This is a genomic window from Streptomyces sp. NPDC003697, assembly GCF_053587115.1.
Map to the genome: position 1 here is coordinate 57672 of NZ_JBSFNN010000012.1, position 56700 is coordinate 114371.

46 protein-coding genes, 1 tRNA gene and 4 pseudogenes (2 of these 51 running past the window's edge) are annotated in these 56700 nt (G+C 72.6%); 27 read left to right on the forward strand and 24 right to left on the reverse strand.

Annotation, left to right across the window (positions count from 1 at the left end; translation table 11 throughout):
- Positions 1–433: the 3' end of an FtsX-like permease family protein gene (locus ACWDNY_RS07405; RefSeq protein ID WP_451644805.1), read on the forward strand. Its footprint begins 2315 nt before the window's first position; only the last 433 of its 2748 coding nucleotides appear in the window; its start codon lies beyond the left edge, outside the window; the stop codon is at positions 431–433.
- Between the two features lie 324 nt (positions 434–757).
- Positions 758–1753: an ABC transporter ATP-binding protein gene (locus tag ACWDNY_RS07410; protein WP_451644759.1), complete on the forward strand. Its 996-nt coding sequence runs from the start codon at positions 758–760 to the stop codon at positions 1751–1753.
- A gap of 199 nt (positions 1754–1952) precedes the next feature.
- On the opposite strand, the gene ACWDNY_RS07415 is transcribed toward ACWDNY_RS07410, so the two are convergent.
- From ACWDNY_RS07415 to ettA, 3 genes are read right to left on the reverse strand one after another with little or no spacing between them, the layout of a single operon-like run.
- The gene (locus ACWDNY_RS07415) at positions 1953–2636 is read right to left on the reverse strand and encodes a hypothetical protein (protein ID WP_451644760.1); all 684 of its coding nucleotides are present in this window, start codon (positions 2634–2636) and stop codon (positions 1953–1955) included.
- Entirely contained in the window at positions 2633–3076 is a 444-nt protein-coding gene (locus ACWDNY_RS07420; protein WP_451644761.1) for an acyl-CoA thioesterase, read from the reverse strand. Before ACWDNY_RS07420 ends, ACWDNY_RS07415 begins: the two co-directional genes overlap by 4 nt.
- Before the next feature lie 2 nt (positions 3077–3078).
- Complete coding sequence (gene ettA / locus ACWDNY_RS07425; RefSeq protein WP_451644762.1) at positions 3079–4743, reverse strand: energy-dependent translational throttle protein EttA; 1665 nt, start codon at positions 4741–4743, stop codon at positions 3079–3081.
- 276 nt (positions 4744–5019) lie between these two features.
- On the opposite strand from ettA, the gene ACWDNY_RS07430 reads away from it, so the two are divergent.
- Complete coding sequence (locus ACWDNY_RS07430) at positions 5020–5493, forward strand: hypothetical protein (RefSeq protein ID WP_451644763.1); 474 nt, start codon at positions 5020–5022, stop codon at positions 5491–5493.
- 290 nt (positions 5494–5783) lie between these two features.
- Here the strand turns inward: ACWDNY_RS07430 and ACWDNY_RS07435 are convergent, their stop codons facing one another.
- The 4 genes from ACWDNY_RS07435 to ACWDNY_RS07450 form a co-directional block, all read right to left on the reverse strand.
- On the reverse strand, positions 5784–7157 hold the full coding sequence (locus ACWDNY_RS07435) for a Cys-Gln thioester bond-forming surface protein (protein WP_451644806.1): 1374 nt from the start codon (positions 7155–7157) through the stop codon (positions 5784–5786).
- A gap of 349 nt (positions 7158–7506) precedes the next feature.
- Positions 7507–7986, reverse strand: coding sequence for a single-stranded DNA-binding protein (locus tag ACWDNY_RS07440; RefSeq protein ID WP_451644764.1), 480 nt, complete (start codon positions 7984–7986; stop codon positions 7507–7509).
- 267 nt (positions 7987–8253) lie between these two features.
- Positions 8254–10269, reverse strand: a complete 2016-nt coding sequence (locus tag ACWDNY_RS07445) for a GTPase (protein WP_451644765.1) — start codon at positions 10267–10269, stop codon at positions 8254–8256.
- A 585-nt stretch (positions 10270–10854) separates the two neighbouring features.
- Positions 10855–12462 carry a dynamin family protein gene (locus ACWDNY_RS07450; protein WP_451644766.1) on the reverse strand — a complete coding sequence of 536 codons (1608 nt, stop codon included), beginning with the start codon at positions 12460–12462 and terminating at the stop codon, positions 10855–10857.
- Positions 12463–12783: 321 nt separating this feature from the next.
- On the opposite strand from ACWDNY_RS07450, the gene ACWDNY_RS07455 reads away from it, so the two are divergent.
- A tRNA-Arg gene (locus ACWDNY_RS07455) sits at positions 12784–12859 on the forward strand.
- A gap of 172 nt (positions 12860–13031) precedes the next feature.
- On the opposite strand, the gene ACWDNY_RS07460 is transcribed toward ACWDNY_RS07455, so the two are convergent.
- Positions 13032–13529 (reverse strand): hypothetical protein, encoded by a 498-nt coding sequence (locus tag ACWDNY_RS07460; protein ID WP_451644767.1) that lies wholly within the window; start codon positions 13527–13529, stop codon positions 13032–13034.
- A gap of 182 nt (positions 13530–13711) precedes the next feature.
- Here ACWDNY_RS07460 and ACWDNY_RS07465 point away from each other — a divergent pair, with 182 nt between their 5' ends.
- Entirely contained in the window at positions 13712–14035 is a 324-nt protein-coding gene (locus ACWDNY_RS07465; RefSeq protein ID WP_451644768.1) for a hypothetical protein, read from the forward strand.
- A gap of 43 nt (positions 14036–14078) precedes the next feature.
- Here ACWDNY_RS07465 and ACWDNY_RS07470 read toward each other — a convergent pair.
- Positions 14079–14265 (reverse strand): annotated as a pseudogene (locus ACWDNY_RS07470) (IS481 family transposase); the annotation flags it as partial.
- Positions 14266–14390: 125 nt separating this feature from the next.
- Here ACWDNY_RS07470 and ACWDNY_RS07475 point away from each other — a divergent pair.
- The 3 genes and pseudogenes from ACWDNY_RS07475 (at position 14391) to ACWDNY_RS07485 (ending at position 17077) form a co-directional block, all read left to right on the forward strand.
- A complete protein-coding gene (locus ACWDNY_RS07475; protein ID WP_451644769.1) occupies positions 14391–15554 on the forward strand; it encodes a metallophosphoesterase family protein in 1164 nt (387 codons plus the stop codon).
- A gap of 270 nt (positions 15555–15824) precedes the next feature.
- Positions 15825–16157 (forward strand): annotated as a pseudogene (locus ACWDNY_RS07480) (IS110 family transposase); the annotation flags it as partial.
- 362 nt (positions 16158–16519) lie between these two features.
- Entirely contained in the window at positions 16520–17077 is a 558-nt protein-coding gene (locus ACWDNY_RS07485) for a DUF4253 domain-containing protein (protein ID WP_451644770.1), read from the forward strand.
- Here ACWDNY_RS07485 and ACWDNY_RS07490 read toward each other — a convergent pair.
- Positions 17036–17314 (reverse strand): annotated as a pseudogene (locus ACWDNY_RS07490) (transposase); the annotation flags it as partial. The gene ACWDNY_RS07485 and the pseudogene ACWDNY_RS07490 overlap by 42 nt on opposite strands.
- A 194-nt stretch (positions 17315–17508) precedes the next feature.
- Between ACWDNY_RS07490 and ACWDNY_RS07495 the strand changes: the two are divergent.
- A complete protein-coding gene (locus ACWDNY_RS07495) occupies positions 17509–17937 on the forward strand; it encodes a VOC family protein (RefSeq protein ID WP_451644771.1) in 429 nt (142 codons plus the stop codon).
- Positions 17938–18475: 538 nt separating this feature from the next.
- Positions 18476–19450 carry an alpha/beta fold hydrolase gene (locus ACWDNY_RS07500; RefSeq protein WP_451644772.1) on the forward strand — a complete coding sequence of 325 codons (975 nt, stop codon included), beginning with the start codon at positions 18476–18478 and terminating at the stop codon, positions 19448–19450.
- A 270-nt stretch (positions 19451–19720) separates the two neighbouring features.
- On the opposite strand, the gene ACWDNY_RS07505 is transcribed toward ACWDNY_RS07500, so the two are convergent.
- The 3 genes from ACWDNY_RS07505 to ACWDNY_RS07515 all read right to left on the reverse strand — a co-directional run bounded on the left by ACWDNY_RS07505 (position 19721) and on the right by ACWDNY_RS07515 (position 21207).
- Positions 19721–19999, reverse strand: a complete 279-nt coding sequence (locus tag ACWDNY_RS07505; RefSeq protein WP_451644773.1) for a hypothetical protein — start codon at positions 19997–19999, stop codon at positions 19721–19723.
- Positions 20000–20145: 146 nt separating this feature from the next.
- Positions 20146–20421 carry a hypothetical protein gene (locus tag ACWDNY_RS07510; RefSeq protein WP_451644774.1) on the reverse strand — a complete coding sequence of 92 codons (276 nt, stop codon included), beginning with the start codon at positions 20419–20421 and terminating at the stop codon, positions 20146–20148.
- Positions 20422–20925: 504 nt separating this feature from the next.
- Positions 20926–21207: a hypothetical protein gene (locus ACWDNY_RS07515; protein ID WP_451644775.1), complete on the reverse strand. Its 282-nt coding sequence runs from the start codon at positions 21205–21207 to the stop codon at positions 20926–20928.
- Between the two features lie 379 nt (positions 21208–21586).
- On the opposite strand from ACWDNY_RS07515, the gene ACWDNY_RS07520 reads away from it, so the two are divergent.
- Complete coding sequence (locus ACWDNY_RS07520) at positions 21587–21862, forward strand: chaplin (protein ID WP_451644776.1); 276 nt, start codon at positions 21587–21589, stop codon at positions 21860–21862.
- A gap of 75 nt (positions 21863–21937) precedes the next feature.
- Here the strand turns inward: ACWDNY_RS07520 and ACWDNY_RS07525 are convergent, their stop codons facing one another.
- The 3 genes from ACWDNY_RS07525 to ACWDNY_RS07535 form a co-directional block, all read right to left on the reverse strand.
- Positions 21938–22804 carry a tyrosinase family protein gene (locus tag ACWDNY_RS07525; protein ID WP_451644777.1) on the reverse strand — a complete coding sequence of 289 codons (867 nt, stop codon included), beginning with the start codon at positions 22802–22804 and terminating at the stop codon, positions 21938–21940.
- Positions 22788–23291 (reverse strand): tyrosinase family oxidase copper chaperone, encoded by a 504-nt coding sequence (locus ACWDNY_RS07530; protein ID WP_451644778.1) that lies wholly within the window; start codon positions 23289–23291, stop codon positions 22788–22790. Before ACWDNY_RS07530 ends, ACWDNY_RS07525 begins: the two co-directional genes overlap by 17 nt.
- Positions 23292–23559: 268 nt before the next feature.
- The gene (locus ACWDNY_RS07535; protein ID WP_451644779.1) at positions 23560–24273 is read right to left on the reverse strand and encodes a hypothetical protein; all 714 of its coding nucleotides are present in this window, start codon (positions 24271–24273) and stop codon (positions 23560–23562) included.
- A 611-nt stretch (positions 24274–24884) separates the two neighbouring features.
- Here ACWDNY_RS07535 and ACWDNY_RS07540 point away from each other — a divergent pair.
- Genes ACWDNY_RS07540 through ACWDNY_RS07575 form a run of 8 tightly spaced genes read left to right on the forward strand, consistent with a single transcriptional unit; the run spans position 24885 to position 34367 of the window.
- Positions 24885–25973: a DUF3344 domain-containing protein gene (locus tag ACWDNY_RS07540; RefSeq protein WP_451644780.1), complete on the forward strand. Its 1089-nt coding sequence runs from the start codon at positions 24885–24887 to the stop codon at positions 25971–25973.
- A gap of 29 nt (positions 25974–26002) precedes the next feature.
- Positions 26003–27313, forward strand: coding sequence for a glycosyltransferase (locus ACWDNY_RS07545; RefSeq protein ID WP_451644781.1), 1311 nt, complete (start codon positions 26003–26005; stop codon positions 27311–27313).
- On the forward strand, positions 27310–28737 hold the full coding sequence (locus ACWDNY_RS07550) for an exopolysaccharide biosynthesis polyprenyl glycosylphosphotransferase (RefSeq protein ID WP_451644782.1): 1428 nt from the start codon (positions 27310–27312) through the stop codon (positions 28735–28737). Before ACWDNY_RS07545 ends, ACWDNY_RS07550 begins: the two co-directional genes overlap by 4 nt.
- Before the next feature lie 5 nt (positions 28738–28742).
- The gene (locus tag ACWDNY_RS07555; protein WP_451644783.1) at positions 28743–30107 is read left to right on the forward strand and encodes an O-antigen ligase family protein; all 1365 of its coding nucleotides are present in this window, start codon (positions 28743–28745) and stop codon (positions 30105–30107) included.
- Positions 30104–31795, forward strand: a complete 1692-nt coding sequence (locus ACWDNY_RS07560; protein WP_451644784.1) for a lipid II flippase MurJ — start codon at positions 30104–30106, stop codon at positions 31793–31795. The genes ACWDNY_RS07555 and ACWDNY_RS07560 overlap by 4 nt, the downstream gene beginning before the upstream one ends.
- A complete protein-coding gene (locus tag ACWDNY_RS07565; RefSeq protein WP_451644785.1) occupies positions 31779–32549 on the forward strand; it encodes a polysaccharide deacetylase family protein in 771 nt (256 codons plus the stop codon). Before ACWDNY_RS07560 ends, ACWDNY_RS07565 begins: the two co-directional genes overlap by 17 nt.
- 1 nt (position 32550) lies before the next feature.
- On the forward strand, positions 32551–33708 hold the full coding sequence (locus ACWDNY_RS07570; protein WP_451644786.1) for a glycosyltransferase: 1158 nt from the start codon (positions 32551–32553) through the stop codon (positions 33706–33708).
- Positions 33705–34367: a lipopolysaccharide biosynthesis protein gene (locus ACWDNY_RS07575; RefSeq protein WP_451644787.1), complete on the forward strand. Its 663-nt coding sequence runs from the start codon at positions 33705–33707 to the stop codon at positions 34365–34367. The genes ACWDNY_RS07570 and ACWDNY_RS07575 overlap by 4 nt, the downstream gene beginning before the upstream one ends.
- 143 nt (positions 34368–34510) lie before the next feature.
- Here the strand turns inward: ACWDNY_RS07575 and ACWDNY_RS07580 are convergent, their stop codons facing one another.
- Positions 34511–35812, reverse strand: coding sequence for a glycoside hydrolase family 26 protein (locus tag ACWDNY_RS07580; protein ID WP_451644788.1), 1302 nt, complete (start codon positions 35810–35812; stop codon positions 34511–34513).
- 168 nt (positions 35813–35980) lie between these two features.
- On the opposite strand from ACWDNY_RS07580, the gene ACWDNY_RS07585 reads away from it, so the two are divergent.
- Together ACWDNY_RS07585 and ACWDNY_RS07590 are read left to right on the forward strand one after the other, a co-directional pair.
- Positions 35981–37234, forward strand: coding sequence for a carboxylate--amine ligase (locus ACWDNY_RS07585; protein WP_451644789.1), 1254 nt, complete (start codon positions 35981–35983; stop codon positions 37232–37234).
- Complete coding sequence (locus tag ACWDNY_RS07590) at positions 37234–38499, forward strand: NAD(P)-binding domain-containing protein (protein WP_451644807.1); 1266 nt, start codon at positions 37234–37236, stop codon at positions 38497–38499. Before ACWDNY_RS07585 ends, ACWDNY_RS07590 begins: the two co-directional genes overlap by 1 nt.
- A gap of 139 nt (positions 38500–38638) precedes the next feature.
- Here the strand turns inward: ACWDNY_RS07590 and ACWDNY_RS07595 are convergent, their stop codons facing one another.
- The 4 genes and pseudogenes from ACWDNY_RS07595 to ACWDNY_RS07610 all read right to left on the reverse strand — a co-directional run.
- Positions 38639–39205, reverse strand: coding sequence for a chaplin family protein (locus ACWDNY_RS07595; RefSeq protein WP_451644790.1), 567 nt, complete (start codon positions 39203–39205; stop codon positions 38639–38641).
- A gap of 572 nt (positions 39206–39777) precedes the next feature.
- Positions 39778–41175 carry an APC family permease gene (locus ACWDNY_RS07600; RefSeq protein ID WP_451644791.1) on the reverse strand — a complete coding sequence of 466 codons (1398 nt, stop codon included), beginning with the start codon at positions 41173–41175 and terminating at the stop codon, positions 39778–39780.
- Positions 41176–41551: 376 nt separating this feature from the next.
- Entirely contained in the window at positions 41552–43054 is a 1503-nt protein-coding gene (gene mmsA / locus ACWDNY_RS07605) for a CoA-acylating methylmalonate-semialdehyde dehydrogenase (protein WP_451644792.1), read from the reverse strand.
- 14 nt (positions 43055–43068) lie between these two features.
- Positions 43069–43253, reverse strand: a pseudogene (locus tag ACWDNY_RS07610) (hypothetical protein); the annotation flags it as partial.
- A gap of 745 nt (positions 43254–43998) precedes the next feature.
- On the opposite strand from ACWDNY_RS07610, the gene ACWDNY_RS07615 reads away from it, so the two are divergent.
- The gene (locus ACWDNY_RS07615) at positions 43999–44199 is read left to right on the forward strand and encodes a helix-turn-helix transcriptional regulator (protein WP_451644793.1); all 201 of its coding nucleotides are present in this window, start codon (positions 43999–44001) and stop codon (positions 44197–44199) included.
- A gap of 64 nt (positions 44200–44263) precedes the next feature.
- Here the strand turns inward: ACWDNY_RS07615 and ACWDNY_RS07620 are convergent, their stop codons facing one another.
- On the reverse strand, positions 44264–45307 hold the full coding sequence (locus ACWDNY_RS07620) for a zinc-dependent alcohol dehydrogenase family protein (RefSeq protein WP_451644794.1): 1044 nt from the start codon (positions 45305–45307) through the stop codon (positions 44264–44266).
- A 282-nt stretch (positions 45308–45589) separates the two neighbouring features.
- Between ACWDNY_RS07620 and ACWDNY_RS07625 the strand changes: the two genes are divergently transcribed.
- Positions 45590–45820 (forward strand): heavy-metal-associated domain-containing protein, encoded by a 231-nt coding sequence (locus ACWDNY_RS07625; RefSeq protein ID WP_451644795.1) that lies wholly within the window; start codon positions 45590–45592, stop codon positions 45818–45820.
- 119 nt (positions 45821–45939) lie between these two features.
- Positions 45940–48216 (forward strand): heavy metal translocating P-type ATPase, encoded by a 2277-nt coding sequence (locus ACWDNY_RS07630; protein ID WP_451644796.1) that lies wholly within the window; start codon positions 45940–45942, stop codon positions 48214–48216.
- Between the two features lie 665 nt (positions 48217–48881).
- Here ACWDNY_RS07630 and ACWDNY_RS07635 read toward each other — a convergent pair.
- On the reverse strand, positions 48882–50171 hold the full coding sequence (locus ACWDNY_RS07635) for a citrate synthase (RefSeq protein WP_451644797.1): 1290 nt from the start codon (positions 50169–50171) through the stop codon (positions 48882–48884).
- A 240-nt stretch (positions 50172–50411) separates the two neighbouring features.
- On the reverse strand, positions 50412–52676 hold the full coding sequence (gene recD2, locus ACWDNY_RS07640) for an SF1B family DNA helicase RecD2 (protein ID WP_451644798.1): 2265 nt from the start codon (positions 52674–52676) through the stop codon (positions 50412–50414).
- A 241-nt stretch (positions 52677–52917) separates the two neighbouring features.
- Here recD2 and ACWDNY_RS07645 point away from each other — a divergent pair, with 241 nt between their 5' ends.
- The 3 genes in view from ACWDNY_RS07645 to ACWDNY_RS07655 are tightly spaced (each overlapping or abutting the next) and all read left to right on the forward strand, a layout consistent with a single transcriptional unit that may run on beyond the window.
- Positions 52918–53967, forward strand: a complete 1050-nt coding sequence (locus tag ACWDNY_RS07645; RefSeq protein ID WP_451644808.1) for a LacI family DNA-binding transcriptional regulator — start codon at positions 52918–52920, stop codon at positions 53965–53967.
- Positions 53964–55568, forward strand: a complete 1605-nt coding sequence (locus ACWDNY_RS07650; protein ID WP_451644799.1) for a sugar ABC transporter ATP-binding protein — start codon at positions 53964–53966, stop codon at positions 55566–55568. Before ACWDNY_RS07645 ends, ACWDNY_RS07650 begins: the two co-directional genes overlap by 4 nt.
- Positions 55558–56700, forward strand: partial view of an ABC transporter permease/substrate-binding protein gene (locus ACWDNY_RS07655; protein ID WP_451644800.1) — the 5' portion only. Its footprint extends 813 nt past the window's final position; the window shows 1143 of its 1956 coding nt (coding positions 1–1143); its start codon is at positions 55558–55560; the stop codon falls past the right edge of the window. Before ACWDNY_RS07650 ends, ACWDNY_RS07655 begins: the two co-directional genes overlap by 11 nt.

A 56700-nucleotide genomic window follows, 5' to 3' on the forward strand; every position in this document is an offset into this window, starting at 1 on the left:
CTACACGGCGGCGGTGGCGGCCGGTGCCGGCTACGCGGTGCTGGCCCTGCTGCTCGCCCTCCTGCGCGCCGCCCCGGAACGCGCCGCCCTGCTGGCCCGCCTGCGCACAATGGGGCTGACCCGCGCCCAGGGCCGCCGCCTGCTCGTCCTGGAGTCCCTGCCGCAGGCCGTCCTCGCCGCCGCCGGCGGCGTTCTGACCGGCTGGGCGACCGTCCGGCTGCTGTCCCCGGGCATCGACCTGACGGCGATCGCGCTGGCCTCGGCACAGGCGCAGGCGCCGGCCGGCACCGCCGAGCTGCGCACGGACCCGCTGTCCCTGGCGGTGCCGGCGCTCGCCGTGCTGCTCCTGACGGTGGGCGTCGCGGCCGGGCAGGCGTGGTGGACGGGACGACGCGGCTCGGTGCGGGAGCTGCGGGCCGGAGACGCCGGATGAGCGCGCGGGGGCCGCGCCCGGTGCGGACCGGCGGACACCGGGAGGAGGCCGACGTGTCCAGCCGAACGGGCCCGGCCCCGCGCACCACGGGCCGGGGCGCCCGGCCCCGCGCCATGGACCGGGGCGCCCGGCCCTCGGCCGCGGGCCGGCCGACGCCGGTTGCTGCGGAGGACCGGTCGGGGGGCGCCGGACGCCACGGAGGAGACCGACCGGCACCGGATGCCCCAGCACGGGCCGGCAGACACCGGACGCCCGTCATGGGCGGGCCGGAAGACAGCCGATGAACGGACGCGATCGCCGCAGCCGCCGCCCAGGAGAGTCACGATGACACCGTCGACAACCAGCCCCACCCTCGCCGACCTGGCCCGCAAGGCCACCGCGCATCGAGACCGGCCGGCCTACGGCCACGACGCGCTGATCAGCTGCGACCGCCTGGTCCGTGTCTTCTCCGCCGACGGGGTGGAGGTGCAGGCGCTGCAGGGCCTGGACCTCCTCGTTCGCGAGGGGGAACTCATGGCTCTGGTCGGCGCCTCGGGCAGCGGCAAGTCCACCCTCATGAACATCCTCGCCGGCCTGGACGCCCCCACCGCGGGCGCCGCCCGGGTCGCGGACAACGACCTGCTCGCCATGACCGCGAACGACCGTCTGCGCTACCGCCGCGAGGTCGTCGGCTTTGTCTGGCAGCAGACCTCCCGCAACCTGCTCCCCTATCTGACGGCCGCCCAGAACGTCGCCCTGCCGATGCAGCTGTCCGGCACCCGTGTCCGCCGCCGCGACCGCGCCGCACGCGCCCTGGAACTCCTGGACATGCTGCAGGTCGCCGACTGCCGGGACCACCGCCCGCACCAGATGTCCGGCGGCCAGCAGCAGCGCGTCGCGATCGCGGTGGCCCTCGCCAACGACCCCGCCGTGATCCTCGCCGACGAGCCCACCGGCGAACTCGACTCGCACACCGCGGAGCAGGTCTTCACCGCCTTCCGCACCGCCAACGAGCGTCTGGGCACCACCGTCGTCATCGTCACGCACGACCAGGCGGTGGCCGGTGAGGTGCGCCGTACGGTCGCCATCCGCGACGGCCGCACCTCCACGGAGGTGCTGCGCCGCAGCGAGGTCGACGCGGAGACCGGCCACGAGAGGATGGTCAGCCGCGAGTACGCCATGCTCGACCGCGCCGGCCGCCTGCAACTCCCCGCCGAGTACACCGAGGCCCTCGGCATGCGCGACCGCGTCGCCCTGGACCTCCAGCCGGACCACATCGCCGTCCGCCCGGACGACAGCCGGCACCCGGAGGACGGACAGGGAGGCAACGGAACCACCTGAGCAGGCGAACGCCCGTCCGCATGGCACACCGCGGGCCGGTGCCCTGCCCCCGAGCCCGCACGCGCCGCTCAACGCACGCCGACGCCGGCAGCCTCCCGAGCGCGCCGACGCCGCTCACCGCGGACCGGCGCCGCCCCCGAGCCGGCACGCGGCGCCGAACGGAGGCCTGCGCCCCGCCTCCCGAGCCCGCACGCGCCGCTCAGCGCACCCTGACGCCCAGCGCCCCGAGCCCCGCCCGCCGCACCGCGATCGAACCGTAGGGTGTCCGCAGCCGCAGCCAGGCACCCGAGGAGAACAGCCCCGGTTCGCCCTCTCCGGAGACCGGGGAGGGCCGGAGGAAACCCAGCGACTGCGCCGCGTGCACGGCCCGTACGGGCAGCGGTGTCGCTCCGACCGTCCGGGACCAGATCTCGCGCCCGATGCGGTCGAGTTCGGCGCGTGTCCGCGCCTCGGGGGCGAGCTGGGCCGTACGGGAGCGGAACTCGGCGACGGCGGTGGCCACCATGGCCCGCAGGGATTCCGTGGCCGGCAGTCCCGGCTCGGGCCGCCACCCGCCGCGCGGCGGCAGCACGCCCGCCCACGGCGGGCCGGTGACCGTGGCGGGGACGGCGGCCGTGGCCGCCTTCTCGTCCACCGACTCCAGGAGCTCGCCGGCGGACACGGTCGCGTCGAGGGTGACGTCGAGCCCGTTCTCGTAGGGCTTGGCGAGCCGGACCGCACGCACCGCCAGCACCTCGAAGGACGGCGGCCGCCCGAACACGGCGAGTGCCGTGCCCGCCGCCTGCAGCCGCACCGCGGCCGCACGGTCGTAGTGGAGCAGCCGGGAGAGGAAGGCGGCGAGGTCCGCCGCCTCCGTCTCGTCGGCGAGGTGGAGCTCCGTCATGCGGCGACGGCCTCCGACTCGTCCGTGTCCTCGGTGTCGTCCGTGTCGTCCGTGTCGTCCATGTAGTCCCGGAGGAACTTGCGCTCCTCCTCGGTGATGCGGCGCGGCCGCTGGGTGCCGAAGTCGAACGGCACGATCACCGTGGAGGCCCGCACGTAGACCTGGTCGCCGTCCTTGACCTCGTAGCCGAGGGTGAAGGACGCCGCCCTGATCTCCGTGACCCACAGCTCGACGTCCACTGGCTCGTGCCGGTGGACGAGCTGCCGCTTGTAGTCGATCTCGTGGCGCGCCACCACGGACCCCTGCTTGAAGTCCTTGTCCGGGCGGAACAGGAAGTCGATACGGGCCTCCTCGAGGTAGCGGAGGAAGACCACGTTGTTGACGTGGCCGTACGCGTCCATGTCCGCCCAGCGCAGCGGGCAGCGGTAGGTGTGCCGCAAGATCAGCCCCGGGTCAGCTTCTTGTAGGTGGCGCGGTGCGGACGGGCCGCGTCCGCTCCCAGCCGCTCGACCTTGTTCTTCTCGTACGACTCGAAGTTGCCCTCGAACCAGAACCACCTGGAGTCGCCCTCGTAGGCGAGGATGTGGGTGGCGACACGGTCGAGGAACCAGCGGTCGTGGGAGACGACCACGGCGCAGCCCGGGAACTCCAGCAGCGCGTTCTCCAGGGAGGAGAGCGTCTCCACGTCGAGGTCGTTGGTCGGCTCGTCGAGGAGCAGCAGGTTGCCGCCCTGCTTCAGAGTGAGCGCGAGGTTGAGGCGGTTGCGCTCACCGCCGGACAGCACGCCCGCGGGCTTCTGCTGGTCCGGGCCCTTGAAGCCGAAGGCGGAGACGTACGCACGCGACGGCATCTCGACCTGGCCGACGTTGATGTAGTCCAGCTCGTCGGAGACGACGGCCCACAGCGTCTTCTTGGGGTCGATGTTCTCGCGGCTCTGGTCGACGTACGAGATCTTGACGGTCTCGCCGACCTTGATCGAACCGGAGTCCGGCGTCTCCAGGCCCTGGATCATCTTGAACAGGGTGGTCTTGCCGGCGCCGTTCGGGCCGATGACGCCGACGATGCCGTTGCGCGGCAGCGTGAAGGAGAGGTCGTCGATGAGGACCTTCTCACCGAAGGCCTTGTGGAGGTTGTTGACCTCCACGACGACGTTGCCCAGGCGCGGGCCCGGCGGGATCTGGATCTCCTCGAAGTCCAGCTTCCGCATCTTGTCCGCCTCGGCGGCCATCTCCTCGTAGCGGGCGAGACGGGCCTTGGACTTCGCCTGACGTCCCTTGGCGTTGGAGCGGACCCACTCCAGCTCGTCCTTGAGGCGCTTCTGCCGCTTGGCGTCCTTCTGGCCCTCGACCTTCAGGCGGGTGGCCTTGGTCTCCAGGTACTTGGAGTAGTTGCCCTCGTAGCCGTGCAGGCGTCCGCGGTCGACCTCGCAGATCCACCCGGCGACGTTGTCCAGGAAGTACCGGTCGTGGGTGACGGCGACGACGGTGCCCTCGTACTTGGCCAGGTGCTGCTCCAGCCAGTTCACGGACTCGGCGTCGAGGTGGTTGGTCGGCTCGTCGAGGAGCAGCAGGTCGGGCTGCTCGAGGAGCAGCTTGCACAGCGCGACGCGGCGGCGCTCACCACCGGAGAGGTTGGTGACGGGCCAGTCGCCGGGCGGGCAGCCGAGAGCGTCCATGGCCTGCTCGAGCTGGGCGTCGAGGTCCCAGGCGTTGGCGTGGTCGAGCTCCTCCTGGAGCTTGCCCATCTCCTCCAGCAGCGCGTCCGAGTAGTCGGTCGCCATCTGCTCGGCGATCTCGTTGAACCGGTCGAGCTTGCCCTTGATCTCGGCGACGCCCTCCTGGACGTTCTCGAGGACCGTCTTCTCCTCGTTCAGCGGGGGCTCCTGGAGGAGGATGCCGACGGTGTAGCCGGGCGACAGGAAGGCATCGCCGTTGGACGGCTGCTCCAGCCCCGCCATGATCTTCAGTACGGTCGACTTACCGGCACCGTTCGGGCCGACGACGCCGATCTTCGCACCCGGAAGAAAACTCAGGGTGACGTCGTCGAGGATCACCTTGTCGCCGTGCGCCTTGCGCGCCTTGCGCATGGTGTAAATGAACTCAGCCAAGAGAAACCGTCCGGCAGCTTGAAATCTGGCAGTGGGCAGATATACCCCATCTTGCCTGACCGCCACCCCTGGGGGGAAACCCGTCTGCTCCTGGCCTCCTGACCTGGGCGTTCGCCGCAGATGATGGCGCTCACCTGTCACTGTCGGTCGCCGTTGGCCGGCCCCGGGCACCCTCGCCGGGCCCAGGGACGGCCCAACAACGGCACAGCGACCTCAAGCGGCTGAGTCGCCACCCGCAGCTGGGGGCTGTCTCCGGTGTGGCGGAGGATGGTGCTCATGTGCGCTCTTTTCGAACCCCCCGAGCCTCGCCGCGTCTCGCCGGGCGAGTACCTGGTGTGGGACCAGGCTCTCGCCCTTCTGAACCGGGACCTGGCGGTGACGCTTCCCCAGCTGGAACCCCTGCAACTGCTGGCCGTTCCGTCCCACGCTGCGGATGAGCCGGAGTACGTCTACGTCGCCATGGCCAACGGCGAGTGGCACGGCAATTGCCTGGACCCGAACTCACAGGACAGCCCTGCCTCTGCACTGGCGAGCGTCGCCGATGCCGCGCAGGAGACCGTCATGGAGCTTCTGTGGCAGGCGTGGCCCCTGTGCCCCGAGCATGGCCTGGGCATGCATCCAAAGGAGGGTGCCCAGGAGCGACTGTTCTGGTGGTGCGCAGGAGAGCGGTTGCGTCGCGGCCCGGCGCATATCCACGCGGCCGTGGGCGCACTCGACGCTTTGGGAGCGTCGATCCGTACACGGTCCTGAAAACCGTCGTGGGAAGCGATGTCACCGTGGGTTCACATCCCACCGCCTTCGCACGATAAGCAGTGTGAGGACGGCCCCTGACCTGGATGTCCGGTCGGAGGCGGTTCTCATGTCCGCGCGCTGTGACTGCCCGGTGTTCGCCGTGGTCCCTCACTCGACCGGGCACGGCCGGGGCACGGCCACCTTCTGGTGCGCCGCGGGGCGGGCCGGGGCCGGAGAGCGGGCCGGGTCGGTGCCGGAGCGGGTCCGGCGGATCACTCACTGTTGTGTTGACAAGGTTCCGTGCGTCGTCAGCGCTCGGCCGGTGCCTTCTTCTTGCGGACGATGCTCAGGGCAGTGGCGCCCAGCACCAGCAGGCTGAGGCCGATCGCCGCCATCAGCGGGGTCGTGCTGGTGCCGCCCGTCGCGGCGAGGTTCGTGCCGCCGGCCGCGCTGCCGCCCACGGTCGCGGGGCTGGGCTCGACGACGGTCTGGGTGGCAGCGCCGTCCTCGCGCCCCTGCGTCCTGCAGTCCAGCACGCCGCTGAAGCGCCGGCCGACGCCGCTCGGGTCCTCGATCGTGAAGTCGTACGCCTGATCCTCCTGCAGCGGGATCGTCACCGACCCGGACGCCCCAGCCGCGATGCTGTGCCCGGTGCCCAGCAGCTCGAAGGTGAACGACTCGTCGCCCTTGTTGACCACGGTGATGTCCACGCCGCTCTCGGCGCAGTTCTTCGACGCGGACAGGGCGGGTATCGCGCCGTGTGCGGCCCAGGTGGCGTCGGCCGTGGCGGAGACCGTCGACTCACTGGAGCCCGCCAGGATCTGGGTCTGACTGCGGCTGTCGGAGGTGAAGGCGCGGCCCACCGGCACGGTGGTCGAGGCCTGCACCGTCAATGTGGCCGTCCCTACCCCGCCACCCGGCACCTGGTCGCCTCCGGCGGCGTCCTGGGGCACCTCGAAGAACAGCCGGCTGCCGTTCACGGCGGAGGTGATCGGCCTGCCGTCCGCACCGGTGATCCGTATGCCGGTGGTGGCGGCGTTCGCGGGCGGTGTCACCGTCACGCTGCTCGCGTCGGTGCGCACCGTCACCGGGCCGATCCTCTCCCCGGGGTGGCCGGAGACGGCGGGCGGGTCGAGGGTCAGCGAGGCCCGGGGCTCGGTCAGGTCGCGGGCGTGTGCGTGCAGGTAGTCGGCGAGCTTCTCCGCCTCTGGGTCCACGGCGTCGACGTCCGCGCCGTCCGAGTAGCGCCAGACGGCCACCTGGGTGCCGGCCGCCGCGTCCTGCTCGGTGAGGCTGCTGACCCCGGCCTTGGCGGCGAGCGCCGCGAGGTCGTTCACCTGCGGGTAGGAGTGCTGCAGGATCCAGCGGATCTTCCCGGCGTCCTTGTTGGTGCCGAGCGAGGTGCCGCTCCAGGGCGTCTCGTGGTACTTGGCGTCCTTCTGGGTGGGGGTGTGGACGTCGACGCAGTACGTCTGGAGCATGCCGCCGCCGTCGACGGACATCTCGAACAGGCCGGCGGAGACCTCGAAGTCCCCGCCGCCGTCGCCGTCATGTATGACGGCGGTGCCGTACGTCTTCAGGCCGCCTATGGTGGCGGTCGCACCGCCCTGGCCCTGTGGTGCCGTGTCGGCGGCGGCCGGGCCGGCGGCGGTCATCACACCCGCCGCGGCGAGCCCGGACATCAGGGTCGCGGCGGCGAGGCGGGCCGCCCCTCGCCGGCGCTTGGACGGCGCAGAGAACCAAGCACACACAGAATTCCCCTTCGAGCAGGACCCGTTGACGTGGGGGGTACGGTCCCACCAGCAGAATCTCAAGCCCCGAGAGCTATGCCCGGCATCCTAAGGAGCGGGCACAACCGCGCTTCCCCGTCACCTGGTCGGATCAGTGATCCGAATCGCAATCGTTATCGCCGACAGGCCCTGTACGCCTACGACTTGTCGACCAGTCACCCCGATCGCCGGCCGGGCGGAGTCGTCGACGGGCGCCAGTACGGGCAGCGGTTCGCCCCGGCCCCGCCCGTGTCACCGGATGTCACGTCACGGCCGCGGCCACCGGCTGCGGTTGAGGATCGGGACTACTGTCCGCCGCGTCCGCGACCGGTGTCTCCCAGGCCGGCTCGGGCTGCGCCGGCGTGCCCGTCGTCACCGTCTCCGGCCGGCCGGACCGCCGGAAGGCCGAGGTGCCCCGCGCGAGGTCGTGGCCGATCGCCACGGCGTCGATGTCCGCGGAGGTCCGGTTCTGGCTGTCACGGACCTCCGTGCGCACCTTCAGCCTGCCCTGGACCACCACGGGATCACCGACGTTCAGCGACGCCGTCACGTTCGCGGCGAGCTGGCGGTTGGCCCATACCGTGAAGAAGTTGGTGTGGCCGTCCGTCCAGGTGCTCTTCTCGCGGTCCCAGTAGCGCGCGGTCACCGCCAGCCGGAACCGCGTCGACGTCCCCGAGGCCAGTTCGCGGTACACCGGCTGGGTCGCCACGTTGCCCACCACGCAGACCATCGTCTCGTTCATCGCCCGCCCCTCCCTCGCCCGGCCGTTCACGCCGGACGGACACCCGCACAGGGCCCTCCCGTACGGATGCACACGTACGGGCCCGTCCCGTACGGCTGCGTCTGCCGCGGCGACCGCGTCCCTGGCGATCGCCGCGGAACCAGACTGCCTCCGCCGGTGCCGGGCCCGTCGGGCGCTGTGGACCACCGCCTGGCTGTGGACAACTCCCTCACCCGAGTGGGGGACACCCGCCCGACGGCCGAGCCTCCCCCGCGGGCCCCGGCCGCCTCACCGTGTCCCCGCCCCCGTGACGCGCGCGTACCGCTCCTGCACCTCCCGGTAGCGCAGCAGCTCCGCCGCCACCGGATCCAGCACCCGTGCCCGGCCGCACCCCGCGGCCGCCTCCCGCAGGCGCCTCTCCGCGTCCAGGCCGTATCTCCGTGCCGGTCCGCGGGCCGCGATCCGGCAGCTCCACTCCACCAGCGGCCCGCCGCCGATGCCGGCCACCATCAGCAGCACCGGCACAGCCAGGTCGGGTGCCATGACGCCGATGATCTGGCCGACCAGCCACAGGCCGCCGACGACCTGGAGGATCGTCATGGCCGCCTGCGCCAGGACCGCCGCCGGCCACCAGCCGGGGCGCGGCGGCCGCCCCGGCGGCAGCCCGGCCCGTGCCGCGAGCTCGTCCAGCGCCTCCGGCAGCCCCTGCGCGCCGCGCACGGCGGCCTCCCGCACCGCCTGCGCCCACGGCGTCGGCAGCCCGGCCGAGGCCCGGTCGGCCACCGTGCGCACGGCCTGTTCGACGCGCTGGCGCGCCGTGGACTCCTCGTCCGGCTGGGCCCGCACCGGCAGACGCCCCGTGGTCGAGTCGCGCCGGACGTGGACCCACCGCCACAGCCGCAGCCAGGGCGTGCCGCAGGCCTTGTTGGCGTTGCGCAGCCAGGCGCGCTCGGCCGCCTCCCCGGCGGCGGTGGCGCCCACCGCGTCCGCGAGGCGCGCCGCGAACTCCTCGCGCGCCTCCTCACTGAGCCCCGTGCGCCGGCCCGCGACGTAGACGGGCCGCAGTCGCGCCGCGGCGGCGTCCACATCGGCCGATACCCGCCGCGCCGCCGCCCCCCGTTCGGCCACGAACTGGCCGAGCGCCTCACGCAGCTCACCGACGCCGTCCCCGGTGAGCGCGGACAGCGCCAGCACGGTCGCGCCCGGCTCGCCGTGCTCGCCGAGCGCGACCCCGTCCTCGTCCAGGAGCCTGCGCAGATCGTCCAGGACCTGGTCCGCGGCGTCCCCGGGCAGCCGGTCGATCTGGTTGAGGACGACGAACATGACCTCAGCGTGGCCCGCCATGGGCCGCAGGTAGCGCTCGTGCAGGACGGCGTCGGCGTACTTCTCGGGGTCGACGACCCAGATCACGGCGTCGACGAGGGCCAGGATGCGGTCCACCTGCTCGCGGTGCTGCACGGCGGCCGAGTCGTGGTCGGGCAGGTCGACCAGGACGAGCCCGCGCAGCTGCGTGTCCCCGTCGGACCCGTGCGCCGGCCGGCGGCGCAGCCGGCCCGGGATGCCGAGCCGGTCGATGAGGCTCGCCGCGCCGTCGCTCCAGCTGCACGCGAGGGGCGCCGCGGTGGTCGGCCGCCGCACGCCGGTCTCGGAGATGGGTACGCCGGCGAGGGAGTTGAACAGCTGCGACTTGCCGCTGCCGGTGGCGCCCGCGATGGCGACGACGGTGTGCTGCCCGGACAGCCGGCGCCGCGCCGCGGCCTCGTCGAGGACGCGGCCCGCCTCGGTGAGTGTGTGGCCGTCGAGCCGGGTGCGGGACAGGCCCACCAGCTCGCGCAGGGCGTCCAGCCGTGACCGCAGGGGGGCGTCGTAGGCGAGGGGGGTCGTGGGAAGCGGGCGGAGCGGCCTGGTCTCGACGACGGGGAGGGGAGGGGCGGTCTCCGTCACGCGCCGGGCGATCAGCCCGTCGTCCCAGACCTCGGCGGCCTCGGTGCGGGCGGAGGTGTCGTCGTTCTTCACGCGCGCGTGCTCCTCCTCCGCCCGTGCCGGCGGGCGGCGGTCCGCCGTGGCCCCGGCCGCTGTGCGGCCGCCTCCGGCGGCACCCGCCGAGGTGCCCATGCGAGTGCCCTCGGCGGTGTGCCGTCGGGGCGTGCCCTCCGCGGTGTGCCGTCCGAGGTCGCCTTCCGCGGTGTGCCGTCCGGCTGCGGCCGGTCTGTCGGTACGGCCTGTATCGGTACGGCCTGTGTCGGTACGGCGCGAGTCAGTACGGCCTGAGTCGGTACGGCCCGAGTCAGTACGGCCTGCCATGCGGGCCCGGCCGGTCCCCCCGCCGCCGCCGGCCCCGCCGCCAGCAAGGCTCGCTACGTCGAGCACACGGGCGAGGCCGGTAGGACCGGCGGGGACGCTGAGGCTGCCGGGACTCCCGGGGCCGACGAGACTGGTGGAGGCACTGGGGCTGCGGAGGCCCACGGGACCACCGGAGGCGGCGCTGGCACTCCCGGGACCGCTGGAGCTCCCGGGGCCACCGGGCCGCGCTGGTCGCCCGTCCCCCGCCGGTGTACGCGGTCGCGCGTCCCCGACGCCGTCGGCGTTCGAGGCGTCACCGGGGTTCCAGCCGTCGCCGGTGTTCCGGAGGCGGCCGGTGCCCGACCGGCTGCCCGTGCCACCGGCGCTCCGGAAGTCCTGGGCGCTACCAGAGCCCTCGGCGCCCTGGGACTCCTCCCCCCGGAGGCTCTCAGTGCTCCGGGTGACTCCGGCGCTCCCGGCGCTCCGGCTGACTCCGGTGCTCACGGTGTCCCGGCCCTCGCCGGCGTCCGCGGCGCGCCCGTGAACCGTGCCCTCCGTGCGGTCGGCGTGCTCACTGTGGTCATCGTCAGTGACGGCGGTCACCGGTCACCTCTCCTTCAGCAGTACGGACAGCGCGGCGATGAGTTCGGCCTGGGGATCCGGGTGCACTCCCAGCGCGTCGAGCGGGGCCAGCCGGCGCTCGCGTTCGACGTGCATCACCCGGTCCAGGTGGTCCGTGAGCAGCCGCCCGGTGCGGTCCCGCAGCCGCAGCGCGCCGTGCGCGCCGACCCGCTCGGCAAGCCCCTCGCCCGCCGACCTGGCACGTCGGCCCCCCAGCAGCCCCGTGGCGACCAGGACGGCGACGGCCTCGGGATCCGGCGTGACGCCGCGGTCCAGCCGGCCCACCTCCTCCTCGGCGTACTCCTCCAGCTCGCGCCGCCACCGCCGGACCGCCATCCCGATGCGGTGCTCCGCGTTCCCCGGTGCGGGGTCGTGACCGGCGAGCTCCGCGGCGGCCGCCGCAGGTTCGCGCCGCCAGGCGTCGTCGATGCGCTCGTCGGCCGCGGTGACAGCGCACAGCAGCAGGGCGCCCAGGCTCTCCACGAGCGCGTCGAGCAGTTCGCCGGGGGTGCAGTCGAGCGGGAAGGCGCGCCAGCGCTTCAAGGCGTCCCCGGCGAGCACGGCCCCGGCCTGCAGGCGCTCCCGCACGCGCGCGTACTCGCTGTCGTACGCGCTGTCGACGGCGGCGGTGAGCCGCAGCGCGGCCGCGTACTGCGCCGCCGACGCGGCGGCCAGCTCGGGCATCCGGGACTTCAGCGAGTTCAGGAGGCCGTACGCCGTGCGGGCCACCGACTGGCGGCGGGCCGCCGGGTCGTGGGCCTGCTGGGCGAGCCAGCCGCGCAGCGGTGCCACGGCGGTGGCGGGCAGGAGTCCGGCACCCCAGGCCGACTCGGGCAGCTCGGGCACGGTGAACCGGGGTACGTCACCGAGCCCGGCCTTGGTGAGCAGGGCGCCGTACTGCCGGGAGACCTCGGAGACGACCTGGTGCGGCACCCGGTCCAGGACGGTGACCAGGGTGGCGTCGTACTCCTTGGCGGTGCGCAGCAGATGCCAGGGGACGGCGTCGGCGTACCGGGCGGCCGTGGTCACCATGATCCAGATGTCGGCGGCGCAGATCAGCTCGGCGGCCAGGACACGATTGTCGGCGAGCAGGGAGTCCACGTCGGGGGCGTCGAGCAGGGCCAGCCCGGGGGGCACGGTCTCGACGGTCTCGACGCGCAGCACACGCGGGTTCTCGTCCTCCGGCGGCGGCAGGTCGTCCCCGGGGTCCCGGTGCGGCGCCCACACGCGCGTGAGGTCGGGCAGGACGCGCACGCCGCTGAACCAGTGATGATCGTCCGGATGGCACACCAGTACCGGCGTCCGGGTCGTCGGCCGCAGCACGCCCGCCTCGCTGACCCGCCGCCCGACCAGGGAGTTCACCAGCGTCGACTTCCCGGCGCCGGTGGAGCCCCCGACGACGGCGAGCAGGGGCGCCTCGGGTTGTCTCAGCCGGGGCAGCAAATAGTCGTCGAGCTGGGCGAGCAGTTCGTCTCGGCTGGCCCGCGCGCGTGGCGCCCCTTCGATGGGCAGCGGGAAGCGTGCGGCGGCGACACGGTCGCGCAGGGCGGAGAGTGCGTCGAGCAGCTGAGGCCGTACGTCCAAGGTCACCACATGTGAAGAATGCCCAATTTTAGGGGAATTCTGAAGCATATGCGCATGTCTGCGCGCCGACCCGACACAACGGACGGAAGGGGCGACCCGGACGCGAGCACCGTCCAGGGATAACGAGTGCACAACACCCGGTGCGAGAAAGGCCGAAAGGCGTGCACGATTCGTACCTGCCTGCGATTATCAGGACCGCTTCACCGAACCTCCACATTGAGCCACGGAGGCGAGGCATCAGGGACAAGGACGCGGGAGCCCTATCCTTGTCCCCGGCAACGTCACGGAACGGCCCACACCCGGGCACCACGACAGAGGCCACCACACCAGGCCCCCGTAGCTCAGTGGATAGAGCAGGCGCCTTCTAAGCGCTTGGCCGCAGGTTCGAGTCCTGCCGGGGGCGCCAGTCTCCGCCCTCCCGTACGGGAGGGCCCTTTGCTGGTCAGAGCGGGTAACTCGGACCACGACGAAGCCCCGGACGCCCTCTCGACGATCAAGGGCAAGCTCCGGGGCTGTCCGGTCACCGGGTTTTCGCGGGTGGCCGTGTCGCATACGTGTCGAAGTTCTGGGCCGCAGGGTCAGCCGGCGGGCGGCCGATCGGGAAGATCACCGGCAGCTTCAAGCCGCCTCTTGAGGTCGGGCGGCTGGCCCTCGATGCACCGGGCGTAGGTCGCCAGAAGCACGGCGACGCTGTTCCCGGCCCACTCCGCCGCCTGGGCGGGCGGGAGGCCGTCGTTGAGCCACTTCGTCAGGCGCGTGTTCCGGTTGTCCCACACGCGCCGCCCGGTCGGCGACTCGAAGACGTGCGGGGGCAGTACCGCCTTACGCGCACTGCGCCACCCCCGACAGATGACGGAGCCGGCGAGGATGCCACCGGACTCCCCCTGGAAGAGCAGATCACCCGGCTGGAGCTGCTCGTCCTCGATGTGCTGCCGCAGGATACGCGTCAGGGCCGGATGCCCCGGCACAGTGCGTGTCTCACCCTCCGCCCGGCCTTTCAGGCCACGCTGCTCGTGGATCTCCCCCGTGTCGGTCCACTGCTTCCCGACCTCCGGGGTCGCCGTGTGGATCGGCATTCCAGCACCACCCACGGCCGAGGACTCGGCATGGTCGCCGCTCTCGCCGACAGCGTCCTGATCCAGGGCAACAACTGCGGCCGCACCGTCATCGCCGAACTCCGCATCCCGGCGAGCCGCACCAACCACGCGGTCACAACAGAACTCTCCAGGGACGCGCGCCCCGGAGACCGCCGGTGCCAATGGATGGGCCCCGACGCGGCTACTGGTGCGAGTGCTGGACCGAAGACCTCACCGAGGGAGGGTCGCCGGCACTACGGACATCCACCGACGCCTACTCGGCGCCCCAGGCCGACAGATGGGTCTCGGTCGCACTCCGCACGATCTCACCGGCGCTCGATCCGGACGCATCCGACGAGGCGTGGGAATGGCTGTACAACGGCCGCATCGAGACGAAGAGAGCTCTCCTGCGCGCCGCGCCCTGCACTGCGTCAGTCACCCAGGGCAGTACTCGTATCACCTGGACGATCCAGCCAGTGCTTTTCGTGCCGCTCGTCCACCGATAGGGCGCCGAACTGCCAGTCTGCGTATACGACTTCACGACCGGCAAAAGACACGGGTCACGTCCTCGCTCAGATGGACGGTGACGCCCTGGGCATAGCCGCGGCCGAGCTGGATGCGCTGTCCGGCGACCATGAAACTGCCGACGCTGCCAACGGTCCGCTCGGAGATCTGCTCGGCGGGCGGGCAACAGCGGTGGCAGGCCGGCCAGTCGGCCACCTTGCAGCCGTCCACAGCAGGGATGCCGTGGCCGCCCTGCCACAAACGGAGTTCACCGAACCGTTGGCACATGTTTGTGTCGACTGATAGATCGACTGCCTAACGTGCGTTGACTACTCCCGCCGTGGAAGGACACCGCACATGAAACGCGTCACCAAGATCTCCTCCGCAGCTGTCGGCCTGGCCGTCCTCGCGGTCACCGGCACCGCCGTCGCCGCCGCGCACCAGAGCGACAACGACTGGCCCTACGCCCACCACAGCGCGGCCTCGTACACCCTGGCGACTGTCGGCGACATCGCCTGCGAGCCCGACGACGCCGAGAACGCCGCCACCCCGGCGTCGCTCAAGTGCGGCAGCCCCACTCTGGGCGGCATGAGCGCCGAGTTCGCAACCGCCAAGCAGGCCACGAGCATGCACCCCGATGCTGTGGCACTGCTGGGCGACGAGCAGTACCAGGTCGGCAAGCTGACCGACTTCGAGCAGTCCTTCGAGCAGGCATGGGGCGGCCTGAGGATGCTCGAACGTCCGGCGCCGGGCAACCACGAGTACTACCCGTATGCCAAGAAGGGCGACAACGAGGCCGGGCAGAACGGTGCCGGATACTTCGGCTACTTCAACGGCCACGACCAGGCCGGCACGCCGGAGACCCACGGTCAGGCCGGCGACGACACCGCCGACAAGCAGGGGTGGTACTCCTACAACCTCGGCAACTGGCACATCGTCTCGCTCAACGCCGAGTGCAACTCCGACGCGTTCAAACACGACTGCTCCACGACGGACAGTGGCCTCCTCGGCCAGGAGACCCGGTGGCTCTCGAACGACCTGGCCGCCAACAAGCGTCAGTGCACGATCGCGTACTGGCATCAGGGGACCTTCAGCGCCACGACGGCCTCGACCGCCACGGTGCCCGCGTCCGCGCCGGGCGCCGGCGGCGCCGAGGGTGCAGCGACCGACGCGTGGTGGAAGCTCCTCTACCAGCACCACGCCACGCTCATCCTCAACGGTCACGAGCACGCATACGCCCGGCTGCGCCCGATGAACCCGGACGGCCGGTACGACCCGACCCACGGCATCCCGGAGTTCATCGTCGGCTCCGGCGGCGAGGCCCTCGACGCCCTCGCCGGCTCGCCCGGCAACTACGACAACCCCAACGTGGTCACCGCCCAGGCCAGCGCCTTCGGCGTCATGAAGCTGACCCTCAAGTCCAACAGCTACAGCTGGGACTACAAGCCCGTCCTGCCCGGCCCCGGCTTCGACTCCACGGCGCTGCAGTACAGCGACTCCGGCAGCGGCACCTGCAACTGAGGCCCACCTTTCTTCACACCTGAGGCGCGGGCCACCATCGAGATCAGCTCTGCGGCAGCCGTTGAAGCCACAACGTCAAGCATCAACCGAGACAAGACAAGCCCCACACGACCGAGTGAGTTACAGCTTTCTCTACTGGTTCAGGGCGGCTCCGTAAGCTGTTGGACGGCCCGGAAGGGCGGGGTGTGGCTCAAGGCGGCTTGCCGGATGTGGCTCGGAGCGAGTGGCCGCCGCGCCCTTCGGGGCACCCTGGCTGATGATTGAGATGTGGTGCCCGCGCAGCTGGCCGCCGATCTTGCGCTGCTGACGGCTCACCGCTCAGATCTGGTCGCCGATCGGGGGCGGATGACCAACCGCCTTCGTGACGTGCTGACCGGTGTCTTCCCTGCCCTGAAGCGCTCCTTCGACTACTCCAATCACAAGGGTGCACTGGTCCCGCTGACCGGCTATCGGACACCGGCCTCGATCCGCCGCCGCGGCCGGGCCCGGCCGACAGCCTGGCTGGCGGCTCGCCGCGTGCGGGGCGCCGACGCGGTGGCGGCGACCGCGCTGGAAGCCGCTCAGGCCCAGCAGATCGCTCTCCCCGGTGAGGAGGTCGCCGCGTAGATCGTCGCCGACCTGGCAACCCACGCCGCGGACGTTGCCGTGCGAGCATGTCTCGGAAGCTGCGTCTGCCCCGATCAGTGGTGGGCGGTGTCGGTGACCGCGGCTAACGTGCGCGCATGTACTCGTCACTGCCCGATGGGCTTCCGCCAGGCCGTTGCCTCCCCGAAGTCGTCCGAGGCGACGCCCCACCACCGCGCATGTGGCTATCCGAGGAACCAGTTTCGGATCCCGTGGGGTCGTGGTCGCACTGCCAGGGTCGCCGCGAGGAAACCGGACTGTGGCCACTGCTCGTCTCCGCCCCTTACGGACCTGGGCGGCCCACCGCCCTCGCGTCCGTCGACGCACTGGACCTTCACGACGTGCTGGAACGGGACTGGCACTCCTATCGAGCCTTTCAGCTGAGGCAGCTTGCGGCGCCGCAGGAACCGGAGGACCTGTCAGAGGGCGTCGAACCCTGGAACGAGGATCCCGGGGCGCCGTTCGACCGCTGGCCCGGCCTGGCGGCCGACAGCCCTTCCCTGGCCAACGACGACCCTGATGCCGCCGCCCGCACCGCCATCGCCCGGCTCATGGCTGACCCTTACCCGCTGCCCAAGCCTCATCTGGCCCTGGTTGCGGCCGCCCGCTCCGCCGACATTCCCGCGGTCATGGGCTGGCAGGCGGAAGCCCCCTTGCCCCTGCTGTGCGCCCTGCTCCGCAGTTGGGAGGACCGCTTCGGTGCACGGGTCGTCGCCTTTGACGGCGCAATGATTCACGTCTCCGTCGCGCGGCCGCCCCGGGACGCCGATCATGCCACCCATCTCGCTCTCGAACATGTGCTGACCGGCGCCGACAACATCAACGACGGCACCGTTCCGTATCCCGACTACGCCGCCTCACTCGTCAACTCTCCCCTCTGGTCCTTTTGGTGGGACTGACAACGGCCGACACAGCAAGCTGAGCTGCCGGTGCGTGATCAGGCAGCAGGCGAGTTTCAGGAAAGCTTCATGGAGGTCGGCTCGGCGTTCCCAACGGACGCGCAGGCGCCGGAAGCCGTGGAGCCAGGCGAAGCTCCGCTCGATCACCCAGCGATAGGTGCCAAGCCCCGTGCCGTGTCGGGTGCCGCGGCGCGCGATGGCCGGCACGATGCCACGGGCCCGGACTTGGTCGCGGTACGGCGGACATCGTGGTGCCCGCCGCTCACTGCGAGATCGTCCACGAGATTCCGATCAACCGTCACTAACCCTGCCCCTCTGCATGGCCGACCGGATGATCGCCGCCGTCGCGGCCGCCGGGGAACCGATACCTCGGACTGCACGGAGACGGCGCCCGGAGCCTCGGTGCCGACGCGCGCCCTTACCGTGTCCCCATGACGCCGATCAAGAAGTTCCAAGTCACCTTCGACTGCGCAGAACCTGAGCGGCTCGCTCGTTTCTGGTGCGAGGTGCTGGGGTACGTCATACCGCCGCCACCGGCGGGGTTCGCCACTTGGGACGAGTTCAAGCGCTCGCAGCCACCGGAGCAGCGGGATTCCTGGTTCGCCTGCGTCGATCCCTCAGGTGTGGGCCCGCGGCTGTACTTCCAGCGTGTCCCGGAGGGGAAAGCTGCCAAGAACCGGGTGCATCTTGATGTGCGGGTCGGCACCGGACTCGTGGGGGAAGAACGCCTCGCCGCACTTGAGGCGGAATGCGCACGACTGGTCCCGCTCGGTGCGGTGCACGTGCGCACGCTGTACGACGGCAATGATGCGTGCATCCCGATGCTGGACATCGAGGGCAACGAGTTCTGCATCGACTGAGAAGCCGCGAACGTGCCTTCGCCCTGTCCCATGAGCCAGGGCGAAGGCACGAGTCGGTCCGCCCCGGGAGCGGCAGGGTAGTTCAGAGCAGCGATCAACTGAACCGCGACGAGGTCGTCCGGTTGCGAAGTCACCATGCGGCCCGCCTTCCCCACTGATCCCTGATCACGGGACGATACTTGCGGGTGTGCCGCGTGCCCACCAGCGACGCCGGAGGTCGCCGCACGCGGGCAGCACGATGAGGAGCGCAGCCACGAAGGCCCCTGCCGTGGTGGCGCGGGCGTCCGGGTGGCGCCAGGTCGGACGGCACGGCAGGCGGCCTGGAGCCTCCCCCTGAGAGCCTGCCGGCCCGATGTCCCCCGGTAGCCGCCCCGCTCCGAGCAGACAGGCGGATCATCACCTTGCCGTCGCGGCAGCCACCCGGACGGAGGTGCGTTTTCACCAGGATCGCCCACATATGAGTGATTCCGTCCGAACGGTGAGAATTCTGGTAATCATGGCATGGTTCGCCGTCGTTCCATGTTTCTCGGAGCCGTTCATGCGCGCAGCCGTCATCACCCCGCAGGCCTCCCCCGACACAGGGCTCCCCGGGCCCGTTCCCCCGGCACCGAAGCAGGTGGAGGAACACAGTCTCGTCTTCGAGGGTTTCGCATACCGGTGCCGCGTCGTGCGCCAAGGCGTCCCGCAGACGGCGCCGCTGCTCCTGCTCGGAGGCTCGTCCCAGAACAGGTACTCATGGCAGGGGCACGAGAAGTGGCTGGCGCCGCTGTGCACGCTGATCACCGTCGATCTTCCCGGTTACGGCGATTCCGACTTCCTGCCGGCGCGGTACGGCATCGACTTCCTCGCCGCCGCGGTGAAGCACATGCTGGTGGAAATCGGGATGCCGCAGGTGAATCTCTTCGGCGGCTGCTTCGGTGAGGTCGTCGCCCTGCGTTTCGCGCAGCTGTCTCCCGAGTTCGTCCGTCGCGTCGTTTTCTGCGGCGCGGCGAAGAGTCTGCCGGACAGCTACACCGACGCCGTACCGCGTCTGTCGCACACGCTCGAACGCGGCGAGATCGCCGAAGCAGCCGACGGGCTGGTCCGGATGTTCATGTCGAACCCCGATGCCGGCCGGGTCCGCAAGCACGCGGCCGTGGCACGTCTGCTCCACCGGCAGTTCACGACCCAGACGCCGGACGAGCTGAAGAAGGCGCTCGAGCACAACACGAGGCTGATGACGCACGGCTGCTACGAGGACCTGCCCGTCCCCGATGTGCCGTACCTGGTGTTCACAGGGGAGTACGACACCCTGTGCACCCCGGAGATGGGCCGCGAGGTCGCCGCGGTGATGCCCGCGGCGCGCTTCACGACGGTCAAGGAGGCCGATCACCTGGCCCCGGTCGAGCGCATGGAGGAGGTGGCGGACCTGATCGGCCGGTTCTGCACCGACCGTCCCATCGACGACCTGCCGTACTGCAACGCCGTCGAGTCGCTGTGGGCCGGGCCGGCCTCCGCCGAGGGCTGCCGCTGAGGACCCGCCACGCCGGGCCGGCCGGCCTGGCAATACGGGCGCAACGCTCATCGAGGGTCACCGGTTGAAAAGTCGCGCGGTGGCCCTTCTGCGTGCCCGCGGACCGGTCGCCGTCCGGTCGGCCACCGGTCACCGGCCCCCGGTGGCCGACCGCGTGGCGGAACAGCAAGTGGCCGGGACCCGGAATCGGATCCCGGCCACTTTCCGCTGACACGGGGTTTCACGCGACGGGCGTCCCCTGAACGAGGACGTCTCCGCCGCCAGGGAGCTTCAGGACTTCTTGCCGTTGAGCTCGACGGCGTTGACGCAGCTGACCTCACTCTGCGAACTCGGGCAGGACTGCGTCGAGTCGTTGACGACGTGCACGTTGCCGCCCTTGTCGACGGTCATGTGGTACTCGGTGACCTGCACGCAGCGCACGCTGCCCTTGCCGTCGTCGACACACCCGCCGGAGCCGTCGGCGGCGAAGCCCTGGACCGCCCCTACGCCGAGCAGAGCGAAGCCCCCCACGACGCCTGCCGCCGCTGCGATCTTCTTCGAATTGAACATGTTGCCTTTTCCCTCATGGTCGACCCGCCGCGACTGACCGGACGGAGCCGTACCGGACGCCTGGCCGTGAAAACGAACCGGGCAGGCCCGGGGCTCGGACCCAGGGGTTCGAACCTCGTGGCCTGCCCAGATCACCCGATCAGTGCTCAGTCGTCGCCCAGGACGGCAGCCTGGGTGCAAGTCAGCGACCGACGCTCGCTGTTGTCCTGGTTGGAGAGGCCGAGGACGGCCAGCGAGACGTTGATGTCGTCGACGTTGACGAGGCCCTGCTTCGACTCGTTCTGCTGGCAGGACTGGTTCTGCTTGTTGTCCAGCTTGAACGTCGGGTCGTCGCCGCCAGAGGCCTGGCTGACGCCGGCGCCGAGGAAGCTGACGCTGCCGAGCATGGCCGCGACGACTGCAGCCTTCTGGTACTTGCGCATTACTGCTCCGTTCTCGAGAGGACACGTTCCGCGATGGATCGGTCACTGTCAGTGGCCAACTCTAAGCGCTGTCCACGGTTTGGCGACGCACGAAACACCCGGACGTGTAATTACCGCGAAAAAAAGTATTGTCTGGTTTGTCGTACAGCGGCCCGGACTTGACGGAGCGTGAACAGCCGGCAAGTGGCCGCGAGTCGGCCGAGCCGGCACCGTCCAGAGGTGTCGGAACGGGCCCCACCGGCGAGGGCACTGTCGCCGCCGCGGATCGCCTCGCGGTCCGGGACAGTGCGGGCCGCGTCGGGCCGGACGCGAGAGGAACGTTTCTGCACCGACCTGTACCTGTGGATCCGGCGTCCACCAGCGGGAAGCCAACCGGATCACCGGGTACCGCCACGCACAGTTTCGTGTCGAGCATCGGACGCACGGCCGCCGACCGTCCGGCCAGGCCCGGGGCCCGGGCACATGTGCCCGGGCCCCAAGTCCTGCCCGTCACTGCATCAGTGATCACTTACCGCCGAGCTTGAAGCTCTGGGTGCAGACCAGCGACTCGCGCTCGCTGTTGTCCTGGTTGGACAGACCCAGGAGGGCGCCGGCCGAGACGTTGACGTCGTCGATGTTGATGAGACCCTGCGTCGAGTCGTTCTGCTCGCACGACTGGTTCTGCTTGTTGTCGAGCTTGAACGTCGGGCCGCCGTCGCCACCGTAGGCCTGGCTGACGCCCGCACCGAGGAAGCCGACACTGCCGAGCATGGCCACGACGACTGCGGCCTTCTGGTACCTGCGCATTACTGCTCCGTTCTCGAACCGACACAGTCCGTTGTGGACCGGCCACTTACAGTGGTTACTATATGCGCCCCGTGACGACCCCCAGGGAGAGAAACGCCCGTTTACGGAAGTTTCGCGAAGAAAGTTCAAAAGCTATGAGTGATGAACCGGGACGCACGGTGACGGGGCTGACCCTCGTACCGCGACGGCGAGTTGAGGCGGACCGGACCCAAGGAAGCACGGGCGGCCGGGAAGGGCCGGGGGCCGAAGCCCGGCTCGACCGGCGGGCCCCCGTCCAAGGGTGATCTGTGGTCATACGCCGTAACTGGTGGCGGATCATCGCGTTGAGGGGGGAGTGCGGTGGCCCTGACGCCGCCGCCTTACCAATAAGGAGCAGAGGATGTCTCTCATCACGAAGGCGGGGATCGTCACCCTCAGCACGGGCGCTGTCGTCCTCAGCGGGGCCGGTCTCGCCGCGGCGGACGCCGGCGCCCAGGGCGCGGCCATCGGCTCGCGCGGCGTGGCGTCCGGCAACGTGATCCAGGTGCCGATCCACGCGCCGATCAACGTGTGCGGGAACACCGTCTCGGTGATCGGTGCCCTCAACCCGGCCGTCGGCAACACCTGCAAGAACGGCGGCGGCCACCACAAGAAGAAGCACGGTTACGGTCACTGACCTCCGCCGGTCCCGCGCAGGAGCCCCGACGCGATGAAACGCCGGGGCTCCTGCCGTGCGTGACGGTACGTCCGCTCAGGCGTACCGGTAGATCCGTCCGACGTCCTCCAGTTCGTCCGGGGTCACGTCCCACGGAGGCAGTTTCTGGTGCCGGGCCACGACCCGGTCGTACTGCTCGTCGTCGCGTGCCGGCGGCGTCGCGGGGAGATAGCGGGCCCCGTGGTGCCGGCGCTGCCAACGCTGCCACTGCAGGTCGACGAAGGCGTGGTGCAGCCAGAAGACGGGGTCGTTGACGGAGGCGCCGCCGAGCATCGCGCCACCGACCCAGCGGTGCACCCGGTTGTGGTTGCGCCAGGAGGCGCTGCCCCGGCCGGTGCCCCAGCCCTCCAGCTTGTTGCGAAAACCCCGCGTGACCGTCGAGTCCCAGGGCGCCACGTCGTACGCGGGGTCCTTCAGCGCCCACTCCAGTTCGCTCTTCGTGGGCAGGTCGATCGGGTGGCGCGAGCGGCCGAGGTCCCTGGTGAGGAAGGGCTCGTCGCTGACCCCGACCTTGATGGTCCAGTGCCCCTCCCGGTAGGCGAACGGACCGGTCGTCACCTGGCCGTCGGAGCTGCGCCCGTCACCGCCGAGGAGGTCCGCGGTCCAGGGGACGGAGGTGGGTGTGCGGTCGCGCGTCCAGTCCCAGTACGGGACGGTGACCGAGGAGTCCACGCGGCGCAGCGCGCGCTCGAGTTCCAGCAGGAAGCGGCGGTGCCAGGGCAGGAAGGAGGGCGCCATGTGGGCGCTGCGCAGTCCGAGCTCGCCGTCGGACGGGTAGTACTGGATGTGGGTCCGCACGAACTCGTCGTACTCGCCACGCCGTTTGAGCTCGAGCAGCGCCTTGACGAACCGGCGTTTCTCGGCTGCCGTGAGGGTGCGGGCGTCCCTACGCACGTACGCCATGCCGGTGCCCCGTCCGTGAATGCGCCGCACCTGCCGGTCCCAGGGCCGGGACGCGCAGCCGCCGCCCGGGGCCGAGTTCGTCGACGGCGGCGCGGGCGGCCTCCAGCGGTGTCCGGTACGACTCGTAGTGGTCGACCATACTCAGCCAGGTGCCGTCGGCGCGGCGCATCAGGTGCAGCGGGCGGCCGTCCACGGTGACGTCCCACCGCCCGTCCTCGGCCGCGCCGCCGGCGGGGATCCACACGCCCCTGATGCGGCGGCCTTCGTGGACCTCGTCGAAACCGGTGCGGTCCGGGGCGTCTCCGGCTGCGGACCGGGGACGTGAGGACTGTGGGACGGCAGCCACCGGGGCCAGGACGGCGGCCAGGGCGCAGGCGGCCAGACCGCCCGTGGCGTTCCGCCGTGTCAGGCCCTTCGGTCCGCGCCGTGCCGGTTCCGTTGCCGCGTTCCCGGTACGTGCCGGTGCTCCTGCGATGCTGACGACCAAGGTGCGCTCCTCGTCCGGTTCGGTTGGCCGTAGCCGTAACGGCGAAGGGCCCGATCGGTCACTGCCACGCGGCCATGCCGGTGATCGCCGGTGGCCGCAGGCGCGCACGACCCGCCGCCGGGCGAGGGGTCCCGCCCCGGGCGCAAAGAGGCTCCGGACGACCGCGGGTGCGCGGGCGGCGGGCCGGCGTCACGGGCCGTACATACACGGAGGGACGGCCCTCGGACCGAACCGGGGGCCGCCTCCGTACGGTGATGTGGTCCCGGGCCTACAGCCACAGGTTGCCGTGCACCGGCTTGGCCTGGTGCACGGCGGCCGCCGTCTCCTGAGCCGTGGGGATCAGCGAGTTGTGGCCGTTCACGCCGACAGGGAGCTTGGTCGTGACGCCGCCGCTGAAGTCGGTGCCCGCCAGGTCGGGAACGTTCGCGGACGCCGGAGCGGGGGCCGCGGGCGCGCTCGGGGCCGCCGGCGCGCCCTGCGCCATCAGAGCCACAGGGGTGCTCTGCGCCACCGGAGCGCTCGGAGCCGCGGGCGCGTCCTGGGCCACCGGAGCGGACTGGTACACCGGAGCGCTCGGCGCCATCGGAGCAGCAGCGGCCGTCGGAGCCGCCGGGGCCGCGGGCGCGGCCTGCGCCACCGGAGCCGCTGGGACGCTCTGGGCCATCGGCGCGGACGGGGCCACCGGAGCGCTCTGCGTCATCGGCGCGGACGGGGCCACCGGAGCGGCCTGAGTCATCGGCGCGGACTGGTACACCGGAGCGGCCTGAGTCATCGGCGCGGCCTGGTACGCCGGCGCTGTCTGGGTCATCGGCGCGGCCTGGGCCACCGGAGCGCTCTGCGCAGCGGGAGCGGCCTGCATGTCGGGCATGCTCGGAGCCGCCGGAGCACTCGGGGCGACGGCCCCCTCGGCGAACGCAGGCGCGCCGACGCTGGCAGCGATCAGGGATCCGGCAAGGACGGCGGCAGCCTTCAGGGACTTCATCGTGTTCCTTTCCGCGGCAACGAAGGTTGCCGGAGGGGACTCTGTCGTCGTGCCTAACGAGCCCTGACCGGACGGGAAACCCGAAACGCCGAAGATTGCAAGTCCTCATATGAGATCAGTCGTGCTGCCGTGCGGAGACCGGCAGCACAACCGTTCGGGCCGGCCGCGCTCCCGCCCCGAACGGGGGAACGGCAGTGTCCTTTCCGCTGGGATCCGGGCAGTTCGGCCAGCGGGGGGACGGCCGCCGGCACCGGGGGACGGCCGCCGGCACCGGGGGGCGGGCGCCGGGTGGCGGTCGGTGCCGCCCGCGTCGCTGCGGGCGCGAAGCCGGCGCCGGGCCGGCCGGCGCTCACGGCCCACTCACCGTCCGGGCCGAACGACCGCGCGGAACCACATCGTTGGCGCACAGCCCCAGAGCCCCCGCGCGTCGCGGCGAAGCCGTGTGGCCGCATTCACGATTCCGACACATTTTTCTGATTTATATTCCTTTCGCGGTATTTGTCCGCTCGCTGACTAGAGTTGCGCTCCTCCCACGCATCCCTCCGGGCGGACGCATCGCACGGGTGCCGCCGCCTGCCACCGCCACCTGTTCCGAAAGGGCAACGACGGTCATGCGCCATTCTCTGGTTCCGCTGGTTCGCGGCGCGACAGCGGGCGTCCTCGCCATTGCAGCGATGTGGTCATCCGGCGGCCTCCCGGCCGCCGCGGCGCCCGCGCCGGAGGCGAGCAGCCTCGCGTTCGACCAGCGGTACCGCGCGCTCCTGCACGGGGGCATCGTGCGCGCGGCCAACACCTCCATCACCTGCCGCTCGAGCGAGAGGGGGTGCTCGGCCGCCCAGGACGGCAGGGGGGTGAACGGCGGCTTCGACATGTTCTACGTCGACGTCGACCGCGACCCGAACACCTACAACTCCTCCCGTGCGCAGGTCCGCCTGCCCTCCGGCTCCCAGGTGACCTACGCGCGCCTGTACTGGGGCGGCAACCTGCGTGTGGGCGAGCAGAAGCCGGCGGAGGACAACGGGCGGGTGCTGATCGCGGAACCGGGCGGGGAGTACAAGCAGGTCGTCGCGGACACGGTCGTCGGGCACCGCGTGACGGACGACGTGGACGCCTTCCAGGCGTCGGCCGACGTGACGGGGCTGGTGCGCGACAGCGGTGCCGGCCTGTACACCGTGGCACAGGTCAACGTGGCCAGCGGCAGGTCGGCGGCCGGGGCGTGGGGCGGCTGGACGCTGGTGGTGGCCTACGAGAACGCGGCGGAGCCGTTGCGGCACCTCGCCCTCTGGGACGGTTTCGCCCCGGTACAGTCCGGTGGGCAGGAGTTGCGGCTGCGCGACGCGGCCTTCCCCGCCGGAGCGGGGGGCCAAGCGGGTGTCGTGGCGTACAACGGCGACCGCCGCACCACCGGCGACTCGCTGGTCCTGACGACCGGTCAGTCCGGCTTCGAGTCCGACTCCACCGAGCTCACCGACTCCGCCAATCCCTACGGCGACGTCCTGAACTCCACCATCAGCGAGCCGCAGTCGATGTCCTCCGCGCGCGAGCCGGCCTACCCGCACACCCTCGGCTACGACTCCGACGTCTTCGACCTCGGCAGGGGGTGGCGCCGCGCCGGCGACCAGGTGACCCTGCGGCTCCGTTCCCAGCGGGACGCAGCGTGGGCCGGTGTGCTCTTCGCCGCCGTCGACGCCCGGCAGTGAGCGCGGTGCGACCAGCCCGGAGCGCTGCCGTGAACAAAGAGACCGCGCATACGGACGTGCCGCCCGCCGGTACCCGGCCGCGGGTCCTGCACGTGACCCAACCGGTGGACGGCGGGGTCGCCCGCGTCGTGACGGACCTGGTCCGCGCCCAGCTGGCGGACGGGCTGGACGTCGTCGCGGCCTGCCCCGACAGCGAGCTCAGCGCCCGGCTCGGGGCGCTGGGCGCGCAGGTGCGGGGCTGGGAGGCCACGCGGTCGCCGGGCCCGTCGCTCGTGCGGGAGGTGCGGCACCTCGCACGGCTGATCGACGACGTGCGCCCCGACCTGGTGCACGCGCACAGCGCCAAGGCCGGGCTCGCCGGCCGGCTCGCGGTGCGCGGCCGGATCCCGACGGTCTTCCAGCCGCACGCCTGGTCGTTCGAGGCGGTCGGCGGGACGACCTCGGCCCTCGCGCTCAGGTGGGAGCGGTGGGGGGCGCGCTGGGCCGCGCGGGTGGTCTGCGTGAGCGAGGCGGAACGCGCCACCGGCGTCCGCGCCAGGATCGCCGGCCGGTGGACGGTCGTCCCCAACGGCATCGACCCGGGGCGCTTCCGCCCGGCCGCCGCCGGCGCCGTGCGGGCCGGTCTCGCACCCCTCGCCGGCGTCTCCCCGTCGGCGCCGCTCGCCGTGTGCGTGGGGCGGCTGTGCCGGCAGAAGGGGCAGGACGTGCTGCTGCGGGCGTGGGAGGCCGTCGTGCGCGAGGTGCCCGACGCCCGCCTCGTCCTGGTCGGCGACGGCCCGGACCGCGACCGGCTGGGGGCGGACGCGCCGGCCTCCGTGCTGTTCACGGGAGCCGTCGCGGACGCCTGCCCCTGGTACCAGGCCGCCGACGTGGTCGTCCTGCCCTCCCGCTGGGAGGGCATGGCGCTGGCCCCGCTGGAGGCGATGGCCTGCGCACGGCCCGTGGTGGTCACGGACGTCGACGGGGCGCGCGAGAGCCTGCCGCCCTCCTCCGCCGCACGGTGCCTGGTCCCGCCGGAGGACCCCGCGGCACTGGCCGAGACCGTGACCGGGCTGCTGCTCGACCCGCCGCTGCGCGCGTCGCTCGGCGACGAGGCCCGCCGGCACGTGCTCTGCACCCATGACGTACGGCACACCGCCGAGGCGGTCGCGGACGTCTACCGCGACGTGCTCGGCACCGGGCCCGCCACCGAGAGGGCGGGCCCGTCCCCAGCGGCCGAGCGCGCGCAGGCGTTCAGCACACAGCACGGTCGGCCGCTCGACACAGGTCGTGGCACCGAGGCGAACCGGACCGGACAGCGCTTCGAGCCCACTGAGCACAGGGAGTCGAACCACTCGTGACCGCCGAACGTACCATCCACTCCCCCGGCGTGCAGCCGAGGGACCACCAGTCCTCGCCCGTCTCGGTCGTGCCGCCGCGCGGCACTCCGGCCGGTGTGAGGTTCCCCGCCCCACGGCCCGCGGCACGGCCGGTCTCGCCGGTGCCGCTGCTCGTCGCGGACGGCACCGCCGCCGTGGTGGGCACCCTGGCGCTCAGCGGGACCGGGTGCCATCCGCTCGTCGTCGCCCTGCTGCCGGTCGCCTCGCTGGTGCTGCGCCCGCGCGACGGCCTGCCGCCCGTGCCGAGGCTGCTGGAGGAACTGCCCGCCCTGTGGGGACGCATGGCGGCGGCCTGGCTGCTGCTGGCGGCGCTCGCCACGATGTGCCCGCCGCGGCAGGACCTGTCCGCCGGCACCGTGCTGACGGGCCTCGCGCTGCAGGCGGCCGCGGGCTGCGTGCTACGCGGCGCCGTGCACGGCCGCCGGCGCGCCAAGCTGCTGCGCCACCCGCACACCGCCCTCTTGGTCGGCCCGGCGGCGACCGCGCAGCGCGTGGCCGCCGCCGTGCTGCGGCACCCGGGGTGCGGTGTGCGGCCCGTGGGGGTCGTCGCCGAGCAGCCGGACGGCGCCGAGGGCCTTCCGGTGCTGACCACCGGTGAGGAGGTCAAGCGCGCGGTCATCCAGAACGGGGTGCGGACGGTGCTGGCCGTCCACCCCTCCGTGCGCACCGAGCAGGGGCCGCTGCTGCGGGAGCTGGCCGAGTCGGGCTGCACGGTGTGGGAGTTGGACGCCGACTCCCCGACGTGCCCCGCGAAGGATCGGCTGGCCGGGTTCGCCTGCCGGCGCCTGGACCTGTCCCCCACGCGCCCCGACAGTGCGGGCAAGCGGACCCTGGACATCCTCGTGTCGGGGACGCTGCTGCTGCTGATCAGCCCCCTGCTGCTGGCGTTCGCGGTCGCGCTGCGGCTCTGCGACGGGCCGGGCGTGGTGTTCCGGCAGGAGCGCATCGGCAAGGACGGCAAGCCGTTCACGCTGCTGAAGTTCCGTACGCACCGCCCGGTCGACGAGCACGAGTCCGCGACCCGGTGGAGCGTGGCGAACGAGAACGAGATGCGGCGGTTCTGCCGCATGCTGCGGCGCACCTCGCTGGACGAGCTGCTCCAGCTGTGGAACGTGCTCCGGGGCGACATGAGCCTGGTCGGACCGCGGCCCGAACGCCCCTACTTCGTCTCGCAGTTCAGCCAGACCTACGCCGGTTACGCGGCCCGTCACCGCATGCGGACCGGCATCACCGGCCTCGCGCAGGTCAACGGACTGCGCGGCGATACCTCGATCGAGGACCGCAGCCGCTTCGACAACGCCTATATCGACGACTGGTCGTTGTGGCAGGACGTCTGCATCCTGCTGCGCACCGCGGCCTCGCTGGTCCGCCCGACGGGGAGCTGAGATACGTGAGCCACGCCCTGACACGGCTCCCGCACCGGGCGGCCGCGCTGACGCCGGTCCTGCCCATGGTGGCCGTGCTGGTCCTGCTGGCCCTGCCGCTGACTCCCGGCGGGGCCGGGCCCGCCGACGTGGTGTCCGGGCTGGTGGTGGTGTACTGCGTGATCCGCCTGGTGCGGGAGCGCAGGCGCTCCCTGTCGCCGGCGGCGGCCCTGGTGCTGGGCCTGCCGGTGGTGGGGCTCGCGCTCGCCGCCATGGGCGCCTCCTCGCCGGGGGCCGGGCTCGGCGGTCTCGGCCGCTACCTGCAGATCTTCGTGCTCGTCCCGGCGGCGGTGCTCCTGCTGATCCGCGACCGGGCGGACTTCCGGGTCCTCGCCTGGTCGTTCGTGGGGCTCGCGCTGTGCCAGGGGGCCCTGGGCGTCCACCAGTACGTCACCCGGACCGGCGCTTCCTACCAGGGCGAGGACATCCGGGCGGTCGGCACCTTCGGGGCGCAGGACGTGATGGGCATGGCGGGGGCGGTCGCCCTCGGCCTGGTGTGCGCGGTCGGGATCGCGCTGGGCCGGTCGCCGGTGCGGCAGCGGACGATCGCCGCCGGGTGCGCCGTGGCGCTGCTGGCGCCGCTCGCGCTCTCCTTCAGTCGTGGCGCCTGGATCGCGACCGCCCTGGCCTGTGCCCTGCAGCTGGTGCTGGCCGGGGTGCGGCGCGCGCTGAAGGTCGCCGCGGCCACCGCCGCCGCGGGCGTCATCCTGGTGGGCGGGTTCGGCTTCGGCTCGGCACTGCTGCAGGAGCGGATCGACAGCATCGCGCAGGTCACCGACGCCCCCGACCATTCCGTCGTCGACCGGTACACGCTGTGGGCGTCCGCCACCGGCATGTGGCGCCAGCACCCGCTGACCGGTGTGGGCCTGAAGGGCTTCCCCGAGTACCGGGACGGCCACGCGACCCTGGCGCTGTCGTCGGGCAGCGAGATCGCGGGCGCGGGGTCGGCGTACCACAGGCAGGCCCTGCTGTCGCCGCACAACATGTACCTGCTGGTGCTGAGCGAGCAGGGCCTGGTCGGCCTGCTCACGCTCGCCGGTGGCTGGCTGGCGCTGCTGGTGTGCGGGCTGCGCAGGATGCTGCGCGTCCGCGACCGCCGGGCGGGACTCGACTGCGGGCTGGTCGCCTGCGGGCTGCTGGTCTGGCAGCTGACCGACTTCGTGTACGGGGACATCGGCGGTCCCTCGACCGTGCTGACCGCCATGGTCCTGGGGCTCGCGGCGTGGTGGGCGCTGGCCGGCGACCGGCCCGGGAGCGCCGCCGCGCCCCCCGCGCCCGCCGCCGCGCCGGCCGCGGCGCGCGGGCGCCTCGAGGAGGCCGTGGCGCGATGACGGTGAAGCCTTCCCACAGCAGCGAGTCGGCGACGGGCGGCACCCCGACCGTCCCCGCGGCGCGTGCCGCCGCCTCCCCGGCCGGGGACGGTGCCGATCCGACCTCGACCTCCCGGAAGTTCCTCGCCAGGGCCACGCTTGTCACGGCGTCGCTGTCCATCGCCGGCTCCGTGCTCGGCCTGGTGCGCGACCAGGCCCTGGCGCGGCTGTTCGGCGCCGGCAGCGACACGGACGCCTTCCTGGTCGCGTGGACCGTGCCGGAGTTCGCCGCCACCCTGCTCATCGAGGACGGGCTGGCGCTGGTGCTGATCCCGGCGTTCAGCATGGCGCTGGCCCGCCGCGCCCGGGGCGCCGCGGGGGAACCGGTCCGTGCCCTGGTCGCCGCCACCCTGCCCCGCCTGTGCCTCGCCCTCGCCGCGTTGGCCGCGCTGGTCGCCGCCGTGGCCCCCTACCTCGTGCGGGCCCTGGCACCCGGCCTGCCCGAGCCGCGGCTGGCCGCCGACTGCACCCGCCTCACGGCGACCTGCGTACTGACCTTCGGGCTCGCCGGGTACTGCAGCGCCGCCCTGCGGGCACACCGCCGCTTCCTCGCGCCTGCCGCGATCTACGTCGCCTACAACACCGGCATCGTCGCCGCCATGTTCCTGTTCGGCGGGAGCTGGGGCGTGCGCTCCGCCGCCGTCGGGGTGGCGGCGGGCGGCTGCCTGATGGTGGCGGTGCAGGTCCCCTCGCTGTGGCGGCAGCTGACGTCGCGCACCCAGGCGCCGCGCGGGACCGGGGCCGACACCGAAGAACGGCCGATGCAGCTCGCCCTGATCGCCGCCGTTCTCCTGTTCGCGCTGGTCCGCCAGTCGCAGGTCCTCGTCGAACGCTTCCTCGCGTCCGGCCTGCCCGCCGGGGCCATCTCGCATCTGAACTACGCGCAGAAGGTCGCCCAGATTCCGATGACGATGTCGCTGATGCTGTGCACCGTCACCTTCCCGGTGGTGGCGCGGGCACTGGCGGACGGCGACACCGAACGGGCCCGCAACCGCGTGCAGCGGGATCTGGCCCTGGCCTCGGGGCTGGTGCTGCTGGGCATGTGCGTGGTGATCTCCTGCGCCCCGCAGCTCACCGAACTGCTCTTCCAGCGCGGCGCGTTCACCGGCGACGACACCGCGGCCACGGCGGGCGTCATGCGCGTGTACGCCCTCGGGCTGCTGGGCCAGACCCTGGTGGGCGCCCTGGTCCGCTCCTACTTCTCGGCGGGCCGGCCCAGCTGGTACCCCGTCGGCGCGATGACCGTGGGCATCACCGTGACGTCCTGGATGGGAGCCGCCACCGTGGGCGCCTGGGGCGTGACGGGGATCGCCGCGGCCAACGCGCTGGGCATCACCGTCACGGCCGCCCTGCTCCTCGCCGGGCTGCGCACGGGCCACCGGACCGGCCCCCAGAGCCTCTCCCTGCGGATCCGGCAGGTGCTGGCCGAGCTGAGCAGGCCCGTGCGCGCCGCGGTCGTCGCGACCGTCGCCGGGGCGTTCGTGGCCGGCCGGCCGGACTCCCCGGTGGCGGGCCTGGTGGCCGGCTGCCTGACCGTGACCGTCGTCTTCGTCCCGCTCGCCGTGGCCCTGGGCGCCCAGGGCCACGCATCCGCACTGCGCTCCGCGCGCACCCTCACACGAAAGCTCACTCATGGCCGCTTCCGCTAGTCCCGTCGACACCGGCAGACTCCCCGTCCCCCGCCCGGGCCCGGGCCCGGGCCCGTGGGTGGCGATGTACCACTCGGTGGGCGACTGCTCGGACGACCCTTACCGCATCACGGTCACGCCCGAGCGGCTCGACCGGCAGTTGGTGTGGCTGCGCCGGCGCGGGCTGCGGGGCGTGTCCGTGGCCGAGCTGCTCGCCGCGCGCGCCCGGGGCGCGGGGCGCGGCCTGGTCGGGCTCACCTTCGACGACGGCTACGCCGACTTCCTCACCGACGCGCTGCCGGTGCTGCGCCGCAGGGGCTGCGGCGCCACCCTGTTCGTGCTGCCGGGACGGCTCGGCGGCGACAACGCCTGGGACCCGCTCGGCCCGCGCAAGCCGCTGCTGACCGCGGACGGCATCCGGCAGGCGGCCGCCGAGGGGGTGGAGATCGGCTCCCACGGGCTGACGCACGTCGACCTGACCCGGGCCGACGACCTCACCCTCAAGGCCGAAGCCGTCGAGAGCCGCGCGCTGCTCCAGGAGCTGACCGGCACCCGGGTCGACGGCTTCTGCTACCCGTACGGCACGGTCGACGCCCGCGCCGCCGAGGCCGTGCGGGAGGCCGGCTACGCGTACGCCTGCGCCATCGACCCCGGCTCGCTGACCGGGACGCACGCCCTGCCGCGCGTGCACGTCGGGCAGAACGACACGGCCTGGCGCCTGCACCTGAAGCACCGTCTGCACCGTCTGCGCCGGCGCGCGGTGGAGGGCGTGTGAGATGAGGGCGCTGCACATCATCACCGGGCTCGGCGTCGGCGGCGCCGAGCAGCAACTGCGGCTGCTGCTGCGGCACCTGCCCGTCGACTGCGACGTCGTGACCCTCACCAACCCGGGCGCGGTCGCCGAAGGCCTGGCCGCCGACGGGGTGCGGGTGGTGCACCTCGGCATGAGCGGCAATCGCGACCTGGCCGCGCTGCCGCGCCTGGTCCGGGTGATCCGCTCCGGCGGCTACGACCTGGTGCACACACACCTGTACCGGGCCTGCGTCTACGGCCGGCTCGCCGCGCGTGTCGCCGGCGTCCGCGCGGTCGTCGCCACCGAGCACTCGCTGGGCGACTCGCAGATGGAGGGGCGCCGGCTGACGGCGGGGGTGCGGACGCTGTACCTCGCCAGCGAGCGCCTCGGTTCGGCGACGGTCGCCGTCTCCCCGGCGGTGGCCGACCGGCTGAAGCGGTGGGGCGTGCCCGCGCCCCGCATCGAGGTCGTCCCGAACGGCATCGACCTGGACCGCTTCCGCTTCGACCCGGAGCGGCGCGAGCGCACCCGGCGGCGCCTCGGCCTGCCGGAGGGCGCGTACGTCGTCGGCGGTGTGGGCCGGCTCGCCCCCGGCAAGCGGTTCGACGTCCTGGTCCAGGCGCTCACCCGGCTTCCGGACGACTGCTGGCTGCTGCTGGTGGGCGGCGGCCCCGAGGAGCACGTCCTGCGCCGCACGGCCCACGAGGCCGGGGTGGCCGGGCGCGTGCTGTTCACCGGCGAACGCCCCTACGTCCCGGACGGCTCCCCCGGCCCCGACCTGCCCTCACTCACCGCCGCGATGGACCTGCTCGCGTCGCCGTCCACGGACGAGGCCTTCGGCCTGGCGGCCGTGGAGGCGATGGCCTGCGGCCTGCCCGTCCTCTACGCCTCCTGCCCCGCCATCGAGGACCTGCCGCAGTCGGCCGCCGCGGGCGCCCGGCGCGTGCGGGGCGGCCCCGAGGAGTACGCCCGGGAGATCGCCGCGGTCCGCGCGGCGGGACCCCGGCCGCGCACGTCCCCGGAGGCCGCGCACCGCTACAGCATCACCCGCAGCGCGACCCGGCTCATGGGCGTGTACGCGGCAGCGGTCTCCAGCTCGTCGTCATCCCCCCTCTCACCTTCGGGAGCAAGCCCGTCATGACCGACACCCCGACCCGTCAGCGCCGCCTGTCCCTGGCCCGTGTCAGGACGCTGCCGTCCTGGTCGCTGCTCGCGGCCGGCACCCTCGCCGCCGGCCTGCTCGGCGGCGCGTACGGCCTGCTGACACCCGACACGTACACGGCCACCAGTTACGTCGTCGCCGTGCCGACCCCGAAGTCCGACGCGAACTCCGCCCTCGGTTTCGCGCAGGCGTACGGCCGGGTCGCCACCCAGCTCGCGGTGCTGGCGGAGGCCCAGGACCGGGCGGGCGTGCCGGTGCGCACGCTGCGGGAGAGCGTGCGGGCGGCGACCTCGCCGGACGCTCCGATGGTGGCCGTGACGGCGACCTCCTCGCGTCCGGCCCTCGCCTCCGACATGGCCAACGCCGTCTCCCGCGCGCTGACCCGGCAGGCCAACGCCGCCAAGGACAGCACCCACGTCCAGCTCGTGCAGTTCTCGCGCGCGGTCAGGCCGACCGAGCCGACGTCCGCGTCGGCGGTGGTGACCTCGCTGGTGGGCGCGAGCGCGGGCGGGCTGCTGTGCGGTCTGGCCCTGCTGGTGCGGCCCCGGCGCACCGGCCAGGACGAGGGGCCCGCGCCCGCCGCCTCGGTTCCCGGCCCGGCCACCGCTCCCGCCACCGTGGCGAAGGCGAAGCGGTGACCGCCGTGCGCGCGGCCGGCGCCGGGCCCGGCGGGAGCCGGCCCGGCGAGCCGGCGCCGGGCCGGGCACGGGGGTGCGGGCGGTGCGCGGTGGCGGCGGACCCCGAGGCGGGCCGGCCGCCACCGGCCGGACCGGCGGACGCGCTAGCGCTCGCGCGACCACCAGTCGAAGCGGATGCAAAGCGTCCCGCCGAGCCAGTACTCCACCCAGCCGCCGAGGTCCAGCGGGGAGCAGCCCTTCGGGCGCTGCGGCGTGGCGGGCGCGGGCGGCAGGCCCGGCACCGTCCCTCCGGTGCGGCCGAAGAGCACGGACCGGTAGACGCGGGACGCCTTCGGGTTGTCCCCGCACCGCCACACACCGTGCGGGCAGTAGTCGCTGAGCGCCTGGTAGAGCGGCCGGTGGTCGTCCATCCACGCCAGCATCCGGCGCACGTACTCGGCGTTGTCGCCGTTCCGGAAGAGCCCCCATTCGGGATAGGAGATGGGTTTGCCGTGGGCCGCCGCGAAGTCCACATGTGCCTGCAGCCCGTAGGGCTCCGTCACCTGCTGGTCGAACGACAGCCGGGCCGGCTGGTCGTAGGAGTCCATGCCGATGATGTCCACCGTGTCGTCACCCGGATAGCAGCGCGTCCACGCGACGGCGTCCAGGCCGCGGCTCGGCGCGAAGTCGAAGCGGAACCGCTGGCCCGGCACCGAGCGCATCGTGGTGACGATCCTGTTCCAGTACTGCTTCCAGGCCTCCGGGTCCGGTCCGCAGCGGTGGGAGTACGTCACGCCGTTCATCTCCCAGCCGAGCACCAGGACCGTGTCCGGCACCTTCAGCCGGACCAGCCGCTCGGCGAGTGCGCGGAAGTGATGGTCGAACGCCCCGGCCGCGCCCTGCCGCAGCAGTTGCCCGACCTCGTCGTCGGAGAGACCCGCCTCGTTGCGCTCCTGCAGGGGCACGTTGAGGACGAACATGCGTTCGGGCCTCTCGTTGCGCCAGCGCGCCCAGGCGTCGAGGAAGCTGACGTCGCCCTCGATGTCGCTCCAGCGGTTGCCGGGCAGGTAGGTGTGCCCGACGCGGATCTCGGCGTCGCCCAGCCAGCGGCTGAGCGACGCGATGCGCCCCACGCCACCGGCGTCGGAGCCGAGGAAGGCACCGATGGCCGTGGTCTGTTGCGGCAGCGGGACGAGCGCCGGGGGCAGGGTCGGCAGCTGGGGCGCGTTCGGCAGCCAGGGCACGGGCGGCAGCGGGGGGAACACGGGCGTGTCCGTGGGTGCCGCGGCAGCGGCCGGGGCGGTCGCCGCGGGCACCGCCGGGGGCGGGACGGGAGCGTCAGGACCGGTGGCTCGCAGCACCTCCACCCCCGCCGCGGGCCCGGACGCCAGGGTGGCGGAGGCCGCGACGACCACCGCGCCCGCAGCCAGCCGGCAAATTCGGGCCCGCTTGTGCCGTAGGGCCATGCCTGCTCCTTCCTTTCGCTCTCGTCCGGCCTTTTGCCGAAGTTTTCACAATTGACGGACAGTCATATGAAGTCAGGCACAGGAAAGCCGGCGGCGCCACCGTCACTGCGGCTTTTGCGTGCCCCGCTCCCCCGCACGGGGGAGCCGAAACGAAAGAAGAGTGAATTCGTGTCGCTGCTCGACACCGGTGTTCCCGCCGTACTGGTGCGGATCGACCGGAATCCCTTCCACCACGGAACGCTCGGTGCCGTGCGTTCGCTCGGCAGGGCGGGAGTGGAAGTGCACGTCGTCGCCGATTCCGCGGAAAGTCCCGTGAGCAGGTCGCGTTACGTGCGGCAGATGCATGCCCCGCCGCTGCCGGGCGCGTCCCCGGACGACATCCTCGCCGTGCTGCGCCGCGTGGCCGACCGGATCGGGCGCCCCGCCGTCCTCGTCCCCATGGACGACGCGACCGCGATCGCCGCGGGCCGGATGCGGGACGACCTCGCACCCTCCTACCTGCTGCCGGCGATGCCGGCCACGCTGGCGGAACGTGTCGCCGACAAGGAGGAACTGGCCGCCGTGTGCGCGTCCGCGGACGTCCCCCACCCGGTGACGCTGGTTCCCGGCAGCCCCGCGGAGGCCGCCGCCGGCGCACGCCGGCTCGGACTGCCGCTGGTGGCCAAGTGGAGCCGCCCCTGGCTGCTGCCCGCCGGCAGCGGCCTGCGCAGCACGATGCTGGTGCGCTCCGTGCAGCAGGCTCGGGAGCTGTACCTGCGCTCCGAGGAGGCGGGCAGCCGGCTGCTGCTGCAGGCGTACCTGGCGCCGGGACCGGACCGGGACTGGTTCTTCCACGGTTACGCCGACCGTTCGGGCGCCGTGCGCGCGGGCGGTCCGGGCCGCAAGCAGCTGGCCTGGCCGCGGGGGGCGGGGCTGACCGCGGTCGGCTGCTGGACGCCCAACCCGCAGGTGCGGACGCTGGCCGAGCGGCTGACCGGCGAGTTGGGCTACCGCGGCGTGTTCGACCTCGACTTCCGCCGCTGCGGCACGACGGGCCGGTACCACCTGCTCGACTTCAACCCGCGCCCCGGCGCCCAGTTCCGGCTCTTCACCGACAGCGCGGGCCTGGACGTCGTACGCGCCCTTCACCTGGATCTGACAGACCGTCCGTTCCCGGAGGGGGCGCCGCTGGCCGGACGGGCCTTCGTGGTGGAGAACTACGCGCCCCTGGCCGCGCTGCGGACGGCGCCGGGCGGCCGCGAACTGGCCTGGCACGCCCCGGACGACCGCGCTCCGGGGCGGGCGATGTGGGCCCTGTGGTGCCGGCACGTGTCCCGCCGGCTGCAGGAGCGGCTGAGCGCGGCGACGGTTCCCGGGCCGCGTCCCGCGCCCCGGGTGCCCTCCCCCTCCCTGACCGACAACGAGAAAGCGAGCAGTCGATGATGTACGACCTTCTGGTGGTGGGCGCGGGCCCGTACGGCCTGTCGATCGCGTCCCACGCCGCGGCCGCCGGGCTGAACCTGCGCGTGTTCGGCCGGCCCATGGCGTCGTGGCGCGACCACATGCCCCGCGGGATGCTGCTGAAGTCGGAGCCGTGGGCGTCGAACCTCTCCGACCCGCAGGGGCGCTGGCGCCTGGACGCGTACTGCGCGCAGCACGGGCTGCCGGCCCGTCACGCGCACCCGATCTCGGTGGAGGCGTTCGCCGCGTACGGCCTGTGGTTCGCGCGCCACGCCGTGCCGGAGGTGGACGAGCGCACCGTGACCGAGGTGGGGGCGGCCCCCGGCGGATTCGCGGCGGTCACCGAGGACGGCGAGACCCTGCACGCGCGGACGGTGGCGATGGCGGTCGGCGTGATGCCGTTCGTCGAGGTCCCGGCGGCGCTGCGGGGGCTGCACCCCGCGCTCGTGACGCACAGCAGCCACCACAGCGACCTCGGCCGGTTCCGCGGCAAGGACGTCACGGTGGTCGGCGGTGGCCAGGCGGCGCTGGAGACCGCGGCGCTGCTCGCCGAGCAGGGCACGCGCGTCCGGGTGCTGGCGCGGGCGGACCGGCTGGTGTGGAACGACGTGCCGCCGCCCTGGGAGCGCCCGTGGTGGCAGTCGGTGCGCTCCCCGCACAGCGGTCTGGGCCCCGGCTGGCGGAACTGGTTCTACTCCGAGCGGCCCAGTCTCTTCCGGCGCCTGCCGGAGCCGACGCGGGCGCGCATCGCCGCCACCGCGCTGGGCCCGGCGGGCGCGTGGTGGGTGCGGGACCGGGTGGAGAGCGCGGTGGAGCTGCTGCCGGGTCACGAGATCGCCGCGGCGTGCGCGGTGGCGGGCGGCGTGCGGCTGGACATCGTGAGCCGCGACGGTGCGCCGCGCAGCCTGGAGACCGAGCACGTCGTCGCCGCGACGGGGTTCCGGGCGCGCTGCGACCGGCTCGGCATGCTCTCGGCCGACCTGCGCGGGACGCTGGCGGCTCTGCCCGACGGGTCCCCGCAGGTGGGGCGCGAGTTCGAGTCCTCCCGGCGTGGCCTGTTCTTCGCGGGCCTGGTGACCGCCTCCGGCTTCGGCCCGGCCATGCGCTTCGTCCACGGCGCGACCTTCACGGCGGGGACGCTCGTCCGGGGGGTACGCCGACGGCTGAGGACGGCTCCGGCGGGCTGGATGGTGCCCGGGCCGGCGAGCGGCAGCCGGCACGCGTCGCCGTCGCCGGTGCGCCCCTGACGCGGGGCTCCGCGCGGCCGTCCGCGGTCCGCGGGTGGGCACGCGGCCGCCGCAGCCCGCCCGTGTCGCACTGACGTGGGCGGACTGCGGCGGCGCTCCGTGGTGCCCGGACGGCTGCCCGTCCGGGCACCCGGGGCGGCTACCGGCGGGCGGCGGCCCGGCCCCGGCGGTACATCGTCGCCCCGCCGGCGATCAGGGCCGCGCCGGCGGCCGAGGCCGCCAGCAGGGACTTGGTGCCGGTCTCGGCCAGCTGCGGCGGCTCGCCGGGCTGCTCTGCCGCGGGCGGCGTCGAGGTGCTCGGCACGGCGGGCGGGGTGGGGCGCGGCGTGTCGACGTCGGCGGGGGGAGTCGGGGCGGGGGTGTCGGAGGGCGGAGGCGTCTCGCAGTCGTCGGTGGGCGGCGCCTGCGTCTCCTCCTGCTCGTCGTCGGAGTCATCGTCGGAGTGGTCGTCCGAGGGCCTCTCCGCGCCGTTCCTGCAGTCGTTGCCGAGCGCGTCGTTCAGTGCCCCGACCACGCTGACGGTGTTGCCGCACAGGTTCACCGGCACCTCGACCGGCAACTGCACGGTGTTCCCCGACAGCAGACCGCCGGAGTCCACGGCGGCTCCCGCCGCGTGCGAGTCGGCGAGGGCGGAGCCGGCGTACAGAGAAAGAATGCCCGTGGCGGCGGCCGCCGTGAACACTCCCCTGCTCAGGGTCTGTCGCAATGTAGTGGTCTTCCTCTTCGAAGAGTGGGGGGAGCCGGCCTCGGCACGGAGCTCGACGGTCGAGGGCGGCGGTGACTCCGCCGGAAGGGGCCGGCGCGTCAGGCGGCCGGTCGTTCTCGCACTCCCGGCCGATCGCCGGTTCCGCGTGGGGAAATGGCCCGTGTCCCGCACTCGCTCACCGGAAGTGCGCAACGGAACCCGGACGAGCAGGGCCGCTTCGGGGGGCGCGGCGGGATTTCCCGCCGCGCGTACGGGGCGAACACGTGACGGCGCAAGGCAGACGGGCGACATCGCCTTCTCGAGCACTGCGTGTTCCTTTCTCGTGGCGCCGCATGCCCTACTGCTTCATCAACCGGGCGCACGCGATTTGGTAGCGCACATTCACCCGGTTGGACCGCCCCGCACGGGGAAGGGCCCGGCGGTCACCGAATTCCGCGGAGCACCGGGGCGTCCCTGGGGCGGGCGGGCGCGGCCGGGAACGACGTCGCCCCTGCCGCCTCCCGCGGCGCGGGATGGGGCAGGGGCGGCGGAACGGCCGGGTGGCGCAGGCGCGTCCGAGGCGGGCGGAGGGGTCAGGCCCGGGCGTCCTCCGGGACGGTCACCAGCCAGCGGGTGTCGCGGCGCGGACGCAGGTAGAGGGCCCAGTAGAGGGTGGCGACGGCGGTGATGCCCCCGGTCCACAGCAGGTAGCGCACCTCCTGCTGGATCAGGATGTACGCCAGGACGACGATCAGCGCGATCGGCACCGCGGGCCACAGCGGCATGCGCCAGGCGGGGGTGTGCCGGTGGGACCCGCGGCGGGCCGGCAGGGCGGCGACGGCCACGAGCAGGTACATCGCGGTCACGGACACACCCGTGACGCCGTACAGCGTGTCCAGGTTGACGAAGCACAGGACGGCGCCGGGCACGCCCACCGCGAGCGTGGACACCCACGGGGAGCCGAAGCGGCCGAGCCGGGAGAAGGCCTTGTTCACCGGCTCCGGCCAGGCCCTGTCGCGGGCCGAGGCGAACAGGACGCGGGAGTTCTGGATGACCATGACGATGCCGGCGTTGACGATCGCCAGGGCGACGCAGAGGCTGACGAAGGTGCCGACGGCGGAGTTGGACCAGGCGGTCACCATGCCGCTGAGGTCACCGCCGGTGAGCTCCTGGACGTTCGAGGCGCCCAGGGTGATCGCGACGACCGGCACCAGGATGATGACGGAGGAGATGGCGAGGGTGGCCAGCACCGTGCGGGCGACGTTGCGGCGCGGGTGCTCCAGCTCCTCGGACAGGTAGACGGCGGTGGAGAAGCCCTGGGTGATGAACAGGGCGATGGCGAGGCCGGAGACGACCAGCATGGCCGTGACGGAGTCCGTGCGGCCGTCCGCGCCGGCCACCTGGAGGGACAGCAGACTGCCCGGGCCGCGGTGGCCGTGCGCGAAGCCCAGGAACGCGACGACCGCGGCGGCGATCACCTCCAGGACCAGGAAGATGCCGGTGATCCAGGCGTTGGCGCGCAGGTCCAGCAGACCGGCGAGGGTGGCCAGCAGCATCACGCCCGCGCCCGTCATGGCGGGGTCGAGGTGCACGATCGGCGCCACGTAGTCCGCCGTGCCCATCGCGATCACCGGCGGGACGATCATGACGACCAGCAGGGACAGCACGAAGACCAGCCAGCCCGCCAGACGTCCGGCCATCGTCGAGACCATGGCGTACTCGCCGCCCGCGCTGGGGATGAGGGTGCCCAGCTCCGAGTAGCAGAACGCCACGGCGATGCAGAGGACGGAGCCGATGGCGATCGTCAGGGCCGTCGCGGTGCCGAGCGAGCCGAACAGGTCGGGGACCACCACGAAGAGCGTGGACGCGGGCGTCACGCACGAGAGCGTCAGGAGCGTGCCGCCGACCACCCCGATGGAGCGCTTCAGCTTCTGGGGGCTGTCGGCCGTCTCCAGGACGGCTTTTTCGACAGGGCGGAGCGTGTCGGTCATGCGGCGGTTCCGATCGATGCGTGCGGCAGATGGGGGGTCGGGAGCGCTATCGCCTCCGGCGGCTTCGGTCGTACGTGCTCTCGTCCGCTCCCGGCGCTGCATGGAACCCCGACGAAAACCATCACGTCAATGCCTGTCCGCCTTCGAAATCCGCACGTGTGGAGGAACGCTACCCACATCACTTTCACAGGTTGCGAGGGTCCAGCGAGGCATTCACCAAGCCCTGAAGATCCATGACCTTGCTTTCGCAGGCTGAGCAATCAAAGAGCCTGCGTCACCCGTTTCGTCCCGCATGCGCGGCATCCGCAGTGGAGGCGGTAAAAAAATGTCAGGCCGTCCGGTATCCGGACGACCTGACGGAGGATCCGCGTCACGCTCAGTGGTTGCGCGGGAACCCGAGGTCGACGCCCGTGGGCGCGTCGGCCGGGTCGGGCCAGCGGGTGGTGATCACCTTGCCGCGGGTGTAGAAGTGCGTGCCGTCGTTGCCGTAGATGTGGTGGTCGCCGAAGAGGGAGTCCTTCCAGCCGCCGAAGGAGTGGTAGCCCACGGGGACCGGGATCGGCACGTTGACGCCGACCATGCCGGCCTCCACCTCCAGCTGGAAGCGGCGGGCCGCGCCGCCGTCCCGGGTGAAGATCGCGGTGCCGTTGCCGAACGGCGAGGCGTTGATGAGGGCCAGCCCCTCCTCGTAGGTGTCCACGCGCAGCACGCACAGCACCGGGCCGAAGATCTCGTCCTGGTACGCCTTCGCGCCGGTCGGCACCCTGTCCAGCAGCGAGATGCCGATCCAGTGCCCGTTCTCGAAGCCCTCGACGGTGTGGCCGGTGCCGTCGAGGACGACCTCGGCGCCCTCCGCGGCCGCGTTCGCCACGTAGGAGGCCACCTTGTCGCGGTGCGCCGCGGTGATCAGCGGGCCCATCTCCGACGCCGGGTCGTTGCCGGGACCGATCTTGATCTTCTCGGCGCGCTCGCGGATCTTCTCCACCAGCGTGTCACCGATCGCGCCGACCGCCACGACGGCGGAGATGGCCATGCAGCGCTCGCCGGCGGAGCCGTAGGCGGCGGAGACGGCGGCGTCGGCGGCCGCGTCCAGGTCGGCGTCCGGCAGGACCAGCATGTGGTTCTTGGCGCCGCCCAGGGCCTGCACGCGCTTGCCGTTGGCGGAGGCGGTGGTGTGGATGTACCGGGCGATCGGGGTCGAGCCGACGAAGGACACCGCCTTGACGTCCGGATGCTCCAGCAGGCGGTCCACGGCCACCTTGTCGCCGTGGACGACGTTGAATACGCCGTCCGGCAGGCCGGCCTCGGCCAGCAGCTCGGCGATCCTGACGGAGGCCGACGGGTCCTTCTCGCTCGGCTTCAGCACGAAGGTGTTGCCGCAGGCGATGGCGACGGGGAACATCCACATCGGGACCATCGCGGGGAAGTTGAAGGGCGTGATGCCGGCGACCACGCCCAGCGGCTGCCGGATCCCGGCCACGTCGACGCGGCTGGCGACCTGCGTCGACAGCTCGCCCTTGAGCTGGACGTTGATGCCGCAGGCGAGGTCGACGATCTCCAGGCCGCGGGCCACCTCGCCGAGTGCGTCGGAGTGCACCTTGCCGTGCTCGGCGGTGATCAGCTCGGCGATCTCGTCGCGGTGGGCGTCGAGCAGGGCACGGAACCGGAACAGGATCGTGGTGCGCTGGGCCAGCGAGGACTGGCCCCAGGTGACGAAGGCGTCCTTGGCGGCGGCGACCGCGGCGTCCACCTCGTCGACCGTCGCGAAGGCGACCTTCGTGGTGACCGCCCCGGTCGCCGGGTCGGTGACCGGCCCGTACGTGCCCGAAGCGCCTTCGACGGTCTTCCCGCCGATCCAGTGGTTGACGATCTTCGTCATGCCCGGTTACTCCTTCACAGATGGCGGCGTCGGCCCGAGTCGTGCCGTTCGTCCGGCTCGCGTGCCGTGACCGGCGACGGTCGGGCCGCGGTCTCGGCCCGGATACATCCCACCAGGCCCGCGCCCCGGGCGCGCCCGACACTGTGTCTGCGGTTTCGGTCGTCGCGTAGACACATGTGGGAGTCTCCCCTGCCCGGGCGGGCGTCCCGCGCGGCACGCGCGCGGTCCTCGCCCACGGCGGCCGCGGCAGCCGGCTCCCGTGGCGGGGCGGGGGCGACGCGCCCTGCTCGTCCCGGGCGCCGTCCCCGTCCTCGTCCTGTTCCGCGGTTCCGGATCACCGGCGCCCCTTCCGCTCACGCTCGCCCGGGAACCTCCGGCGCGGGCCGCGGCGGGCGGGGAGTCGACGCTCGCACTTCGCTCCTGCCAGGGCGAAGCGGCCTCCCGCGCCGGAGGCGATCGATGCCGGGCGCCGCGGGGCGGATGGACCGGCCGGTGACCGGGCCGGCTGAGGTCCGGGACCCGTCGTCCGCTGTGGCGTCCGGTGTCTGCACCGTACAACCGCCGGCCGGCGCGGATGCGGTCCACGCGCCGTCGCCGACGCCGAACGTGCATCCGGCGCCCCGCAGGGCACGCGGCGGCGCACGGACGGCGGGCCTGCCCCCTGTCGAGGCCCTGTGTCGTCCGGCCGGCCGCCGGACGGCGTCCGTCGTCCGCCCGGACACGCGGGGGCGGGGCCGCTTTGCGTCGGGTCTGTCACAAACACCCGCGTCGTGTCACACATGTACCGGGTGGGCGGGTCCTGCGTCACACCCGCACGACAGGGCCTTGCCCCTCCTCGGGGTCCGTCGTTCACGGGACACAGGCTGGTGATCGCCAGCGCTGCGCCCGGCGCCCCCGACGGCCTCCCCGGCCGCCGCCGCGGCGCGCGCGGGAGGGTGCAACTGATGACCGACCGAAGGCTCTGGTCGTACAAGGAGATCGCGGCGCACATCCGGGTGCAGCCGGACACCGTGCGCTCGTACCGCAAGCACGGACTGCTGCCCCCGCCCGACCACGTGGAGGGCGGCAAGCCCTACTGGTACGCCGACACGGTCCGCGCCTGGGCGGCCTCCCGGCCCGGCAACCGGGGCCGCAGCGGCGCCTGATCCCGCCGGGCGGAGGCACGGGGGCGACGGCGTGCCCCGCCCGGGCGCGCGGGGCGCCGTCCCATCAGCTCCAGGGATCGATCACCGTGACTCCGGCGCCCGGGGCCGTGCCCATCGCCGCCAGCGCGTCCGGGGCCGCGGCGAGCGGGATGGTCGCGGTGACCAGCAGGTCGGGCCGCAGGATTCCGGCGTCCACCAGGGCGAGCATCGGCGGGTAGGAGTGGGCGGCCATGCCGTGGCTGCCGAGGATCTCCAGTTCCAGGGCGATCGCGCGGGCCATGGGCACGGCCGTCGTGCCCGACGGGGAGGGCAGCAGCCCGACCTGCACGTGACGGCCCCGGCGGCGCAGGCCGTTCACGGAGGCCGCGCAGGTGGCGGGCGAGCCGAGGGCGTCGAGCGAGAGATGGGCACCGCCGCCGGTCACCTCCCGGACCCGCTCCGCCGTGTCCGCCGCGTCCGAGCCGTCCACACAGGCGGCCGCGCCGAACTTCCGGGCGAGGTCCAGGGCCTGCGGCGAGACGTCCACGGCCACCACCCGCGCCCCGGACGCCGCCGCGATCATCACCGCCGAGAGGCCCACGCCCCCGCAGCCGTGCACGGCCACCCACTCGCCGGGCGCCACCCGGCCCTGCTGGACCACCGCCCGGAACGCCGTGGCGAACCGGCAGCCGAGCGAGGCCGCCGTCGCGGAGGACATGCCGTCGGGCACGGGGACCAGGTTCACGTCGGCGTGGTCCAGCGCGACATACTCGGCGAAGGAGCCCCAGTGCGTGAAGCCGGGCTGCGTCTGCCGTTCGCACACCTGCTGATCGCCCGCCGCGCAGGAGGCGCAGGTCCCGCAGGCGCAGACGAAGGGGACGGTCACCCGGTCGCCCGGCCGTCGGCGGGTCACTCCCGGGCCGACCGCCTCGACCACACCGGCGAGCTCGTGCCCGGGCACGTGCGGCAGGGTGATGCCGGGGTCGTGCCCCTGCCAGCCGTGCCAGTCGCTGCGGCACAGACCGGTCGCCTCGACGCGCACCACCACGCCGTGCTCGGCGGGCCGGGGGTCCGGCACCTCCCGTACCTCGGCCGGCTCCCCGTACCGCTCGAACACCACCGCCCGCATTGCCGCCTCGCCTTCCGTCCGCGTCCAGGGTCCCGGGGCGCCGGAAGAGGGCCGGCGCCCGGGGTCACGCTTTCTTGGGGGAACGCTAGTACGCGCCGCGGCCAGGTTCTCGGGCGGTGGGGTACCCGCCCGGCCAGGTGGCCTGCCGCCGTCCCATGGGGACCACTCGGACCGACGCACCGCGGCGATCCTTGGAGTGATACCCCCTAGGGGTATAGTGTGAGGGAAGTGAGTCCCTCGTGGGCCACGTCAGCCCCACCCGCCTCCCCGAGGAGAACGACCATGAGCGCCGAGACCACCGCCGTCACCACCGTCTACAAGGTGAGCGGCATGAGCTGCGGACACTGCGAGGGCTCCGTCTCCGCGGAGATCTCCGAGATCCCCGGCGTCAGCTCGGTGAAGGCCGTGGCCTCCACCGGTGAGGTCACCGTCGTCTCCGCCGCCCCGCTCGACGACGAGGCGGTGCGCGCCGCCGTGGACGAGGCGGGCTTCGAACTCGCCGGCAAGGCCTGACCCGCAACCCCACGGCCACGCACGACCGGCCGGGCAGCACCCATCTGTTCCCCGACCGGGCCCTGCCGACCAGCTCATACTGGCTCCGTACGGCCCGGTCCGTCGTCTGGAGCCCGGACATGACCACCCGCACCACCGCGGAGACCCCCGCAGCGGCGCCGCACACCGCGGACGTGGAGCTGCTGATCGGCGGGATGACCTGCGCCTCCTGCGCGGCCCGCGTCGAGAAGAAGCTCAACCGCATGGACGGTGTGACCGCCACCGTGAACTACGCGACGCAGAAGGCCCGGATCAGCCACCCCCAGGAGGTCCAGGTCGCCGATCTGATCGCCACCGTGGTGAGGACGGGGTACACCGCGGAGGAGCCCGCCCCGCCGCGGTCCGAGCCCGAGCCGGAGTCCGCGCCGGACGCCGGGCGGCGGGCACCGCGGGACGCGGAGCTCGAAACACTCCGCCGGCGGCTCGTCGTCTCCGTGGTCCTCGCCGTTCCCGTCGTCCTGCTCTCCATGATCCCCGCCCTGCAGTTCGACAACTGGCAGTGGCTCTGCCTGACGCTGGCCGCGCCCGTCGTCGTCTGGGGCGCCCTGCCCTTCCACCGGGCGGCCCTCACCAACGCCCGGCACGGTGCCGCCACCATGGACACCCTCGTGTCGGTGGGCACCTTGGCCGCGTTCGGCTGGTCGCTGTGGGCGCTGTTCCTCGGGGACGCCGGGATGCCCGGCATGCACGACGAATTCCGTCTCACCGTCTCCCGCACGGACGGCGCGTCGACGATCTACCTGGAGGTCGCCGCGGGTGTCGTCGCCTTCATCCTGCTCGGCCGGTACCTGGAGGCCCGCTCGAAGCGGCGGGCCGGAGCGGCGCTGCGGGCCCTGATGGAACTGGGCGCCAAGGACGTCTCCGTCCTGCGGGACGGACGCGAGATGCGGGTGCCGGTCGCGTCGCTGGCCGTGGGCGACCGGTTCGTCGTCCGTCCCGGCGAGAAGATCGCCACGGACGGCACGGTCGTCGAGGGCGCCTCCGCGGTCGACGCCTCGATGCTGACCGGCGAGTCGGTGCCGGTGGACGTCGCCGTCGGCGACCCGGTCACCGGTGCCACCGTGAACGCCGGCGGCCGGCTCGTCGTGGCGGCGACCCGCGTCGGCGCGGACACCCAGCTGGCGCGGATGGCGAAGCTGGTCGAGGACGCGCAGACCGGCAAGGCCGAGGTGCAGCGGCTGGCCGACCGGATCTCCGCCGTCTTCGTCCCCGTGGTCATCCTGATCGCCCTCGGCACACTGCTGGCCTGGCTGTTCGCCACGGGCGACGCCACCGCCGCGTTCACCGCGGCCGTCGCGGTGCTGATCATCGCCTGCCCGTGCGCGCTGGGCCTGGCGACGCCGACCGCGCTGATGGTCGGCACCGGCCGGGGCGCCCAGCTCGGCATCCTGATCAAGGGCCCCGAGGTGCTGGAGTCGACCCGCCGCGTCGACACCGTCGTCCTCGACAAGACGGGCACCGTCACCACCGGCCGGATGACCCTCCAGGAGGTCCACGCCGCGCGGGGAGTCGACGAGAAGGAGGTGCTTCGCCTCGCCGGCGCCCTGGAGCACGCCTCCGAGCACCCGGTGGCCCGGGCGATCGCGGCCGGGGCCGAGGAGCGCGTCGGGCCGCTGCCCGCGGTCGGGCACTTCGAGAACGTGCCCGGACGCGGCGTGCGCGGGCGCGTGGAGGACCGGGACGTGGCCGTGGGCCGGCTGGAGGAGGCCGGCGACCTGCCGCCGGAGCTGGCCCTGGCCCGGCGCGAGGCCGAGCGGGAGGGCCGTACGGCCGTGGTGGTCGCCTGGGACGGGGCGGCACGGGGTGTCGTCGCCGTGGCCGACGCGGTCAAGGACGGCAGCGCCGAGGCGGTACGGCAGCTTCGCGCCCTGGGGCTCAGGCCGGTCCTGCTGACCGGCGACAACCGCACGGTCGCGGAGTCCGTGGCCCGCAGCGTCGGCATCGGCCCCGGCGACGTGGTCGCCGAGGTGCTGCCGCAGGACAAGGTCGACGCCGTCAGGCGGCTCCAGGCCGAGGGGCGGACCGTGGCGATGGTCGGCGACGGGGTCAACGACGCCGCCGCGCTCGCCACCGCCGACCTGGGCCTGGCCATGGGGACCGGCACCGACGCCGCGATCGAGGCCGGTGATCTGACGCTGGTGCGCGGGGACCTGCGGGTGGCCGCCGACGCCATCCGGCTGTCGCGGCGGACGCTGAGCACGATCAAGGGCAACCTCGTGTGGGCCTTCGGCTACAACGTGGCCGCGCTGCCGCTGGCCGCCGCCGGACTGCTGAACCCGATGATCGCGGGCGCCGCCATGGCCTTCTCGTCGGTGTTCGTGGTCACGAACAGCCTCCGGCTGCGCACATTCCGCTGAGGTGAAAACGGGCGTCCCCCTGGAGTCCGGCGTGAGCCTCACATAAGCTCTTCACACGGCTCGCGCATCTTCCTTACGCTTGGGTCCCCGATCGTCGCATCGGGGCTCTTGCGCACCTAAGGGACATATGCAAGAGACGCAGATCACAGTGATGTGAAGGTAACCACCGAAGGGGTTCGAAGGTCTAAGTTGGCAATGTCAGGAAGCGTCTTGGGGGGCGCCTACTGGCCTCCGGGGATGTCTTGGGGGACTTCTCCGGTTGGGGGTACCCCTGCTCGCGAGAGCACGGGGAGCGTTGCCGGGGCACGTACACCGGGAAGCTTTGAGCGGCCCTCCCGCGCGTGCGCGTCCCGGCAGACCGCAGCACAGCACCGACGAAAGACCACAGAGCACCATCGACCGGGTGGGGCGAGTTCTGCTCGCTCCGCTCACAACAGCGATTCAGGCGCTGGTCTCACAGGCGCCCGGCCGGATCCCGTGGGGGGAATCCGCACCGGGACATGGGAAGGCGCCCTGGCCGTCGGCCCGTGGGGGGACCGTCGCGCCGGGGCGCCTTCCGCTTGTCCGTGTGCCGTCAGCCGCAGGCGACCGGCGCGGTCAGGACAGGGTCCGGGCCCCGCGCCACCCGGGGGCGGACACGGGGCCCGGTGAAGCCTGCCTCGCGCTCAGCGCTCCTCGACCGGCACGAAGTCGCGCTCGACGACGCCCGTGTAGATCTGGCGCGGGCGGCCGATGCGGGAGCCCGGCTCCTTGATCATCTCGTGCCACTGGGCGATCCAGCCCGGCAGGCGGCCCAGGGCGAACAGGACCGTGAACATCTCGGTCGGGAACCCCATGGCCCGGTAGATGAGGCCGGTGTAGAAGTCGACGTTCGGGTAGAGGCTGCGCGAGACGAAGTAGTCGTCGGAGAGCGCGTGCTCCTCCAGCTTCAGGGCGATGTCCAGCAGCTCGTCCGACTTGCCGAGGGCGGACAGCACGTCGTGCGCGGCAGCCTTGATGATCTTCGCGCGCGGGTCGAAGTTCTTGTAGACCCGGTGGCCGAAGCCCATCAGCCGAACGCCGTCCTCCTTGTTCTTCACCTTGCGGATGAAGGAGTCGACGTCGCCGCCGGCGTCGCGGATGCCCTCCAGCATCTCCAGCACGGACTGGTTGGCGCCGCCGTGCAGCGGGCCCCACAGGGCGTTGATGCCCGCGGAGATCGAGGCGAACATGTTCGCCTGCGAGGAGCCGACCAGGCGGACCGTGGAGGTCGAGCAGTTCTGCTCGTGATCCGCGTGCAGGATGAGCAGCTTGTCCAGGGCCGACACCACGGTCGGGTCGAGCTCGTAGTCCTGGGCCGGGACCGAGAAGGTCATGCGCAGGAAGTTCTCGACGTAGCCGAGATCGTTGCGCGGGTAGACGAACGGGTGGCCGATCGACTTCTTGTACGCGTACGCCGCGATCGTCGGCAGCTTGGCGAGCAGCCGGATGGTGGAGAGGTTGCGCTGCGTCTCGTCGAACGGGTTGTGGCTGTCCTGGTAGAAGGTCGACAGCGCCGAGACGACCGAGGACAGCATCGCCATCGGGTGGGCGTCACGCGGGAAGCCCTTGTAGAAGTTCTTGACGTCCTCGTGCAGCAGGGTGTGCTGCGTGATGTCGTTCTTGAAGGAGGTGAGCTCGTCGACGGTCGGCAGCTCACCGTTGATCAGCAGGTAGGCCACCTCCAGAAATGTGGAGCGCTCGGCCAGCTGCTCGATCGGGTAGCCGCGGTACCGGAGAACACCCTGCTCACCGTCGAGATAGGTGATGGCGGATTTGTAGGCGGCAGTGTTGCCGTACCCGCTGTCCAGGGTCACCAGGCCGGTATGGGCACGCAGCTTCCCGATGTCGAAGCCCTTGTCGCCGACGGTGCTGTCGATCACCGGGTAGGTGTACTCGCTGCCGTCGTACCGCAGTACTACAGAGTTGTCGCTCACGTCTTCCCTCACCGACGTAGTGCCTCATCTTCGAGGTGCCCTGACTGTCTCTACCATCCCCCATTTGGCTCAGGAGAGTGCACTCGGGGTCGACCATTGGGCCCGTCGGCGGCACTCAGTGCCGCCAACCTGCTCATCCTGCCCCCTCGCCCCGGCGACGGGAAGTGGTGTGTGACCTTCGCGACTCATTTGATCGATCATTTTTTCCCGGTGCCGGGACGGCGAGTTGCCCGGGCGGGCTCAGGCGCCACCCAGCCGGAAGTCGAGCGCCGTACAGCGCCGCCCCGCCGACACCGTGCGCACCGCCTGGCCGACGGCCTTGCGCGACCCGACGAGGACGACCAGCTTCCGCGCCCGCGTGACCGCCGTGTACAGCAGGTTCCGCTGGAGCATCATCCAGGCGCCGGTCGTCACCGGGATCACCACGGCCGGGTACTCGCTGCCCTGGGAGCGGTGGATGGTGACCGCGTAGGCGTGCGCCAGTTCGTCCAGCTCGTCGAACTCGTAGGGGACCTCCTCGTCCTCGTCGGTCAGCACCGTCAGGCGCTGGTCGACCGGGTCGAGCGAGGTGACCACGCCCACGGTGCCGTTGAAGACACCGTTCTTCCCCTTCTCGTAATTGTTGCGGATCTGGGTGACCTTGTCGCCGACCCGGAAGACCCGGCCGCCGAACCGTTTCTCGGGCAGATCGGGCCGCCCCGGGGTGATCGCCTGCTGGAGCAGCCCGTTCAGCGCGCCGGCGCCCGCCGGACCGCGGTGCATGGGGGCCAGCACCTGCACGTCCCGGCGCGGGTCGAGCCCGAACCGGGCGGGGATCCGCCGGGCGGCGACGTCCACGGTGAGCCGGCCGGCCGCCTCGGTGTCGTCCTCGACGAAGAGGAAGAAGTCCTTCATGCCGTCGGTCAGGGGGTGCTGCCCGGCGTTGATGCGATGGGCGTTGGTCACCACGCCCGACTGCTGGGCCTGGCGGAAGACGCGGGTGAGGCGGACCGCGGGGACCGGGCCGCCCTCGGCCAGCAGGTCGCGCAGCACCTCACCGGCGCCGACGCTGGGCAACTGGTCCACGTCCCCGACGAGGAGCAGGTGGGCTCCCGCCGGCACGGCCTTGACCAGCTTGTTGGCCAGCAGCAGGTCCAGCATCGAGGCCTCGTCCACGACCACGAGGTCGGCGTCCAGCGGGCGGTCCCTGTCGTACGCGGCGTCCCCGCCGGGCTTGAGCTCCAGCAGACGGTGGACGGTGGAGGCCTCTGCCCCGGTCAGCTCGGCGAGCCGCTTGGCGGCGCGGCCGGTGGGCGCGGCCAGCACCACCTTCGCCTTCTTCGCGCGGGCCAGCTCCACGATCGAGCGCACGGTGAAGGACTTGCCGCAGCCGGGGCCGCCGGTCAGGACGGCCACCTTCTCGGTGAGCGCCAGCCGCACGGCCGCCTCCTGCTCGGGAGCGAGGTCGGCTCCCGTCCGCCCCTTCAGCCAGTGGAGCGCCCGGTCCCAGGCGACCTCCCGGAAGGCCGGCATCCGGTCCTGTTCGGTCCGCAGCAGGCGCAGCAGCTGCGCGGACAGGGAGAGTTCGGCCCGGTGGAAGGGGACCAGGTAGATCGCGGTGACGGGGTCCCCGCCGTCCGGCCCGGGCACCTTCTCCCGGACGACACCGGGGTCGGAACCGTCCTCCGGGGGCTCGGCGAGCTCGGCTAGGCACTCGATGACGAGCCCCGTGTCGACCTGGAGCAGCTTGACCCCGTCCGCGATCAGCCGCTCCTCGGGCAGGAAGCAGTGGCCCTGGTCGGCGGACTGCGACAGGGCGTACTGCAGGCCGGCCTTGACGCGCTCCGGGCTGTCGTGCGGGATGCCGACGGACTGGGCGATGCGGTCGGCGGTCAGGAAGCCGATGCCCCATACGTCGGCGGCCAGCCGGTAGGGCTGGTCGCGCACCACCGAGATCGAGGCGTCGCCGTACTTCTTGTAGATGCGCACCGCGATGGAGGTCGAGACCTCGACGGTCTGGAGGAAGAGCATGACCTCCTTGATCGCCTTCTGCTCCTCCCAGGCGTCGGCGATCTTCCTGGTGCGCTTGGGGCCCAGCCCGGGGACCTCGACGAGCCGCTTCGGCTCCTCCTCGATGATCCGCAGCGTGTCCACGCCGAAGTGCTGCGTGATGCGGTCGGCGAAGACCGGGCCGATCCCCTTGACCAGACCCGAGCCGAGGTAGCGCCGGATGCCCTGGACGGTGGCGGGCAGGACGGTCGTGTAGTTCTCCACGAGGAACTGCCGTCCGTACTGCGGATGGGAGCCCCAGCGGCCCCCCATCCGCAGCGACTCCCCCACCTGCGCGCCGAGCAGTGCGCCGACCACGGTGAGCAGGTCCCCACCGCCCCTGCCGGTGTCGACACGGGCGACCGTGTAGCCGTTCTCCTCGTTGGCGTAGGTGATGCGCTCCAGAACACCTTCCAGCACGGCGAGCCGCCGCTCCGCGCCTCCTGCCTGAGAGGTACTCCCCGCCTGGTTGGACATGACTCCGACGCTACAGCGGGGGTCCGACACCGCGCGGAGCGTGGGGGGCCGCTCCGGCCGGGCCGCCGGGATCGCTCATCTGAGCGCGGTTCATCACGATCCGGTCTCAGCGAGTGGTTGAGGGGTTGATCAACCCTCGTGTAATCGATTCCAATCCTCTGTACGCGTGGATGTAATCGATTCCACGGCTTTCAGTGCTTTCACTGTGTTCGCTGCTTTCGACGAGGAGGTGGAGCGGGCGATGGCGAGTATCAAGGACGTCGCCGCGCAGGCCGGGGTCTCCGTCGCCACGGTGTCGCGCGTCCTGAACGAGCACCCGTCGGTCAGCGCCGACGCGCGCGCCCGCGTGCTGGCCGCCGTCACAGCGCTCGGCTACCGCCCGAACGCCCTCGCCCGGTCGCTGCGCACCGACCAGACCCGCACCCTCGGCCTGGTCATCAGCGACGTCCTCAACCCGTACTTCACGGAACTCGCCCGCTCCGTCGAGGAGGAGGCCCGCGCCCTCGGCTACAGCGTGATCATCGGCAACGCCGACGAGCGGCCCGAACTGCAGGACCACCATGTCCGCACCCTGCTCGACCGGCGCATCGACGGCCTGCTGGTCTCCCCCGCCGACGGCGGCTCCCCGCTGATGCTCGACGCCGCCCGGGCGGGCACGCCGATGGTCTTCGTGGACCGGTGGATCGAGGGCGTCGACGTACCGGTGGTCCGGTCGGACGGACGGGCGGCCGTACGGGACCTGGTGGCCCACCTCCACGGGCTGGGCCACCGCCGGCTGGCGATCATCGCGGGCCCCGCGGCCACCACCACCGGCCGCGAGCGCGTCGAGGCGTTCCGCGAGGCCCTGGCCGAGTACGGGATCCCACTGCCGGACGCCTACGTCGGCCAGGGCGACTTCCAGGCCGACAGCGGCCGCCGGGTCACCGAGGGCTTCCTCCGTCTCGCCGAGCCGCCCGAGGTCGTCTTCGCCGCAGACAACCTGATGGCGCTCGGCGCGCTGGACGCGATCCGGGCGCGCGGACTGCGCGTGCCCGACGACATCGCGCTGGCGGCCTTCGACGACATCCGCTGGTTCCCGCACACCGATCCGCCGGTCACCGCGATCGCCCAGCCCACCGGAGCACTGGGCCGCGCCGCCGTGCGCGCCCTGGTCGACCGCATCGAGGGCCGGACACCCCGGTCCGTCACCCTCCCCGCCCGGCTCGTCGTACGCCGCTCGTGCGGCGAGCCGGCTCCCGCGCAGGAGCCCGCTGCGCGGCGGACCTCCCCCAGGCAAAGGAGCAAGGCGTGAGCAGTCCGGACGAGTTGCTGCGCATCGAAGGCATCCGCAAGACCTTTCCCGGCGTGGTCGCCCTCGACGGCGTCGACTTCGACCTGCGCCGCGGCGAGGTGCACGTGCTGCTCGGCGAGAACGGCGCGGGCAAGAGCACCCTGATCAAGATGCTCTCGGGCGCCTACACCCCCGACGCCGGGCGGATCCGGGTCGGCGGCGAGGAAGTGCGCATCGGCGGGGCCCAGGACTCCGAGCGTCTCGGCATCGCCACGATCTACCAGGAGTTCAACCTGGTGCCCGACCTGACGGTCGCCGAGAACATCTTCCTGGGCCGCCAGCCGCGCCGCTTCGGGATGATCGACCGCAAGCGGATGGAGGCGGACGCCGCCGCACTCCTCGCCCGGGTCGGCGTGGACGTGTCCCCCCGCGTCCGGGTCCGCGAACTCGGCATCGCGCGCCTGCAGATGGTGGAGATCGCCAAGGCGCTCAGCCTGGACGCGCGGGTGCTCGTCATGGACGAGCCGACGGCCGTGCTCACCTCGGAGGAGGTCGAGAAGCTGTTCGCCATCGTGCGGGCGCTGCGCGAGGACGGCGTCGGCATCGTGTTCATCACGCACCACCTGGAGGAGATCGCCGCCCTCGGCGACCGCGTCACCGTCATCCGCGACGGCCGGAGCGTCGGCCAGGTGCCCGCCACCACGCCCCAGGACGAGCTGGTCCGCCTGATGGTGGGACGGTCGATCGAGCAGCAGTACCCGCGGGAGCGCACCGAACCCGGAACCGCGCTGCTCACCGTCGAGGGCCTGACGCGGGACGGCGTCTTCCACGACGTCAGCTTCGAGGTGCACGCCGGTGAGGTCGTCGGCATCGCCGGGCTGGTCGGAGCCGGCCGGACGGAGGTGGTCCGGGCCGTGTTCGGCGCCGACCCCTACGACAGCGGCGCGGTGCGGGTCGCGGGCACCGCGCTGCGGCGCCACGACGTCGCCGCGGCCCTGGCGGCCGGCGTCGGGCTCGTGCCCGAGGACCGCAAGGGCCAGGGCCTGGTGCTGGACGCCTCCGTCGAGGAGAACCTCGGACTGGTCACCCTGCGCTCGTCGACCCGCGCGGGCCTCGTCGACCTCAAGGGCCGGCGCGAGGCCGCCGCCCGGATCGCCGGGCAGCTCGGCGTGCGGATGGCCGGACTCGGGCAGCACGTGCGGACCCTGTCCGGCGGCAACCAGCAGAAGGTCGTCATCGGCAAGTGGCTCCTGGCCGACACCAGGGTCCTCATCCTCGACGAGCCGACGCGCGGCATCGACGTCGGCGCCAAGGTCGAGATCTACCAGCTCGTCAATGAGCTGACGGCCGCCGGCGCCGCCGTCCTGATGATCTCCAGCGACCTGCCCGAGGTGCTCGGGATGAGCGACCGGGTGCTGGTCATGGCCCAGGGCCGGATCGCCGGCGAGCTGCCCGCCGCCGAGGCCACCCAGGACGCCGTGATGGCGCTCGCCGTCGGCGCGCCCCACCCGCCGGCGGCTCCCGCGGCTCCGAGGACCGCACCGGCCCGGACCCCGTCCACGCCGGCTTCCACCACTTCCCCGACGTCCACGACCGGAACGGAGGCCTCCCGTGGCCACTGACACGCTCACGAGCACGACGGGAGCGCGGAACGCCTCGGGCGGCCTGCGCCGCGTCCTGCTCGACAACGGCGCGCTCACCGCGCTCATCGTCCTCGTCGCCGCCCTGTCGGCGCTGTCCGGCGACTTCCTGACCGCGGACAACCTGCTCAACATCGGCGTCCAGGCGGCCGTCACCGCCATCCTCGCCTTCGGCGTCACCTTCGTCATCGTCGCCGCGGGCATCGACCTGTCGGTCGGCTCGGTGGCGGCGCTGTCGGCCACCGTGCTCGCCTGGAGCGCCACGTCCGCCGGGGTGCCGGTGGCCCTCGCGGTCGTCCTGGCGATCGCCACGGGCATCGTCTGCGGCCTGGTCAACGGGTTTCTGATCGCGTACGGGAAGCTGCCGCCGTTCATCGCGACGCTGGCGATGCTCTCCGTGGGCCGCGGCCTGTCCCTGGTCGTCTCCCAGGGCTCCCCGATCGCGCTGCCCGATTCCGTCTCGCACCTCGGCGACACCCTCGGCGGCTGGCTGCCGGTGCCCGTGCTCGTCATGGTCGTCCTGGGCCTGCTGACGGCGTTCGTGCTGGGCCGGACCTACATCGGCCGCTCGATGTACGCGATCGGCGGCAACGAGGAGGCGGCCCGGCTGTCGGGTCTGAGGGTGAGGAAGCAGAAGCTCGCGATCTACGCCCTGTCCGGGCTGTTCGCCGCGGCCGCCGGCATCGTGCTCGCCGCGCGTCTGTCCTCCGCGCAGCCGCAGGCCGCTCAGGGCTACGAGCTGGACGCGATCGCGGCGGTCGTCATCGGCGGCGCCTCGCTCGCGGGCGGCACCGGCAAGGCGTCCGGCACGCTCGTCGGCGCGCTGATCCTCGCGGTGCTGCGCAACGGCCTCAACCTGCTGTCGGTGTCCGCCTTCTGGCAGCAGGTCGTCATCGGTGTCGTGATCGCGCTCGCGGTGCTGCTGGACACCGTGCGCCGCAAGGCGGGGGCGACGCCGGCCGCGGCCGGCACCTCCCCGGGCGGCGGCAAGGGGCGGCAGGCCGCGACCTACGGGCTGGCCGCCGTGGTCACCGTGGCCGTGGTCGGCGCGACGTCCTTCCTGCACGACGGCGCCCCGGCGTCCGCCGCGCCGAAGGTGGGCCTGTCGCTGTCG

Excerpts from the sequence above, each read along its gene's own strand:
- ACWDNY_RS07465 (WP_451644768.1), top strand. The coding sequence starts at position 13,712 with ATGGATGGGCCCCGACGCGGCTACTGGTGCGAGTGCTGGACCGAAGAC.
- ACWDNY_RS07565 (WP_451644785.1), top strand. The coding sequence starts at position 31,779 with ATGGCCGCTTCCGCTAGTCCCGTCGACACCGGCAGACTCCCCGTCCCC.
- ACWDNY_RS07410 (WP_451644759.1), top strand. The coding sequence starts at position 758 with ATGACACCGTCGACAACCAGCCCCACCCTCGCCGACCTGGCCCGCAAG.
- ACWDNY_RS07535 (WP_451644779.1), bottom strand. The coding sequence starts at position 24,273 with ATGAAGTCCCTGAAGGCTGCCGCCGTCCTTGCCGGATCCCTGATCGCT.
- ACWDNY_RS07525 (WP_451644777.1), bottom strand. The coding sequence starts at position 22,804 with ATGGCGTACGTGCGTAGGGACGCCCGCACCCTCACGGCAGCCGAGAAA.
- ACWDNY_RS07600 (WP_451644791.1), bottom strand. The coding sequence starts at position 41,175 with ATGACCGACACGCTCCGCCCTGTCGAAAAAGCCGTCCTGGAGACGGCC.
- ACWDNY_RS07590 (WP_451644807.1), top strand. The coding sequence starts at position 37,234 with ATGTACGACCTTCTGGTGGTGGGCGCGGGCCCGTACGGCCTGTCGATC.
- mmsA (WP_451644792.1), bottom strand. The coding sequence starts at position 43,054 with ATGACGAAGATCGTCAACCACTGGATCGGCGGGAAGACCGTCGAAGGC.
- ACWDNY_RS07510 (WP_451644774.1), bottom strand. The coding sequence starts at position 20,421 with ATGCGCAAGTACCAGAAGGCTGCAGTCGTCGCGGCCATGCTCGGCAGC.
- ACWDNY_RS07570 (WP_451644786.1), top strand. The coding sequence starts at position 32,551 with ATGAGGGCGCTGCACATCATCACCGGGCTCGGCGTCGGCGGCGCCGAG.
- ACWDNY_RS07620 (WP_451644794.1), bottom strand. The coding sequence starts at position 45,307 with ATGCGGGCGGTGGTGTTCGAGCGGTACGGGGAGCCGGCCGAGGTACGG.
- ACWDNY_RS07520 (WP_451644776.1), top strand. The coding sequence starts at position 21,587 with ATGTCTCTCATCACGAAGGCGGGGATCGTCACCCTCAGCACGGGCGCT.
- ACWDNY_RS07430 (WP_451644763.1), top strand. The coding sequence starts at position 5,020 with ATGTGCGCTCTTTTCGAACCCCCCGAGCCTCGCCGCGTCTCGCCGGGC.
- ACWDNY_RS07440 (WP_451644764.1), bottom strand. The coding sequence starts at position 7,986 with ATGAACGAGACGATGGTCTGCGTGGTGGGCAACGTGGCGACCCAGCCG.
- recD2 (WP_451644798.1), bottom strand. The coding sequence starts at position 52,676 with ATGTCCAACCAGGCGGGGAGTACCTCTCAGGCAGGAGGCGCGGAGCGG.
- ACWDNY_RS07475 (WP_451644769.1), top strand. The coding sequence starts at position 14,391 with ATGAAACGCGTCACCAAGATCTCCTCCGCAGCTGTCGGCCTGGCCGTC.
- ACWDNY_RS07415 (WP_451644760.1), bottom strand. The coding sequence starts at position 2,636 with ATGACGGAGCTCCACCTCGCCGACGAGACGGAGGCGGCGGACCTCGCC.
- ACWDNY_RS07630 (WP_451644796.1), top strand. The coding sequence starts at position 45,940 with ATGACCACCCGCACCACCGCGGAGACCCCCGCAGCGGCGCCGCACACC.
- ACWDNY_RS07435 (WP_451644806.1), bottom strand. The coding sequence starts at position 7,157 with ATGTCCGGGCTCGCCGCGGCGGGTGTGATGACCGCCGCCGGCCCGGCC.
- ACWDNY_RS07445 (WP_451644765.1), bottom strand. The coding sequence starts at position 10,269 with ATGGCAGGCCGTACTGACTCGGGCCGTACCGACTCAGGCCGTACTGAC.
- ACWDNY_RS07560 (WP_451644784.1), top strand. The coding sequence starts at position 30,104 with ATGACGGTGAAGCCTTCCCACAGCAGCGAGTCGGCGACGGGCGGCACC.
- ACWDNY_RS07580 (WP_451644788.1), bottom strand. The coding sequence starts at position 35,812 with ATGGCCCTACGGCACAAGCGGGCCCGAATTTGCCGGCTGGCTGCGGGC.
- ACWDNY_RS07515 (WP_451644775.1), bottom strand. The coding sequence starts at position 21,207 with ATGCGCAGGTACCAGAAGGCCGCAGTCGTCGTGGCCATGCTCGGCAGT.
- ACWDNY_RS07505 (WP_451644773.1), bottom strand. The coding sequence starts at position 19,999 with ATGTTCAATTCGAAGAAGATCGCAGCGGCGGCAGGCGTCGTGGGGGGC.
- ACWDNY_RS07500 (WP_451644772.1), top strand. The coding sequence starts at position 18,476 with ATGCGCGCAGCCGTCATCACCCCGCAGGCCTCCCCCGACACAGGGCTC.
- ACWDNY_RS07615 (WP_451644793.1), top strand. The coding sequence starts at position 43,999 with ATGACCGACCGAAGGCTCTGGTCGTACAAGGAGATCGCGGCGCACATC.
- ACWDNY_RS07575 (WP_451644787.1), top strand. The coding sequence starts at position 33,705 with ATGACCGACACCCCGACCCGTCAGCGCCGCCTGTCCCTGGCCCGTGTC.
- ACWDNY_RS07495 (WP_451644771.1), top strand. The coding sequence starts at position 17,509 with ATGACGCCGATCAAGAAGTTCCAAGTCACCTTCGACTGCGCAGAACCT.
- ACWDNY_RS07625 (WP_451644795.1), top strand. The coding sequence starts at position 45,590 with ATGAGCGCCGAGACCACCGCCGTCACCACCGTCTACAAGGTGAGCGGC.
- ACWDNY_RS07645 (WP_451644808.1), top strand. The coding sequence starts at position 52,918 with ATGGCGAGTATCAAGGACGTCGCCGCGCAGGCCGGGGTCTCCGTCGCC.
- ACWDNY_RS07540 (WP_451644780.1), top strand. The coding sequence starts at position 24,885 with ATGCGCCATTCTCTGGTTCCGCTGGTTCGCGGCGCGACAGCGGGCGTC.
- ACWDNY_RS07460 (WP_451644767.1), bottom strand. The coding sequence starts at position 13,529 with ATGCCGATCCACACGGCGACCCCGGAGGTCGGGAAGCAGTGGACCGAC.